The sequence below is a fragment of the Gordonia sp. Swx-4 genome (genome assembly GCF_030316175.1).
GTDB classification, from domain to species: domain Bacteria; phylum Actinomycetota; class Actinomycetes; order Mycobacteriales; family Mycobacteriaceae; genus Gordonia; species Gordonia alkanivorans.
This window is the reverse complement of sequence record NZ_CP128197.1, coordinates 115,344-172,598: the sequence shown is the minus strand read 5'-3', so window position 1 is coordinate 172,598 and position 57,255 is coordinate 115,344. Positions and strand designations below refer to the sequence as shown.

Sequence of the window (57,255 nt, the reverse complement as noted above, 5' to 3'; positions counted from 1 at the left end):
GGTCGGGGGTCTTGTCGGGCCGGTAGCGCACGACCCGCGCGAATCGGAGCGCCACGCCGCCGGCATACCGCGAGCTCCGTTGCGCACCATCGAGTTCGATCTCGACGACGACCTGCGGACGAAGGTAGACCGTGTGGGCGTCGCGATGCGTCGCATGCTTCGGGAACTCCTCGGTCTGCCACCGGAGGATGTCGTCGGTGAGACCCTTGAACGTCTTGCCCACCATGATGAACTCGCCGGTCTCGGGGTCGCGGGCACCCAGGTGCAGGTTCGACAGCCAACCGGTCCGCCGGCCCGATCCCCACTCGGCACCGAGCACGACGAGATCGAAGGTGTGCGTGGGTTTGACCTTCTGCCAGGCCTTTCCGCGGCGTCCGGCGACGTAGAGCCCGTCGAGGGATTTGACCATCACGCCTTCGTGGCCGTCGGCCATCGCGGTGTCGAAGTGGCGTTTGGCCTCGTCGGCGGTCGGGCGGGTCACCGCGGGGATGCGAAGTTGCGGTGCGATCGAATCGATGGCGGCGAGACGCTCGGACAGCGGGCGGTCGATGAGGTCGACGCCGTCGAGGTGGAGGCAGTCGAAGAAGAACGGCTTGAGCAGACGCTCCGGTTCGCCGGCGGCGGTCGGCCCGGAACCGAAGCGGCTCATCGTGTCCTGGAACGACCGCGGGCGTCCGTCGTCGCTGAGCATGAGGGTCTCGCCGTCGAGGATGACCGAGTCGCAGGGCAGTCCGGCGATCACCTCGACGAGGTCGGGCACGTTCCCGGTGACGTCGCGGAGCGTGCGGGTGTACACCGAGATGTCGGTGCCCTTGCGGTGAACCTGGATTCGCGCACCGTCGAGTTTGTAGTCGACGACGAGGTCGGGACCGAGGAGTTCCAGGGCGGCGTCGAGGTTGTCGGCGGGCGTCGCGAGCATCGGTTCGACGGCGCGGCCCACCTCGAGTCCCACGCCGGCCAACGCCTCGGCGCCGAAACGTGCAAGGGCCGCGGTCTCCGGGAGCGATCCGGTGAGCATGTGGACGCGACGCACCGCGGTCAGCGATTCCCCGGTGACCTTGGCGATCGCATCGGTCATGACCCCGGCCAGCGCACCCTGGCGCAGTTCGCCGGTGAGCAGGGCGATGAGGAACTTCTGCTCGGGTTCGGTGGCGGCGGCGAACATCGCGGCGAGGATCTCGGCGCGGCGGGTCGTCGAACCGGGTCCGCTCGCGGCGGCGAGTTCACCGAAAGCGGCGTCGACCTCGGCGACCTCGAGCGACGGTTCTCCGGCCGGTTCGGACGCCAGTTTCGACAGCGACCGCCAGCCCACACCCAACCTGCCCTGCGGGATTTCACCCGACAGCCAGGCGACCACGATCGGCAGCTCGGCGTCGGCGGCAGTGGCCAGCAGGCCGGCGAGCACCTCGGTCTTGCGGGTGCGTGAGCGATCGCGTGCGACGTCAGACGACGTCTGCACCACGTCGATCAGCTTCATCCCTCCGAAGGTACCCGCCGGGTCCGACACCGCCGGGTACCTCGCGGTACCCGGCCCGGAAGGTCAGACCTCGCTCAGGTCGACCGTCTTGGTCTCCCGGACGCTGAGCAGTGCGATCAGCGTCGTGCACGCGGCGACGGCGAGGTAGACACCGACCCAACCCACACCGAAGTCGGCGACGATCCACGTCGCGATGAACGGCGCGACCGCGGCACCGATGATCGACGAGACGTTGTAGGAGATACCCGAACCCGTGTAGCGCACGTTGGTCGGGAACAGCTCCGGCAGGATCGCGCTCATCGGCCCGAAGGTGAGACCCATCAGGGTCATGCCGAGGATGAGGAAGAACAGCATCCGCCCGTTGTTCATCGACGACGGATCGAGGATCAGTGCGAAGAACAGACCGAAGACGATGATCATCACCGTGATCACGAGGAGGAACGCCCGACGGCCGTACTTGTCGGCAAGCCGTCCGGAGACCATCACGAATCCGGCGAAGAAGAGCACCGCGATGATCTGCAACTGCAGGAAGTCGGCGTAGCTGAACGACAGTTTCACGCCCGACGCGTCGGTCACCTTGCCGGTGCCGTACGAGACGATCCACGTCGTCACGATGTAGAAGAGCGTGTATGTCGCGACCATGATGAAGGTGCCGGCGATCAGCTGACGCCAGCTGGTCCTGACGACCTCGGCGAGCGGGGTCTTGACCTTCTTGCCCTCCTCGACGGCCTTGGCGAACACCGGCGTCTCGGTGAGCTTGAGACGCACGTACAGACCGATGACGACCATGATCGCACTGGCCAGGAACGGGATTCGCCATCCCCATGTCATGAACGCATGGTCGGCGGGCGAGGTCTTCGCGTCGAAGTCGAGGCCGAAGATCAGCAGCAGGAACATCCCGTTGGCGAAGAAGAAGCCGATCGGTGCACCCAGCTGCGGCCACATCGCCGCCCAGGCGCGTTTGCCCTTCTCCGCGGTCTCGGTCGCGAGAAGTGCTGCGCCGGACCATTCGCCGCCGAGTCCGAGACCCTGGCAGAAGCGCAGCAGCGCGAGCAGCGCCGGCGCGAGATAGCCCACCTGGTCGAAGGTCGGCAGGAGTCCGATCACGAAGGTGGCTATACCCATCGTGAGCAATGAGCCGACCAGTGTCGCCTTGCGTCCGATGCGGTCTCCGAAGTGGCCGAACAGGACCGAGCCGATCGGGCGTGCGACGAAGGCGAGTCCGAACGTCGCGAACGACGACAGCAGGGCGGCCGTGTCGTCGCCCTTCGGGAAGAACAGCACCGGGAACACCAGCACCGCGGCGGTGGCGTAGATGTAGAAGTCGAAGAACTCGACGCTTGTCCCGACCATCGAGGCGATGACTATTCGGCGCCGGGGTACCGGAGGCTGTTCGGGGTGGTCGAGATTGCGGACCGCGGACTCGCTCATTCGTGGCAGGTTACGCCTGAGGACTGCATCACATGACGAGGTAACCCCGCGATCTCTCGGCCCCTGGCGGCCGCAGATTGGGCGGCGGGCTTTGTGGGTACCCGTCCAAGGCCATGAATCGAGGAGGCCCCCCATGGATACCGCAGTATGGATCATCATCGCCGTCGTCGTCGTGATAGTCCTGCTCGCTCTTCTGTTGCTGTTCCTGCGTAAGCGTCAGGACGTCCGCCGGACGAAGGCACAGCAGATCCGCGAGAACGCGACCGACCAGGTGTCGGAGATGCGTCAGCGCGAGGCGATCGCCGAGGAGTCCGACGCGCGGGCACGCAAGGCCCAGGCCGAGGCCGACGCCAAGGCCGCCGAGGCAAAACGGCTTAACGAGCAGGCGAAAGCCCACGGCACGCAGGCGGCGGAGAAGCGGGACGAGGTCGAGAGCACCCTCGCCCGCGCCGACCAGCTCGATCCGGATGTCCGCGGCGATCGCGGCGATCGCGGACCGGTCGGGGACGACCGCCGGCACGACCCCGCCGGCCGGGAGACCCACATCCCCGGTACGCACGGTCACGGTCCGCAAGGCCCCGGAACACACGCTCCTGGGACCCCCGGTCCCGGCAATTCAGGTCCCGGAACCCCCGGTGCCGGCGGCCACAATCCCGACACTCATTCCGGCAGGCACGAATCGGGCGAGCACCTGCCCGGTGGCGGGCAACCGGGGCAGCCTCGGCAACAGCCGTGAGGTGACATGAAAGAACCCGGCGTGGGTGCCTGATCGGCAACCCTCGCCGGGTTCTTTGTTGCTCGGATCAGCTGCCGCGCTTGATCCATTCCTCTAGATGAGGTGCCTCGGCGGCGACGGTCGTGCCGTCGCCGTGACCAGTGTAGACCTTGGTCTCGGGATCGAGGGTGAAGATCTTCTCGGTGATCGAGGCGATGATCGTCGGGAAGCTCGAGTACGAGCGTCCCGTCGCGCCCGGGCCGCCCTGGAACAGGGTGTCACCGGAGAACAGCACACCCGCTTCGGGCAGGTGGATCACCGACGAGCCCGGCGAGTGGCCGGGCGTGTTGATGATCGTGAGCTCGGTGCCGGCGATGCTGATCTTCTGCCCGTCCTCGAGATCCTGGTGCGACACGTCGGGATGGGTGTCGTTCCAGAGCATGTCGTCTCCGGGGTGCAGGAGGATCGGCGCACCCGTGGCCTCGGACAGTTCCGGCGCGACGGTGACGTGGTCGTTGTGACCGTGGGTGAGCACGATCGCCTTCACCGTGCGGTCGCCGACGCCTTCGAGGATCGGTGCCGCCGAGTGCGCGGCGTCGATGATGATGACCTCGTCGTCGTTGCCGACGAGCCACACGTTGTTGTCGACGTCCCAGGTGCCGCCGTCGAGGCTGAAGGTGCCCGAGGTGACGACGTTGTCGATGCGCAGCCCGGCCATCAGAGTTCCACCACCGAACGCAGGACCTTGCCGGCCTCCATCGCCGAAAACGCGGCCTCGACGTCGTCGATGCCGATCCGTTCGGTGACGAACTTGTCGAGCGGCAGACGTCCCTGCTCGTACAGGTCGATGAGCATCGGGAAGTCACGCTCGGGCAGGCAGTCGCCGTACCACGAGGACTTCAGAGCGCCACCGCGCGAGAAGAAGTCGACGAGCGGCATCTCCAGGGTCATCTCCGGCGTCGGCACACCGACGAGGACGACGACGCCGGCGAGATCACGCGCGTAGAAGGCCTGCTTGTAGGTCTCCGGCCGGCCGACCGCGTCGATGACGACGTCGGCACCGTTGCCGTCGGTGAGGTCCCCGACCGCGGTGACCACGTCGTCGACCTTGCTGCCGTCGATGGTGTGGGTCGCGCCGAGCTCCTTGGCCCATTCGAGCTTGCCCGGGTCGCGGTCGATCGCGATGATCTTGGTCGCGCCGGCCAGCTTGGCGCCGGCGATCGCGGCATCACCCACACCGCCGCAACCGATCACGGCGACCGAGTCGCCGCGGCCGACGTTGCCGGTGTTCATGGCGGCACCGATGCCGGCCATCACGCCGCAACCGAGAAGACCGGCAACGGCCGGATCGGTGTCGGGATTGACCTTGGTGCACTGCAATTCGTGGATGAGGGTCTTCTCGGCGAAGGCGCCGATGCCCAGCGCCGGGGTCAGTTCGGTGCCGTCGGCGAGGGTCATCGGGACGCTCGCGTTGAAGGTGTCGAAGCAGTACCACGGACGGCCGCGCTTACATGCGCGGCACTCGCCACACACGGCGCGCCAGTTCAGGACGACGAAATCGCCGACCTCGACGTGGGTGACATCCGAGCCGACCGACTCGACGACGCCGGCCGCCTCGTGGCCCAGGAGGAAGGGGTACTCGTCGTTGATGCCGCCCTCGCGGTAGGCGAGGTCGGTGTGGCAGACACCGCAGGCCTTGATCGCCACGACGACATCACTCGCACCCGGGTCCGGGATCACGATGTCGACGACCTCCGTCGGCGACTTCTTGCTGCGCGAGATGACTCCCTTGACTGTCTGAGACATGCGTTCTGTTTCCTTCCGAAACTGCGTTGTCAGCGTTCGTATTCGTCTGTGTTCCCGGCCGTGGCGACAGGATTCGCCCTTACCGGACACATCGTCACAACCTTATCCGTACCCGCCATTACCGTCCACTCGTGTTCAACACCGTTAACTGCCGGTGTCCATATCGGGGTGCGAACTCCCCGGCTCAGGTTTGGTTGTACCCGCGACCGGGCACGCCCGTGGGAGAACCGATCGCGTCGACCACGAGGAGGCAGACATGGCGGAGAAGAAGCGCGACCCGGGACCGTCGGTCAAGGACGACGAGCTCTACGAGAAGCTGCGCGACGAGGGCAACTCGAAGGAAAAGTCCGCACGTATCGCCAATGCCGCGGCCAACAGCTCCCGGTCGGACGTGGGCCGCAGCGGCGGCACATCCGGTTCCTACGAGGACTGGACCGTCGACGAGCTCAAGGACCGCGCGAAGGAACTCGACATCAGCGGATACTCCGGCCTGAAGAAGGACGAGCTGATCGAGAAGCTACGCAGCCACTGACACGACGCAGACAGCACCGAAGCCGCCGTCCCTTGTGGGGTCGGCGGCTTCGGCGTGTTGAAGGACGATGCCGGTCAATGCGCCTCTCGGCGAGTGGCCGCTCGAAGCGGCAAAAGGGTTGAGGCCCGGGGCTTGAATCCGTCACCGTCGAGCTCTTCAACTGCGACCGTCCCGGATCTATTCCGGGCCCTCCGACGTGACCTCCGCCACCGGCGGTCCGTAGAAGAAATACGCGCTATGACCCCGGTTTTTCTACGGATTCCGGGCCGGGTCAGGGCAGCAGACCGGCGCGCCGGGCGGCGACCACGGCCTCGAGCCGCGACGACGCGTCGAGCTTGCGCATCGCATCCTTCATGTAGCTCTTGACCGTGTGCACGGTCAGGCCGAGGGCCTCGGCGATCCGCGCATTCGAGTAGCCGAGCGCGGCGAGCGACAGCACGTCCTGTTCGCGTCCGGTCAGCTCGACCACGGCCGAGTCGGCGGCGGCCTCGGCCAGCAGGAAATCGGTGACGGCGGCGAGTTGTTCGGCGAGACGGGCGTCGTCGACGGTGTCGACCAGCGAGCGCAGCCGCGCGTAGGCGGCGGTCATCCGGTCGCGCAGCTCGTCCTCGCTCTGGGCTCCGTGCTCCAGCCGGGCCCGCGAGGCCACGATCTCCTGCTCGACGGCGCGCGCCTCGGCGGCCAGGACGTCGAGCATGCGGCCACCGATCGGATCGGGGGTGTGCAGCGCGCCGTAGATGACCGCGACCGGCGTCCGGTTGACGATGATCGGCGCGGCCATCATCGCGCGGAGTCCCTCACGTTCGATGAGCGTGTTGTAGCGGTGGGTGATGTGCGGGGTGCGTAGGTAGTCCTCGACCACCATCGGCCGGTTCAGCGAGACGACCTTGCCGCCCAGCCCGTGCCCGACGTCGACCGAGAGTCCGGCCAGCGCACCTGCATGGTTGCCGGCGAAATGCTAGGCGCAGGCTCGTCGAATTGTTGACGACGCCGGCGAAGGCCAGGGGCACTCCGCTCGATTTGCGCACCCGTCGCAACGCGTCGGTGACGATCCCGCTCAACGGCTCGGGCATCTCACCTCTCTATCCCCCTCTTCGGAGGGTGGCAGGGACTACATACAGCGCATCACACTGTGACTCAGCTTACTCAGTCAAGAGCGAGGTTCACGATGACACAGGCCACCATGACCCCCACCCACATGGTCGACCGCTGGTTGGCAATCTACGGGGCGCCCGATGCCAACGCGGCGGCACTCCTCGTCGACGACCACGATCCCGACGCGGTCGCGTTCACCGTGATCGAGGTCGAGGCCTCCGCGGACGCCGACTCGGCCCCCGCGCCGATCACCACCGACGTGACCTACGGCGACCTCGCCGAGCGGTCCAAGCGCTTCGCATCGGCGCTGGCCGATCTCGGCGTCGGCCGTGGCGACACCGTCGGCGTCCTCATGGGCAAGCGCGAAGAGCTGGTCGTGTCACTGCTGGCCATCGCCCGCCTCGGCGCCGTCTACATCCCGCTGTTCACCGCCTTCGCCACCCCTGCCATCGAGATGCGCCTGACGTCCGGCAAGGCGAAGGTCGTGATCACCGAACCGAGCCAGGCGTCGAAGCTCGAGGGCATCGACGGGATTCGAGCGATCGTCGCCGGAGAAGAATTCGAGCAGCTGGTTTCCTCGAACGAGCCGATCGCCGAGTCGGTGGCCGTCGGTGGCGACGGCGCGCTGATCCTGCTCTTCACCAGCGGTACCACCGGTGCGCCCAAGGGTGTGCCGGTGCCGGTCAAGGCACTCGCCTCGTTCGTCGCCTACATGCACTACGGCCTCGACGTCCGTGACGACGACGTCTTCTGGAACGCCGCCGACCCGGGTTGGGCCTACGGCCTCTACTACGGCGTCCTCGGCCCGCTGGCCACCGGACACCGCAACCTGCTGCTCCACGCCGGCTTCAGCCCCGAGCTCACCGCGCAGATCCTCGGCGGTCTCGGAGTCACGAACTTCGCCGCGGCACCGACGGTCTACCGCACCCTGAGCAAGGATCCGCGGATCACCGGCTTCGCGCTGCGACGCGCGTCGTCGGCCGGCGAGCCCCTGACCCCCGACGTCATCGGCTGGGCCCAGCAGGCACTCGGCACCGAGGTCCGCGATCACTACGGCCAGACCGAGCACGGCATGTTCATCAACAACCACTGGCACTCCGACGTCTACGAGACGCTCGTCCCCGGCTCGATGGGCAAGCCGATGCCCGGTTTCGCCGCCGGCATCGTCGACGGCCAGATCGCGATCGACGTCCCCGCCAGCCCGCTCATGTGGTTCAGCGGTTACCTCGACGCCCCGGACAAGACCGCCGCCCGGTTCACCGAGGACCGCCGCTGGTACCTCACCGGCGACACCGGCCGCGCCGACGAGGAAGGCCGCTACTTCTTCTCCGCGCGCGACGACGACGTGATCATCATGGCCGGCTACCGCATCGGCCCCTTCGATGTGGAGAGCGTACTGATCACGCACCCGTCGGTGATCGACGTCGCGGTGGTCGGGCGACCCGACGAACTGCGCGGCGAGGTCATCGAGGCGTTCGTCGTCCTCGCTCCCGGCATCGAGGGCACCGAGGCCCTGGAGAAGGAGCTGCAGCAGCTGGTGAAGACCGAGTTCGCCGCGCACGCGTACCCGCGCACCGTGCACTTCGTCGACGCTCTCCCCAAGACCCCCAGCGGCAAGATCCAGCGGTTCCTGCTGCGCAAGGGATAGAGCCGACCGCGTCCCGGCGATCCCGGGACGCGGTCTTCCACGCGCGCGACCCAGCGGGTGCCCCCCTTCCGCTGGGCCGCGTCACCATCGAGCATCGCGGCCGGCTACCGCAATCCGGTCGGCCCGGTGACCTCGATCTCGGTTCGCAATGTCGCGAACCTTCGGCCGGCGGGTCATTCGCCCCCGGATGACCCGTCGGCCGGCTCCCACGACGTGCGACGGTCGACGCTACCCGGCCGGAGGTTCTGCCAACGCCAGAACCGAATCCGGGGGAGTCGCACCGGAATACGTGATCGGCGCGTCGTAGACCGTTCTCATCGGTACGACGCCGGTCCAGTCCGCGGACTCGACACCAGGTCCGCCCGTCCGCGCCTTCGCGATCCACTGGCCGTCGACGATCGGCAGCCGCAGTGCGACCGTGGCAGCGAGTTCTTTGCGCGTCGTCTTCCGGACTTCGGCGACACGGCCCGGAATGAGCTTGTCCGACAACACCTCCAGCACCGACTTCGCGTCGTCGACCGGCTCGAGAACACCCCGCACGACTGCCGACCGATAGTTGGCGGAGTGGTCGAAGAGGGTGTCCGCGATGACGAGTCCGTCCATCACGAACACCGTGAACGCAACGGGCGCACCGGTCGCGACGTGCCGCAGCGCGCCGGCCCCGGTCGATCCGTGCAGCAGGATGTCGTCCCCGTCGCGGGCGAACAGCATCGGCACCGACCACGGCAGCCCGTCGACGACCGTGCTGAGGGTTCCGACCTTCGCCTGGTCGAGGAGTTCGTCGAGTGCGGCGCGGTCGGTGGCACGGGCGGGCTTCCGGGTGAGCGCGTCGAGCGGAGATGTCATGGCGCCCATCGTCGGGCACGGTCGCCGCCGGCTCAACCGATATAGCCGCCATATCCCTCTGTAACGAGGACCGAAGCTGTCCGCAATGGGTCGTAACGTGGTTCTCACCAGCACGAATGATCATCAACGACGAACCGGAGAACACCATGGGCACCTACACCACCGCAGAACTCAGCGTCGACGTCACCGGCGAGAAGCTCGAACTCCTCACGCTACTGCAGGACCAGCGCAACCTGCTCAAGATCTCCGCCCGCAATCTCTCCGACGAGCAGGCTCGCAAGCAGTCCACGGTCAGCACACTGACCATCGGCGCTCTGATCAAGCACCTCGCCAACGGGGAGGAGAACGCCGCCACGATCATCACCGAACGCGACGAGAACGCCGAATTCGACATGAGCCGCGCGGCAACCGAGTACGAGTTGGTCGAGGGGGAGACCCTCGCCGGCTGGCTCGAGGCCTACGACCGCAACGCCGCTCGATTCGACCGCGTGATCGCCGACGCCGAGAGCCTCGACGAGGTCATCCCCCAGCCCACCGCGCCCTGGGCGCCCGAGCGCGAGTGGTCCACGATCCGCACCATGATCCTGCACCTGCTCCGCGAGACCTCTCACCACTGCGGACACGCCGACATCATCCGCGAAGCCCTCGACGGGCAGACCACCATGGGCGCCATCTCCGAGGGTCAGGACTGGGCCGACGCCGAGTGGATGCAGTAGCTCACTCGATGGTCACCGCCCGACTGTGCCAACCGGTGGCGCCCTCCGGGATGGGCGGCACCCGCTCCTCCGGCTGCGTCGCGCCGGTGGCGTCGGTCGCGCGGCAGTACAACGTGTGCCGCCCGGGCGTGGCGTCCCAGGTCCATGTCCACTGCCGCCAGGTGTCGGTCGAGTACTCGGTGGCGAGCTCGGCCGGGTTCCACGGTCCGTCGTCGACGCGGACTTCCACCGAACGGATTCCCCGATGCTGCGCCCACGCGGTGCCCGCGACGACCACCGGCCCCGCGGGCGTCGTCGACAGCGGCGCGGGCCGATCGATCCGCGACGCCGTCTTGATCGGTCCGCGCACGCCCCAGCCCCGCTGGGTCCAATAGGCCTCGGCACGATCGAAGCGGGTGATCTCCCAGTCGACGACCCACTTGCACGCCGACACATAACCGTAGAGACCGGGGATCAACTGCCGCACGGGGTATCCGTGCTCGATGGGTAGCGGTTCTCCGTTCATCCCGACGGCGAGCAGCGCATCGCGGCCGTCCCGGATCGCCTCGAGCGGGCTTCCCGACGTCCATCCGTCGACGCTGGTGGCCAGCAGCATGTCGGCTTCGGCGTGTACCCCGACCTCGGCGAGGATGTCGCGCATCGAGTATCCCAGCCAGCGAGCGTTCCCGGCGAGGTCGCCGCCCACCTCGTTGGACACACATGTGAGCGTGATGATCCGCTCGATAGCGGGCATCGACTGCAGATCGTCCCACCTCAGCGTCATCTCGCGGTCCACCATCCCGTGAATCCGCAACCGCCAATCCGCGGTGGTCAGCTGCGGGACCTGGAGCGCGGTGTCGATCCGGTAGAACTCGCGGTTGCCGGTCACGAACGGTGTCACCCCATCGATCCGCAACTCGGTACCCGGCGGAACCGGTCTGCTCGCCGAAATCGCGCGCGGCAGCCGAAGCCGCACGCGTTCGGCGAGAGCGCCACCGGTGTCCGCGGCACGCCGGGCCAGGCCGGCGCACACCGCGCCCGTCACGACAACGATCCCGACCGCACCGACGAACTGGCGGCGAGACCACCCCTCTGAACGGGACGCGTCCTCTTCGGACTCGTCTCCGACGGCACTCCCGCGCCCCAGCACCACCAGCACACCCACGGCCACCAGGCCGGCGGCGACCGGCGGCGCGGCGTAGGACACCTCCACCGTGGGTCGGGTCAACGCGGCAACCACGCCGACGGCCGCGAAGGCCAGGACGATCAGTACCCCGACGGGCGGGCGCTTGACTTGCAACACCCCGGCAGCCACGGCGATCAGCAGGATCGCCAACGCCATGCCTGCCAGCAACGCTGGCTTGTCGGCGGTTCCGAACCGGTCTATCGCGAACTCGCGGGCAAATGCAGGCGCATGGTCGACGAGGAACGCCGCGACCGCGCGATACGGTGACGCGAATTGCGAGATACCGATCGCGACGAGTTCGCCGACGGCCAGGCCTCCTGCCACGGCGACAACCCCGGACACCGCTGCCCGCACCGTCGACTCTCGAAACACTTGCACCATTGTCAGCTCCGTTTCCTCCGAGGGGAGTTCGCGCGGCGACAGCGGTCGGATTGGATCAATCCGGCACCGGACCAATCCGCGACGACTCGAGCCGCGAATGACACCTGAGTTCGGCCGGACGGTCGGACAACGACCTACTAGATTGGATGGACCATGGCCATCAAACAAATTCAGCGCCTCGTGGTCGCGGCGTCCGGGCTGGTGCTGGCCGTCGGCGTCATCGCCGGGTGTTCCAGCGACGACACCGACTCGGCCAGCAGCGCTTCCACCACCACTGCCATGTCGGAGATGACCAGCCAGTCCGCCGACACCGCGAGCGGACCGGTCGGCCCCGGCTGCGCGGACTACGCTTCGGCCAATCCGTCTGGCGCGGGCTCGGTTTCCGGGATGGCAATGGACCCGGTCGCCACTGCGGCATCGAACAACCCCGAACTTAAGACACTGACGCAGGCGTTGTCCGGGCAGCTGAATCCGGATGTGAACCTGGTCGACACACTCAACAACGGTGAGTACACGGTCTTCGCACCCACCGACGCGGCTTTCGCCAAGCTGCCGGCCGAAACCGTCGAGCAGCTCAAGACCGACTCGGATCTGTTGACCAAGATCCTTACCTACCACGTGGTTTCGGGCCAGGCCACGCCGGACAAGATCGTCGGTGAGCACAAGACCCTCGAGGGTCAGACCGTGACCGTGACCGGATCGCCGGACATGCTCAAGGTCAACGACTCGAGCGTGGTCTGTGGTGGAGTCGCCACCGCCAACGCGCAGGTCTACATGATCGACACGGTCCTTACGCCGCCTGCTGCAGAGTAGTTTTCGGAGCACATCGGCTCGCGGGCAACGGGTTACGCACCCCGAACCTCGAACCGCTGCCAAGATAGAATCTGCCGGTTCCCTGGATGAGGACGCCCCTCCTCCAGGGAACCGTCATGTGTGCGTTCAGCACTCGACCATCCGGCTACGGCCAGACCTCCATGGCACCAAGCCCCGAGTCCCAGGGCCGGTCTGCGGCGTGGACGCCAGAAATGACGGGCAATCTGACCCATCCAGTTCTCACACGGTGCCGAATGCACCTGTGAGGCTGCCATTCAATGCAGCCGAAACCCTCTCGGAGAGATTGGATCAACGATGATCAAGCGTGTTCCCCGTATCGCAGGAGCGGTGACCGGACTGGTCCTCGCCGTCGGCGTGATCGCCGGCTGTTCGAGTGACGATTCCGACTCGTCGAGCGAAACCACCAGCGCAGCAACCGGTATGAGCTCGATGACCACGAGCGCAGCCGCCGCTGACCCGGCTGCGAACCTCGTCGGCCCGGGTTGCGCGGCCTACGCCGAAGCCAATCCGTCCGGCCCCGCGTCGATCGCCGGAATGGCCACCGTCCCGGTTGCCACCGCCGCGTCGAACAACCCCGAGCTCACCACGCTGACCGCCGCTCTGTCCGGCCAGCTGAACCCCGACGTCAACCTCGTCGAGACGCTGAACAACGGTGAGTACACCGTCTTCGCCCCGACCGACGATGCGTTCGCCAAGCTGCCGCCGGAGACCGTCGAGCAGCTCAAGACCGACAAAGACCTGCTGACCAGCATCCTGACCTACCACGTCGTCGAGGGCCAGGCGACCCCCGACAAGGCTCTCGGCGAGCACACCACCCTCGAGGGCAAGAAGCTCACTGTGAGCGGCGAGGGCGACAACCTCAAGGTCAACGACGCGGGCATCGTGTGCGGTGGCGTCACCACCTCGAACGCCCAGGTCTACCTGATCGACGCCGTGCTGACCCCGCCGGCCTCGTAAGACCCACGACAGCAACAACATCGGTGGGCTGACACGCCCCGGACGCGGATGAGTCGGGACTCCGCGGACACCGATGACCAGCCGATACACCGGCCGGCCGGGCAACCCGGCAGTGTGAGACCACGCGCCGATTCCCTGAACGACGACGCTCGTTCAGGGAATCGGCGTGCGTGCGTCAGAAGCTGCGACCCCGATCAGAACTCCGGTCGTTCTGGGCATGCGCGCCCGCCTCGGTCGCGGGCGTCTTGTCGCCTGAATCGACGTATGTCAATATTGACGCGTGTCGAATAAGAATCTCCTGCTGTCACCGGGCCGCGGTCTGAGTGGTGACGAGACCGGGGCTGTCACCCCATTGTTGAAGGCGCTTGCGGATCCGGTTCGGCTGCGGTTGCTGTCCGAGGTCGCCGCGCATCCGGGCGGCGAGGCGTGCGTGTGCGACATCTCCGGACCGTTCGAACTGTCACAGCCGACGATCTCGCATCACCTGAAGGTGCTGCGCCAGGCAGGTCTGGTGACCAGCGAGCGCCGCGCGACCTGGGTGTACTACCGGGTGAACACCGAAGCGCTGCAGCAACTGTCGGACCTGCTGCGGGATCTCGCCGCGGTCGTGGGGGAAACCCGCTCGTGTGAGGCGGACCAGTGACCGCCACCGACACCGCAGTCGCGGGCAAGTTGTCGACGCTGGACCGGTTTCTGCCGGTGTGGATCGGCGCAGCGATGGTCGCCGGACTGCTGCTCGGTCGAGTCGTCCCCGGCCTGGGTGACACTTTGGCGGCGGTCGAGCTCGACGGCATCTCGCTGCCGATCGCCCTCGGATTGCTGATCATGATGTATCCGGTGCTGGCCAAGGTGCGCTACGACCGACTCGACTCGGTCACCGGTGATCGTCGCCTGTTACTCGGGTCGTTGGCGTTGAACTGGATAATCGGACCGGCGTTGATGTTCGCGCTGGCCTGGCTCCTGCTCCCGGATCTGCCGGAGTATCGGACCGGACTGATCATCGTGGGTCTGGCCCGATGCATCGCGATGGTCATCATCTGGAACGACCTGGCGTGCGGTGACCGCGAGGCCGCTGCTGTTCTCGTCGCCCTGAACTCGGTGTTCCAAGTGGTCATGTTCGCCGTGTTGGGTTGGTTCTACCTCTCGGTGTTGCCCGGCTGGCTGGGCCTGGAGCAGACCACCATCGACACCTCGCCGTGGCAGATCGCGAAGTCGGTGCTGATCTTCCTGGGTATACCTCTGGTCGCCGGCTTCCTCACCCGCCGCATCGGCGAGCGAACCAAAGGCCGCGACTGGTACGAGTCCTCGTTCCTGCCGCGTCTTGGGCCGTGGGCCCTTTACGGGTTGCTGTTCACCATCGTCATACTGTTCGCGTTGCAGGGGGAGCAGATCACGTCGCAGCCGTGGGACGTCGTGCGGATCGCTCTGCCGCTGCTGATCTACTTCGCGGTGATGTGGGGCGGCGGATTCGTCCTCGGCGCCGCGATGGGGCTGGGGTACGAGCGAACCACCACGCTGGCGTTCACCGCCGCCGGCAACAACTTCGAGCTCGCCATCGCCGTCGCGATCGCGACCTATGGTGCGACCTCCGGTCAGGCTCTTGCCGGAGTCATCGGCCCACTCATCGAGGTCCCCGTCCTCGTCGCGCTGGTCTACGTGTCCCTGGCGTTGCGGAAGCGCTTCTCCTCCCCTGCCGCTGTCAGCCCCGATGCTTGACCCGAGGGCCGACCACTCAACGAGATTCGTGCGATCCGCGACCATCTCGATACCCGAGTTCGCGAGCTCGCGGCCGAGCTCGCGGCCGAACGCGTATGACTTCCGACCTTCTCTCACAGCTGAAAGGGCTTGTGTTCCATGTCTTCCTCTCGACCTAGCGTGCTGTTCGTGTGCGTCCACAATGCCGGCCGATCGCAGATGGCCGCCGGTTTCCTGACCGCTCTCGGCCGGGACAGCGTCGAGGTCCGCTCCGCCGGATCCGCACCTGCCGACTCGATCAACCCCGCCGCTGTCGAGGCGATGGCTGAAGTCGGTATCGACATCTCGGCACAGTCACCGAAGATCCTCACCCCCGACACCGTCGAATCCTCCGACGTCGTGATCACCATGGGCTGTGGCGATGCGTGCCCGGTGTTCCCCGGCGTCAGCTACCGCGATTGGGCCCTCGACGACCCGGCCGGTCAAGGCATTGATGCGGTCCGCCCGATCCGCGATCAGATCCGCGCACTGGTCGCGGACCTGCTCGACGAACTGGTCCCCGCTAACCAGCAGGTCGGCCGATGAGCACACCACAGCAGGTGTTGTTCGTGTGCGTGAGCAACCGCGGCAAATCCGTGATGGCCGAATATCTCACGCCCACGGTCACCGACCGGATCGCAGCGTCCTCCGCCGGCACCAACGCCAAGATCGGCGGTCAGGTCAACGAACTGTCCGCCCAGGTGCTCGCCGAAGTCGGCGCTGATGTCGCCGGACACGAGCCGCGGCAACTGACCGACGAACTGATGCGCGCCGCTGATCTTGTCGTGGTGGTCGGCACCGCCGGGTCACCCCACCCGACGGCGTCGCCCTCGAGGTGTGGAAGACCGACGAACCCTCGACGCGAGGCATCGACGGCGTCGAGCGGATGCGCCTGATCCGCGACGACATCACCGCCCGGATTCGCGTTCTCGCCGACCGCATCACGGGGTAGGCGAGAACGCGAACCGAGGCTGTCAGCAGCAGGCTGTGCGCGCCTCGGCCTGGTCGGCGGCGCTGCCACCGCAGCACACCGAACCCTGCTCGGCATCCTCGGTGGCGTTTTGTTCCAGCAGTTTCGGGCTGGTCCCGAACGTCTCGGAGTCCGCGAGCACGGTGTAGACCTCCCACTTCTCCTTCGCCGGTCCGGTCACCCACACCTTGTCCTGCGTCGCGAAACAGCAGGTGGAGTTGATCTCCTCCTGGGTGAACAGGCCCTCCCCGGACAACCGGGCGATCTCGGCGTGCACCTTCTCGCTCGACTCGACCTCGACGCCGAGATGGTTGATCGTGCCGCCCTGGCCGGGATTCTCCAGCAGCACCAGCTTCAGGGGCGGCTCGACGATCGCGAAGTTGGCGTATCCCGGCTTGCGTTTGGCCGGGGTGGTGTTGAACAGCTTGGAGTAGAACTCGATCGCGGTATCGAGATCATCGACATTGAGCGCGAGCTGCATACGGGACATGACCATCACCTTCACCTGTGAGACATATATCGAACTACTGACACCTGCAGGGTGCCACCTTTTCGACATATGTCAAGTCCCGGGGTATGGTCGGGTCATGCCCAAGACCTTGCCGATGGTCGACATCAGTGCCCCTATTTGCTGCGCACCGGTGTCGGCGGCCCCGCTCGATGACGACACCGCGCTGGAGATCGCGTTGCGGCTCAAGGCGCTTGCCGATCCGGTCAGGATCAAGCTCGTCTCGATCCTGCTCGCCGATACCGGTGACGGGATCTGAACCTGTGACCTCGCGACCGCGGTCGGCCTCACCGAAGCAACCACAAGCCACCATCTGGGGCAGCTGCGCAAGGCCGGGATGGTCACCCCCGACCGACGAGGGATGAACGTCTACTACCGAGCGCAACCGGACTCGCTGGAAGCACTGCGCAATGTCCTCAGCGCCACCACGGGATGCTGCTGAATCGGCCCGGGTGACGATCCTTCAGGCGGCCGTCGGCGCTCTGAGCGCGGCGCCGGTGCCGGCGACCATTCTCGGGTTGTCGCGGATCGCGATGCTGTTTCCGCCGAGCGTCCAGATCGATGGATCGCGAGTCAGATCCGCTGGTTGGCGCTGATCTGGTCAGCGAGTTGTGCGGTCAGTTCGCGGGCGTACTCGAGTTGGCGCTCGAGCTTGCCGCAGGCGTCCTCGGTGCGGCTGCGGAACTCGGTGATGATGATCAGTGCCGCATGACGCTCGTGGTCGTGGGCGTCCGGGAGCGCGAGTGTGTCTTGAGCCGCCAGTAGGGCGCGCATGTCGTCGAGCGTGAAGCCGAGGGGCTTCATCCGGCGGATGACCAGGAGCCGGTCGATGTCGGCGCGGGTGTAGAGGCGGAAGCCCCCGGCGGAGCGTGCCGAGGGGGCGACCAGGCCGACATCGTCGTAGTGGCGGATGGTCTTGACCGATAGTTCGGTGGCAGCGGCGACTTCGCCGATCTGGAAGTGCTCGGTCTCGTTGGCGGTCACTGGTGGCCCTTTCGTGGTCAGTGGGTGCCGGAGAGGTGTCCGCTGAGCCGTTGATGACGCTCGGCACTGCTGTCATTGAGTCCGATGATGGTGACGGCCTTGCCCTTTGCCTGGTACTTGGTCGTGATGGCGTCAAGGGTAGCGACCGTGGAGGCGTCCCAGATGTGTGAGCCGCTCATGTCGATGATCACGTTCTTCGGATCGCCGAAGTAGTCGAACTGATAGATCAGATCGTTGCTCGACGCGAAGAACAGTTCACCCTGCACGGCGTACACCCGTGTGTCGGGGTCGGGGTCGGCGACGTCGACGACTTCGGTGAAGTGGGCGACCCGCCGAGCGAAGAGCACCATGGCAGTGAGGACACCGACGATGACGCCATAGGCGAGGTTGTGGGTGGCTACGGTGACGACGACGGTGACAAGCATGACCGCAGTCTCGCTTTTTGGCATGCGCCGCAACGTATTCGGGTTGAGGCTGTGCCAATCCATGGTGCCGACTGACACCATGATCATGACGGCGACGAGGGCGGCCATGGGGATGAGGGCGACAATGTCACCGAGGCCGACGACCAGGATGAGCAGGAACACCCCCGCGAGGAATGTCGAGATCCGCGTGCGCGCACCGGAGTCTTTGACGTTGATCATGGTTTGCCCGATCATCGCGCAGCCACCCATCCCGCCGAAGAAGCCACTGACGACGTTCGCGATTCCCTGACCGGCGGCTTCGCGGGTCTTGTTGGAGTGGGTGTCGGTGAGATCGTCGACCAACTTCGCGGTCATCAACGATTCGAGCAGTCCGACCAGTGCCATGGTGAACGCATAGGGGGCGATGACCGTCAGGGTGTCCCAGGTCAGCGGGACGTCGGGGAAGAACAGGGTGGGCAGGCTGTCGGGCAGTTCTCCTTCATCGCCGACGTCGGGCACCGAGAATCCAACGGCCAGAGTGGCGGCAGTGAGCAGCACGATGGCCACGAGCGGGGCGGGGATCACCGTGGTGAGCTTCGGCAGGAACACGATGATGGCGATACCGGTGGCGACCAGAGGATAGACCAACCACGGCACGCCCAGCAGGTGCGGGAGCTGTGCGGTGAAGATGAGGATGGCCAGTGCGTTGACGAACCCGACCATGACGCTGCGGGGTATGAACCGCATCAATTTGGCGACACCGAGACCGCCGAGGACCAATTGAAAGACGCCGGCGAGAATCACCGCGGCGATGAGATAGTCCAGTCCGTGGCTTTTGACCAGTGGCGCAACAACGAGCGCAACAGCGCCGGTCGCAGCAGAGATCATCGCCGGCCGACCCCCCACGATCGCGATCGTCACCGCCATCGTGAACGACGCGAACAAGCCGACTCGCGGATCCACCCCGGCGATGATCGAAAACGAGATCGCCTCGGGGATCAACGCGAGCGCGACCACGAGCCCGGCCAGGATCTCGGTACGCAAGCGCCCGGGCGAACGCAATGTCGACCACACCGACTGTTGTTGAGCAGGAGAGAGAACTTCAGTTGCCATCGACATATCGCTTTCAGGGGACGTCGGGCGCGCGCCAGGGCACGGAACCGCGAACACGGATGTTGGAACTCCGGCGCCGCGCTGCGCCGTGAATCAAAGACTCTGTCGCGCAGGCTCTCCCGATCATGGGCGGCGATCGATACCGCATGGAGCGGCGCAACATGCAGAACCCTACCCTTGCGGGAGGGTAGAGATGCAAGTCGGGCGCGGCGGATGTGTGTGAGACAAGCAAAATCAGCCGGGCCGCCGTCGACGGTGGCGATCATCCCGCACCGCGGTTCGCGGACCGGCAGTAAGTGGCCTTCTACTTGGCGTGGCATCCCCTGGCGTGAGGTGTCGGCCCGGGGCCTATCGTCGTGACTGACGGTGTGATTCCGTTCACATCCGACGACAAGTGTTGCATGATTGCAGCAGCCGAGGCACCCCACCGAGGAGGTCCCTGTGACCGAGATCGACGCCACCGATGCCATCCGATCAGCAAACGATCCCGAGCCCAGCTCGTCATCGGAAACCGAGTCCCGACTGCTGGATGTCATCATCATCGGAGCCGGCCTGTCCGGCATCGATTGCGCTTATCGCCTGCGCGAGCAGAACCCGGACGCCGACTATCTGATCCTCGAACGACGCGCCCGCGTGGGCGGCACCTGGGACCTGTTCCGGTATCCGGGTGTCCGCTCGGACAGCGACATCTATTCGCTGAGTTATCCTTTCGAGCCGTGGCGCAAGCCGGGTGCGCTGGCCGAGGGCGCCGACATCCGGAAGTACATCGAGCACACCGCGCACAAGTACGGCATCGCCGACCAGATCCGCTTCGAGCGGCACGTGCTGACCGCGGACTGGGATTCCTCGACCGACACCTGGACACTCGGCGTGGAAGTCGGCGAGGGTGCGGACGAACGCACCGAGACCTACCGCTGCCGGTTCCTGCTCTTCGCGACCGGCTACTACGACTACGACCAGCCCTACACGCCCCGGTTCGCCGGAGCCGAGGACTTCACCGGGCAGATCATCCACCCCCAGCACTGGCCGGAGGACCTCGACTATCGCGGCAAGCGCGTCGTCGTCATCGGCAGCGGTGCAACGGCGGTGAGCCTCATCCCCAACCTCGCCGCCGACGCCGCACACGTGACGATGCTGCAGCGCTCACCGTCGTACATCTTCTCGTCGAAGCAGAAGGCCTACCTGGCACCGGCCCTCAAGAAGTTGCTGCCGCCGGCCGCCGCCCACCGTGCGATCCGCCTCCGCTATGCGACGCAGACCGCGGCGATCGTGCACCTCACCCACCGCTTCCCGAAGCTCGGGCGAAAGCTGATCCGCGCCAACGTCGCCGCGAACCTGCCCGACGACTATCCGGTCGACGTGCACTTCAACCCGTCGTACAACCCGTGGGATCAGCGCATGTGCCTGGTTCCAGACGCCGACCTGTTCAACGGCATCACCGAGGGATCGATCGAGATGGTCACCGACCACATCGACCGCTTCGACGAGACCGGTGTGCGTCTGACATCGGGCCGGCATCTCGACGCCGACATCATCGTCACCGCGACCGGCCTCCAGCTGCTCGGATTCGGCGGGACCCGTCTGCGCGTCGACGGCGACGAGGTGAAGCCGCACGACCGCTTCGTCTTCAAGAGCCACCTGCTCGAGGACGTGCCCAACCTCGCGTGGTCGGTGGGTTACACGAATGCGTCGTGGACGCTGCGTGCCGACATGACCGCGCGGTCCGTCGCGGCCCTGGTGAAGTACATGCGCGAGAACGGCTACACCCACGCCTACCCGCACCTCGGGTCCGAACCGATGACGGCGCAACCGCTGTGGGATCTCAAGGCCGGCTACGTCGAACGGTCACCCGATGCGCTGCCGAAGTCGGGCACCCACGGGCACTGGAAGGTGCGCCACAACTACTATCGGGACGCGCTCGATCACCGCATCAGCAAGATCGACGACTCGATGGTGTTCGGGCGGATCTGAGGACGGCTCCCCGGCCCGAACCGGTTTGTCGGGACCGTCGGCGGCCGCGTTACGCCGTGTGGTCCAAACGGTCGAGATTTGGCGGCAGATGTCCGATCTCTGCTGGTCAGGCCTTGCCCGGCGTGTGACGGGGCGCTGATACTCGAACTCGGCGAGCGCCTCCGCCCGCCACGACCGCGCCAGTGTCGCCGGCGCGTCGGCAAGAGGAGTTCGCCCGATGACCTACCCGCCCGGTCCCCCGACCCACCCCTCGACGCCCTTCGGTGCGCTACCTCCTCGGCCCCGGAACCGGCAGGCCCTCACCCTCGTTCTCGGCGCGATCGTCGTCGTCCTGGCCCTGGTGCTCGCGGCGGGGATCGTCTTCGTCGTGAAGGCCCGCAAGGGGGACATCTACGTACCCGGCCTCACCCTGGCCGCGGTCAACGATCCCGGCATCGACCCGTTCACCGATCCCGTCCTCGTCGCCGGAGCGGGGAACCTGCCCGCGAACGTCGCCCTGACAGCGAGGGCCGGGGCACCGGACATGGGTGGCCGCGCGGTCAACGGCACCGAGGCAGGCCTGTACGCGACCGGCGACACCATGGCCTGCGACACCGCGGCACTCAGCAACCGCCTGATGGCCGATCCGGCGAAGGCCGCCGCCTGGGCGAGCGTCTTCGGGATCAGCACGGCCTCCATCCCGCACTACCTCAACACCCTCACCCCGGTGGTCCTCACGGCCGACACCTGGGTCACGAACCACACCTACACGACGGGTCGGGCCGAACCGTTCCAGTCGGTGCTGCAGCGTGGCACGTCGGTCTATGTCGACGCCGCCGGAGTCCCGCGCGCGATGTGCTCGTGCGGCAATCCACTCGCGCCGCCGGCCTCCGCACCCCTCGGCGGGTACCGGCTCGAGGGTCAGCCGTGGCCCGGCTATCAGAGCCGCGAGGTCACCCGCATCGCCTACAACAACCAGAACGTCACCGCGGTCAACCGGACGACGACGATCGTTCCGGGCGCCCCCACGCCCGTCGCGAACGCCAACGGAGGGTCTGTCCTGCAGCTGCTGAACTTCCTCACCGGCGAGGTCCTGCCGCAAACGCTGGGCGGTCTGCTCGACCTGTCCGGACTGCCGCCGCTCTCCGAACCACTGCCCTCGCCGGCCTCGCTGAACACCCCCTTCACGGCGGGCACCGACGAGGACGCCGAGCGCAACGGCCTGCTCGAGGCCGGTAACCCGGTCGCCGCCCCGGCCGTCGAGGAGCGTGCCGCCGAGGACAACGGCCTACCGGTCGGCGCACCCGCCTCGGACTCGCCGGCCGACTCTCCATCGGGCGAGCCGGGGTCCGGCGTCCCGGGCTCGGCGGAGGTCCCGGCCTCCGGTGCGCCCGAGAGTCCGGCGTCCGAGAATCCCGCCGCCCAGAGTCCCCCGGCGGCCGCGGCCGTCCCGACCTCGTTCAGCGGCGCCGGTGACCTGATCGGGAGCTTCGTCTTCGACGACGCGGGCCTGGCGGTCAGCTGCTCGGTCCCGGCCGGCGCGCCGTCGGGCACCATCACGCTGACGTGCAGCGACGGCGTGCCGCGCACGGTTGGTGCGACCGCACTGCAGCGGGCCGCCGTCCTCGGTGCGACCGACGCGACGGGCGTCTGGACCCTGACCCTGTCGTCCCGGTCCGTCGTGGTCCGCTCCGCCTCCTGGACCGTCGCGCAACCGGAGATCCCCCGGTCGGCTCCGCCCGCGGAGACGTCGACCGAGACGTACGAGGCACCGCCGCCGGCGGAGACCCCCACCGAGACGCCGACCACCACCGAGCCGACCACCAGCGAGTACGTACCGCCACCGGAGGAGCCCACCCAGGCTCCCGAGTCGCCGGCGGAGGCGCCTTATTCGTCACCGGCCGCGTGACCTGGTTCCGCCTCTGACCTGGTACGATGCTCCCGGTCCCGGGAGAACGGTGTGCGTGGTCAGCCGGGTGCCCCAGAGCGGGGTACGGTTCGAGCAATCGTTCAGCTACAGGTCTGATCAACCGACCAACAATGTCGCCCCGGTCACCTAACCTGAACCCCAAGACGGGTTCGCGGTCGTTCATGTCTGAGTCGGCTCATCCGGGCTGTCCGTTGACGAACCGACACCGCAGCAACCCGAAGCACGCTTTACACCCCTGCACTGGGCGCTCCCGATCTCAGCGCACGAGAAAGGAAGTCGACATGACGCCCGACTTCACCGTGGACTCGAACATCGATGACGCCTGGCGCACATTCCAGTTGCACGTAGGTGACCGTCTGGCCAACCTCACCCCCGGCTCGACGCTCACGATCCAGCAGGACCCCCTGATCCCCGAAGGGCCCCACGGCAAACTCCGATTCACCCTCACCGGGTCGAACCGCCTGCGGTGCACCATCGCCGACACCGATCTGCACCCTACCGAGGAGTACTTCCTCGAGCATCTCGAGATACTCGCAGACCTCGGCTGGCGTCGGCTGCGCAACGGCACCCACATCTACGAGGTGGGCCGCCGACGCGTCGACGAGGTCGCCCACACCACGGTGGCCACGCTGCGTCGGGTCTGGGAGGTCGTGCACCCGGCCTTCCTCGACCACAGCCCGGCAGCGCGCCCCGAACCGCAGATCGAGGTCGCCGTTCAGCCCTTCGACGACGACCACCTCCGGGCGCTGCTCGTCGGATCGCTCGAGGACCTGACCGGTTGCCGGATCCAGACCGACGCCGACGGTGACATCGCCCTGCCGACCAAACCGGTGTCGTCGTGGCTGAGTCCCCGGTCGGACGCCCCCCGGCTCGAGTTCTTCGCCCGCCTGGCCGGCGACATCCCCGACCGCAGGCGCGCCGCCGACATCGTGGCGGCCCAGCCGACGATGGGTTCGGCGGTCCGTGTCCACCTCCTGCAGGACGAGGTCTTCGCGACCCTGACCCTCGAATGCGCGGTCTTCCACCCCCACAATCTGGGCTCCGCGCTCGCCGAGTGGTTCAGCTTCCTCGCCGACTGCGCACCCAAGGTCATCGAGCAGATCACGCAGAGCGCGGCACCCGCCCGACCCGAAACCGACGAACGCCTTCCGGATGCGCTGCAGACGTTGCTGGAACTCGATCCCGACGGAGGAAATCTGTCCGCCCACGAGGTCGCCAAGATCTGCCGCTACAACCAGGCCGACATCCTCTCGTTCATCCACACGTGCGAGGAGCAGTACCTCACCTGGCGGCGTTCGGCGGCCGACGCGGTCGCATCCGCCGACTCGACCGAAGCCGACGCGTGCCGGCACGAGGCCGACGCCTGGCGGGCCACGACCCACAATCTGCGCGCCGCTCTCCGGGTCGTCGTGCTGTCCGACGACGTCACCGACCGTCGTCCGACGGCCAAGTAGCCGCGAACCGGACACCACCCTCCCGCCTTCTGGGTCTTCCGGTAGTCCACCCGGAGGATTACGGTCCCGTACACGAGCGCCGGGGTGGTGCGTGCGCTATATCGGTAGTGGGTCTCCCGCGGGCGACCCCGCCGGGCATTCCATCGGAGCAACGCATGACCCTCACCACCGACCGCAGCACGCTGACGTTCGCCTTCCCCGAACTGGGACCCGACGCCCGCCTGCATGTCGTCTTCCCGAGGACCCTGCGCGCCACCGATCCCCAGGTCAGGGCCGGACTCCCCGCCGACACCACTCTGCGCCTCGCGCACGGATCACCGACCGGCGACGCCGACGCCGTCATCCCGATGTGGCAGTCGGAGGCGACCTGGATCGACTTCTCCTCACCGCATCAGCACCCGTTCCTGGTGATGGTCGGCGTGGACGGGATCAATGCGATCAGCGGCGAGCCGTTCACCGGAACACCCGACTTCACCACCGACGACTACATCGAGGTGCCGACGCAGCAGACCTTGGCGTCGTACCGAACGGGGACCGGTGATCTCCGGCAGTTCGTCGCCCCGTCGATCCACGCCGGCGCGGGACCCGAGGCGGGCGGCGCACTGGTACAGCTGACGGTGATACCGATGCGGGCCGAGGCCTGGGCACGGCGACGCCGCCACACCTCGGCGAGCGCCTGCGTCCTCTGCGGCATCTCCCGGGCCGAGCAGGCGCGAGCACAACCGCGAACCGCGGCGCCTCGGGTCATCGGCCCGCTGGAGTCCGCCGACACGTGGCATCCTACCTACACGGGGTCGGCGGCCGTCCGGATCGTCAACTCGGTGATGTGGGAGTCGCTGACCGGTGGCTCCCCGCGGCACTCCCCGCTGACGTGTGCGGACTACGCCGACCATCGACTTCCCTGGCACATGAGCTATGGCGAGTCGACCCGGCATTCGACTCCGCTGTAGATCTCACCCGGGTGTCAGGAAGGCGTCGTAATATTCGGGTTCCGCAGGTTCGCCGGCGGCCGCCCAGCACGAGGACCCCAGCCCTGAGGAGTGCGAATGTCCCCCGATTTCGATGCCGTCGTCGAGGCGGCATGGCGGGACTTCACCGACACCCTCGCCGGCCGGGTGCCGCAGCTGGTGCCCGGGCAGTCGTTGACGGTCGTCGAGGCGGCGGCCGGTGGCTGGCGCAGACGTATGACGTTCGCCGTCGCCGACGAGGACCGGTTGCGCTGCACCATCTCCGCGGGAGATCTGACGTGGACCGACAAGGACCGCTGGATGCGGCAGGCAACGTACATCGTCGACCGCGGCTGGTGCCGCCTGGAGGGACGCAGCGCCTTCTGTTACGAGGTCGCCGACGATCGTTTCGGTGATCTCGCCCGCGCCGCCGTACGCGCTCTGCGCGAGGTGTGGGGAGTCATCCACCCGTCGTTCGTCAGCATCGGCGACCCGTCGTACGCGCGGCACGATCTGGCGTCGGGATCGGCCGACATCGAGACCGCCGACGACCCCGCGGCCGACCGGCACGGCCGCGAGTTCGGGACCCACGCGCTCGATTCCGAGACCACCAACGCCGACACCATCCGCTTCGCCTCGCTGGCCCGTCCGCTCGATGCACCCGCCGAGAGTGGGGTCGTACCGCAGTCCAAGGACCATCTCGTCGAACTGGTCCGCGCGGCGATGGCCGCGGCCGGCCGGCCGGTGGTGATCAGCCCACGCAAGGCGATCTTCGTGCGGTCGTCGGGTACCTCGTTGCTGCGGCCGACACGGGATGCGCGTGCGCTGGAGATCGTCACGATCCTCAGTTCCGCAGTACCGCCGCCATCGGTGCTGGGGATGCTGATCTCCGAGTTCTCGCCGCGCTGGCCGGAGATCGCGGTGGTCGTCCGCAACGGTCTCGTCTACGCGCAGCGTCGCCTCGATGTGGCGGTGTTCAGTCCCGCCAACCTCGACGCCGCGCTGCGGCGGTGGGACGAGTTCGCCGCCACCGCCCGCGCCGAGATGATCACCCGACTCGAAGGCGACAAGAAGTCCACGCACCGGTGTCGTGGTGAGCGTCTCCCCGGAGCGTTGCTGGCACTTCTGCGCGTCAACCAGAAACCGGGCAGCAAGCTGTCGCCCAGTACTGTGCTCATCGCCTGCCGCCGCGACCCCGAACGCGTGCACGAGTTCTTCGACATCTGCGCCGCGGAGATGCGCGAGTGGATGGACAACTTGGCGTCTGCCCGCAAGGCCGAACTCGGCGAGGAGGAGATCGCCTTCTGCGAGGCGGAGCACCGCGCCTACGCGGAGGTGGCGCAGTTGCTCCTCAGCGCGATGGAGCTGACCTGACCGTCAGGCGGTCGATGCGTACGACATGTGTACGACGCCGTTGTCGAAGGACTCCGTCCCCACCAGGGTGAGCGGCAGGTCGGCGAGACCGTCGAAGAGGCGCGCGCCGCTACCGAGGACCACCGGGTAGACGAGTAGGTGCAACTCGTCGATCAGCCTGTCGCGCAGCAGGGCTCGGACCAGCGTGCCGCTGCCGCTGATGTACAGGTGGTGGGATTCCTTGAGTTCTCGGATCCGCTCGGGGTCGTAGCCACCGATGGCCTCGGAATTCTGCCAGCCCGTCGCCTCGTCGAGCGTCGAGGAGACTACGTACTTGGTGGTGTCGTTGAAGAACGGGGCGCCCGGGTCGTCGTCGACGGTCCGTTTCGACCAGGCCGGACCGAACATCTCGAAGGTGTTGCGGCCCAGCAGGATTCCGTCACATTCGCCGGTGATACGGCCCAGGACCTCGCCCATCCGGTCGGTGAACCCGTACGGCATCGTGAAGGCGGGGTTCTCGTAACTACCGTCGAGGGTGACGAACTCGTGGACGTGGATCTTTCCCATCGGGATGCTCCTGTGCTCGCGGTCTGCGTTGGTGTCACGATGTCAGACCCGAGGTCCCGCCGGAACTCATCGGTGGCGATGGCCGGGCCCGCCGAAACGACCTCCGGGCCGGAGGAGGGTCGATTAGGGTTCGGCGCAGCGGGTCCGCAACGAGGCGACCCCCGGAGGAGGTTCTCGTGGCCACCGTCCACACCGCAGCAGGACCGATCGATTCCGCCGATCTCGGCAAAGTGCTTGTGCACGAGCATGTCTTCATCGTCGGCGAGGAGTTCCGGCAGAACTACCAGGACGACTGGGACGAGGACGCGAAGGTCGCCGAGGCCGTCCATGACCTGGCCGAGCTGAAGGAGCTGGGGATCGACACGATCCTCGATCCCACGGTCCTCGGACTCGGCCGGTACATCCCGCGCATCCAACGGATCGCCGAGCAGATCGACCTCAACATCGTCGTCGCGACGGGGCTCTACACGTACAACGACATCCCGTTCCAGTTCCACTACGCCGGCCCCGGGTTGCTGTTCGATGTTCCCGAACCGCTGGTCGATCTGTTCACCAAGGACCTCACCGAAGGCATCGCCGACACGGGGGTCCGCGCCGCATTCCTCAAGTGCGCCATAGAGGAACAGGGGCTGACGCCCGGCGTCGAGCGCGTGATGCGAGCCGTCGGCCAGACCAGCGCGCAGACCGGTGCGCCCATCACCGTGCACACCAACCCGCACACCCAGTCGGGTCTGGTGGCGCAGAAGGTGCTGGCCGAAGAGGGTGCCGATCTCACCAAGGTGGTCATCGGCCATTCCGGCGACAGCGTCGACCTCGACTACCTGATGAAGATCGCCGACGCCGGCTCGATCCTGGGCATGGACCGATTCGGTCTCGACCTGCTGCTGCCGTTCGAGGACCGGGTGAACACGGTCGCCGAACTGTGCAAACGCGGCTACGCCGACCGCATGGCACTCGCCCACGACGCGTCGTGCTTCATCGACTGGTTCGACCACGAGGCGAAGAAGCAGGCGCTGCCCAAGTGGAACTATCGCCACATCAGCGACGACGTCCTGCCCGCGCTCCGCGAGCGCGGCGTCAGTGACGACGACATCACGACGATGCTCGTCGACGTCCCGCGCCGCTACTTCGAGTAGCTGCTCAGGCCAGGGATCGCTGGTAGCGCCGCATTCCGCGCAGCCAACGGTCGTAGTCGGCACCCTTCTGGCGGTACATGTCCAGCACCTCGGCGTGCGGCAGGATCAGGAACCGTTCGTCAGCAACGGCTTCCAGCACGATCGCGGCCACCGCACCCGGGGTCAGGACCTCACCGGCGGTCTCGACGGCCCTCTGCATCAGCTTCTGATCCGCGGTCGCCGAATCGTCGTCGGGCCGCAGCAGCTTGGTGTCGACGCCCATCGGGCACAAACAGCTGACGCGGACACCGTCGTCGCCGTGGGTGATGTTGAGCCACTCGGCGAAACCGACCGCGGCATGCTTGGTGACCGAGTACGGCGCGTTGCCGATCTGGGTCAGCAGGCCCGCGGCCGACGCCGTGCTGACGAAGTACCCGCCGCCCCGCTCGACCCACTCCGGCACCAGACGACGCGCCGCCCGGATGTGGCTGCGCAGGTTGACGTCGAGCGCCAGATCCCACATCGCCTCGTCGGTGTCCAGGCCGCCACCACGTCCGATACCGGCGTTCGCGAAGTACAGGTCGACGGGCCCGTAGGTCGACTCGGCGAGGCGGACCGCGGCGTCGATGTGGTCGTCGCTGGAGGCATCGCCGGCGATCGCGACCGCGGCCTCCCCGAGTGCGCCGGCGACGCTTTCCGCCGATGCCGCATCGAGGTCGGTGACCACGACCTTCGCGTCCGCCTCGACCAGTGCGTGCGCGAGCGCACCACCGATCCCGCCCCCGCCGCCGGTGACGATGGCAACCCTGCCTGCGACGTCCATGGGAATCTCCTTCGATCGGTGAGTCTGGGTCAAGACCTACCAGACGTGCCAGCCGTCTCCGACGGACGACCCGTGCCGAAGGGCTCGCGTCCCGGTCTGGCCACGGACTACCGGGGCGCTTTCCGTGAGCTCGATGCCATCCGCCGACGTGCGGTCCGGTTATCTCCCAGGACATCGGTGACAGTTCTGCATCAAGACATCGGTGACAGTGTTGGGGGTCTTGGTGGTGACACTTCTTCATGAAATGCCCGCGAGGCGTCACTCTGCGTGAGCCTCGCGTGTCGCGGTGCCGACGAGGGGGGCCTGACGCAGTTGCTCGACGGATCGCGCGCTCGGTGACGGTCAGCAGCACCCTGTCGTGGCGCTGAGGACGTTGCGCAGTGCTTCCAGCGAGTCCGGTTGCGCTCGGTAGTAGACGTTCATCCCTCGTCGGTCGGGGGTGACCATGCCGGCTTTGCGGAGCTGCCCTAGGTGGTGGCTTGTGGTTGCTTCGGTGAGGCCGACCGCGGTCGCGAGGTCGCAGGTGCAGATTCCGTCACCGGTATCGGCGAGCAGGATCGAGATGAGCTTGATCCTGACCGGATCGGCAAGCGCCTTGAGCCGCAACGCGATCTCCAGCGCGGTGTCGTCGTCGAGCGGGGCCGCCGACACCGGCGCGCAGCAAATAGGGGCACTGATGTCGACCATCGGCAAGGGCTTGGGCATGACCCGACCATACCCCGGTACTTGACATATGTCGAAAAGGTGGCACCCTGCAGGTGTCAGTAGTTCGATATATGTCTCACAGGTGAAGGTGATGGTCATGTCCCGTATGCAGCTCGCGCTCAATGTCGATGATCTCGATACCGCGATCGAGTTCTACTCCAAGCTGTTCAACACCACCCCGGCCAAACGCAAGCCGGGATACGCCAACTTCGCGATCGTCGAGCCGCCCCTGAAGCTGGTGCTGCTGGAGAATCCCGGCCAGGGCGGCACGATCAACCATCTCGGCGTCGAGGTCGAGTCGAGCGAGAAGGTGCACGCCGAGATCGCCCGGTTGTCCGGGGAGGGCCTGTTCACCCAGGAGGAGATCAACTCCACCTGCTGTTTCGCGACGCAGGACAAGGTGTGGGTGACCGGACCGGCGAAGGAGAAGTGGGAGGTCTACACCGTGCTCGCGGACTCCGAGACGTTCGGGACCAGCCCGAAACTGCTGGAACAGAACGCCACCGAGGATGCCGAGCAGGGTTCGGTGTGCTGCGGTGGCAGCGCCGCCGACCAGGCCGAGGCGCGCACAGCCTGCTGCTGACAGCCTCGGTTCGCGTTCTCGCCTACCCCGTGATGCGGTCGGCGAGAACGCGAATCCGGGCGGTGATGTCGTCGCGGATCAGGCGCATCCGCTCGACGCCGTCGATGCCTCGCGTCGAGGGTTCGTCGGTCTTCCACACCTCGAGGGCGACGCCGTCGGGTGGGGTGACCCCGGCGGTGCCGACCACCACGACAAGATCAGCGGCGCGCATCAGTTCGTCGGTCAGTTGCCGCGGCTCGTGTCCGGCGACATCAGCGCCGACTTCGGCGAGCACCTGGGCGGACAGTTCGTTGACCTGACCGCCGATCTTGGCGTTGGTGCCGGCGGAGGACGCTGCGATCCGGTCGGTGACCGTGGGCGTGAGATATTCGGCCATCACGGATTTGCCGCGGTTGCTCACGCACACGAACAACACCTGCTGTGGTGTGCTCATCGGCCGACCTGCTGGTTAGCGGGGACCAGTTCGTCGAGGAGGTCCGCGACCAGTGCGCGGATCTGATCGCGGATCGGGCGGACCGCATCAATGCCTTGACCGGCCGGGTCGTCGAGGGCCCAATCGCGGTAGCTGACGCCGGGGAACACCGGGCACGCATCGCCACAGCCCATGGTGATCACGACGTCGGAGGATTCGACGGTGTCGGGGGTGAGGATCTTCGGTGACTGTGCCGAGATGTCGATACCGACTTCAGCCATCGCCTCGACAGCGGCGGGGTTGATCGAGTCGGCAGGTGCGGATCCGGCGGAGCGGACCTCGACGCTGTCCCGGCCGAGAGCGGTCAGGAAACCGGCGGCCATCTGCGATCGGCCGGCATTGTGGACGCACACGAACAGCACGCTAGGTCGAGAGGAAGGCATGAGACAGTCCCTTTCAGCTGTGGAGGAATGCTCGGAAAGTCACACATGGTTGGCCGTGAGCTCGGCAAGGAGCTCACGAACCCGGGCGTCAAGGTCATCGCGGATCGCGCGAACCTCGCCAAGTGGACGGCCTTCGGGATCGGAGACCGTCCAATCGAGATACCGCTTGCCGGGATAGATCGGGCACGCGTCGCCGCAGCCCATGGCTACGACCACGTCGGCGGCGGCGACTACATCGTCGGTGAGCGGTTTGGGGTACTGCGTGCCCAAGTCGACGCCGATCTCGGTCATTGCTTCGACGACGGTCGGGTTGATCGAGTGCGCGGGGGCTGACCCGGCGGAGCGCACGTGTACCCGACCTGTGGCGTGGTGGGTCAACAATCCGGCGGCCATCTGCGAGCGGCCGGCGTTCTGCACGCAGACGAACAGAACTTCGGGCACATCCTTGGGCGCCGATCCATCGGCCTGGGCCAGGGCGCGTAATCGATCAGCCGCGAACCGGCCCGCCAAGGTCGTCAGATGCGCATGTACCCGGGAGGTGCGCCGTAACGCGGTGTAGGACTCGAAAACACAGCGTTCCACCGTCTGCCGAGACACCACCCCCTCGTACTTGGCGGCCAAGTCAGCTGCGGTACGGGCGAGCACGGTATGCGGCATCAGCAGCTCGGGCTGCGCGCGGTGTTCGCCGCGACTCAGCTGTTCGTCCAACACATTCTCAGACATCGCGAACAGGCTCCTTCGATACATCTGGGCTGGAGGCGGTCGTCGGACTGGTGAAGCGTTTCCGCAACGCCAGAGACACATAGACCAGCGCGACGAGGACGGGGACCTCGATGAGTGGGCCGATGACTCCGGCAAGAGCCTGACCGGAGGTCGCACCATAGGTCGCGATCGCGACGGCGATGGCGAGCTCGAAGTTGTTGCCGGCGGCGGTGAACGCCAGCGTGGTGGTCCGTGCGTACCCCAGCCCCATCGCGGCGCCGAGGACGAATCCGCCGCCCCACATCACCGCGAAGTAGATCAGCAGCGGCAGAGCGATCCGCACGACGTCCCACGGCTGCGACGTGATCTGCTCCCCCTGCAACGCGAACAGTATGACGATGGTGAACAGCAACCCGTAAAGGGCCCACGGCCCAAGACGCGGCAGGAACGAGGACTCGTACCAGTCGCGGCCTTTGGTTCGCTCGCCGATGCGGCGGGTGAGGAAGCCGGCGACCAGAGGTATACCCAGGAAGATCAGCACCGACTTCGCGATCTGCCACGGCGAGGTGTCGATGGTGGTCTGCTCCAGGCCCAGCCAGCCGGGCAACACCGAGAGGTAGAACCAACCCAACACGGCGAACATGACCACTTGGAACACCGAGTTCAGGGCGACGAGAACAGCAGCGGCCTCGCGGTCACCGCACGCCAGGTCGTTCCAGATGATGACCATCGCGATGCATCGGGCCAGACCCACGATGATCAGTCCGGTCCGATACTCCGGCAGATCCGGGAGCAGGAGCCAGGCCAGCGCGAACATCAACGCCGGTCCGATTATCCAGTTCAACGCCAACGACCCGAGTAACAGGCGACGATCACCGGTGACCGAGTCGAGTCGGTCGTAGCGCACCTTGGCCAGCACCGGATACATCATGATCAGCAATCCGAGGGCGATCGGCAGCGAGATGCCGTCGAGCTCGACCGCCGCCAAAGTGTCACCCAGGCCGGGGACGACTCGACCGAGCAGCAGTCCGGCGACCATCGCTGCGCCGATCCACACCGGCAGAAACCGGTCCAGCGTCGACAACTTGCCCGCGACTGCGGTGTCGGTGGCGGTCACTGGTCCGCCTCACACGAGCGCGTTTCCCCCACGACCGCGGCGAGATCCCGCAGCAGGTCCGACAGTTGCTGCAGCGCTTCGGTGTTCACCCGGTAGTACACCCAGGTCGCGCGGCGCTCGCTGGTCACCAGACCTGCCTGGCGCAGCACCTTCAGGTGATGCGAGATCGTCGGCTGTGACAGTTCGAACGGTCCAGAGATGTCGCACACGCACGCCTCGCCGCCCGGATGCGCGGCGACCTCGGACAGCAACCGCAGCCGAACCGGATCCGCAAGCGCCTTCAACAATGGGGTGACAGCCCCGGTCTCGTCACCACTCAGACCGCGGCCCGGTGACAGCAGGAGATTCTTATTCGACACGCGTCAATATTGACACACGTCGATGCAAGCGGCAAGGCGTCGATTCCGTTTAGCGGGTACGACACGCCCGATGGGCTCCAGCCAAGCCGGCACCCTGGCCTTCGGTTCACACTGCAAGCACTCGACGCTCAGGCGGTGGTAGTTAACGAACCTATCGATCCTGTCGTGCGGCTGGCGATCTCGCAGTGGCATGATGATGCACCCCGCGGAGCGGTCTCGACATTCTGCGCCGAACAATGGATTTCGCGGAAGCCGTTCTACGAGTTGCGTAAACGAGCACGAGCGGATGGGCCGTCGGCGGTCCTGGAACCCCGTACCCGCCGCCCGAAGTCGAGCCCGTCAGCGCTCAATGACGAGGTCAAAGCGCAGGCGGTGGCCGTGCGCGCCGCTCTGGAAGCCTCAGGTCTGGATCACGGGCCGATCAGCGTGCACGACAAGATGCAGTCGATGGGGTTGACTCAGGTGCCCTCAACGGCCTCGCTGGCCCGGATCTTCCGCGAAGCCGGTGTCGCTCGCCGTGAGCCAAAAGAAGAAGCCCCGCTCGGCGTGGCGGAGGTTCGTCTACCCGGCGCCGAATGCGTGCTGGCAACTCGATGGCACCGAGTACGTCCTGACCGGTGGACGCAGGTGCGTCATCCTGCAGCTCATCGACGATCACTCTCGCTACGCCGTGGGCTCACATGTGGCCGCAGGCGAAACGGCTGAGGCTGCGATCGCCGTGTTCGACAAGGCAGTGACCGCCCACGGAGTACCTCAACGACTCCTCACCGACAATGGGCCCGCGCTCAACCCCTCGCGGCGCGGCCGTCTCGGTCAGCTCGTCGAGCACGTCCGCGTGCTCGGGGTGGAAACGATCACCGGCAAGCCCTACAAGCCGACCACGCAGGGAAAGAACGAGCGATTCCATCAGTCGTTGTTCCGGTATCTGGACAAGCAGCCATTGGCTGACACCCTGGCCGAGCTGCAGGCCCAGGTTGATGCGTTCGATCACATCTACAACACCCAACGGCCTCACCAGGGCCTGCCAGGGCGCGTCACACCACTGGCCGCGTGGCAAGCCACACCGAAAGCCCATGCGCCACACCCGATAGCCGGTGGGTCACTGTTCGATCGGCCTAAATCGCGCCCGCGGCCCGCGCCGCGCCCAACCGCCGATCTACCCGAGGGCGTCCTGGTCAGGACTGTCAGCACTTCCGGCACCATCAGCGTGGACTCAGTCACCTACACGGTCGATGTGGACCACGCCTTCGACCAGGTCCTCGTCGTCGCCGACGACAGCGCTATCGTCATCGCGAACACCGATGGAGAGGTCGTAGTCGAACACCTTCGACCCCGCTCCCGGAGTTAGCTACGTCGGCAACCGACAACCCCGCGGCCCACGCCCCACGAAGACCAGACCGTCACCGAAGTCCTGACACATCAACTGTCACCGAAGTCCTGACACAGAACTGTCACCGAAGACCCGATACATCACAGCCGAATTGCGGTCCACTACACCATCCCACCGACAAGATTCCGTCTGCGAAGTCGTGCCAGTCTTGTTGCACGCCAACGGAATAGCGCGTACAGTCGAACGTGTATTCGACAATCGATCCGCGGGGGGTGATCGTCATGACCGATATCGCATCGACCGGTGCGGTCGACGAGTTCCCTGCCGGGATGCCCGAGTTGCTCGACGAACTCGACGCGCTCGTCGACAAGCTGCAGACCACCGGTTTCACCCGCCTGTCCGATACCGAGGTCGACGACGCCGGCATCCGTATAGAACAAGCCATCGCCCGACTCACCTACACCGGCAACCAGCAGATCGTCGAAGCCGACCAGCGCGACCTACCTCGTAAAGCCGGGTACCGCAGCGTCATCGACTACATGAAACACCGGCTGCGCATGGCCTACCCCGGCAGACGCCTCAAACAAACCCGCGCCACCGCCACCTACCCCGACGCCACCACCGGCCAACCCCTCGAACCCGTCCACCCCACCCTCGCGAAAGAGTTCGCCGACGGTCGGGTCGGGTCCGGGCACGTGCATGCGGTGATGGACGTGCTCGACCAGATCCCCCACGCGGTCGACCACGACATCAAGGTCGCCGCCGAACGCACCATGGCCGAACAAGCCGTCAACCTCACCCCCGACCAGATCACCGACGCCGGCGCCCGACTCCTGGGCTACCTCGATCCCGACGGCACCCTCGCCGACGACACCGACCGTCAACGGCGCCGCAACCTGTACCTCAACCGGCAACGCGCCGATGGCACCGCCAAGATGGCCGGCACCCTGACGCCTGAACTGCTGGCACGGGTGTCGATGTTCCTGGCCGTGTGGGCCAAACCGGGGATGAACAACCCCGACGATCCCGAGTCCCCGCACGGCTCGATCGAGGACGCCGATCCCGAAGCCGTCGCGGCCGCGGCCGAACGTGATGACCGCAGCCCCGCCCAGCTCAACCACGACGCCCTCAACGCACTCCTCAAAGCCGTGTTCGAGGACGGTATGCTCGGGAAGAGTCATCGCGGGTTGCCTATGCAGGTGATCGTCAAGGCCGACCTCAACGACCTCGTCCGCGAAGCCGGTTACGCCGTCACCGCCACCGGCACCCAGATTCCCATCCCCGACCTGATCAACCTCGCCGCCGACGCCCAACCCTGGCTGGCGGTGTTCAAAGACGCCACCGCCGTCCCGCTCTACTTCGGCCGCGGCAAACGCCTCGCCACCCGCGAACAGCGCTTGGTGTCCTTCGCCCGGCCCGATGGTGAAAGCTGCTCCAACCCCGACTGCTGTGTACCCGCCGCCCACGTGGAAATGCATCATGCCCACATCGGTTGGGTCGATGGCGGATTCACCGACATCACCAACCTCACCCCCGCCTGCACCCGCCACCACCACATGGTCGGAAACCAGCCCGGACAATTCACCACCCGCATAGTTCGCGACGGCCCCGACGAAGGCCGCGCCACCTGGCAACTCAACACCGCACCCGGCGCACCACCCAACCCCGAACGCATCAACCGAAGACCCGACATACCCCGCCGATTCGCCGACCACCTCAAACAGGTACGCGACGAGATCCACGGACCCGAACCGGAGTCCGGCGATACCCCACGCCTCCAGATGCGCCAGATCATCGACCTACGCAACGCCACTCCTGCCGAACTCGTCGTCGCCTCAGCGCTTCTCGACCACGCGTACGGAGGCTCAGGACGGGAAGGTCACCGGCCCTTCGAGGTTCGTCGCTAACGCTCCTCACACCTCAGGGAGCGGGAACGCACGCACGCCACCACTCCCAAACACCCCCAAGGGAGCGAGGAACGTGGGCGCAGACACTCCCACACACACCTCAGGGAGCGAGAAACCCACGCACGCTATCGCTCCCGCACACAACCCGGGGAGCTGGAACGGGCGCTGGTCAGTTTGTCACCTCGTCCACATCGTCGAGGTCCGCAGACGACGCGCCGGTGATGATGTCGAGAACCTTCGGGTACTCGGGCGCGGTAGAGGTCACCACCGAGCCGTGGTTGCCGCCCGGGAGCAGTACCGCGGTGGCCTCGCCTCCCTGCTTCACGACGGCGTCGACATATCGGCTCGAGTTGGCCGACGAGACCATGCGGTCGCCGGTGTTGTGCACGGCGACAACCGGCGTCGAGGGATCGATGTTCTGGATCGGATCGACCATGGCGTAGCGCTTCGGCACCTGACGCGGTGTGCCACCGAGGGCGGTCACGATGCGATCGTCGCCATGCGTTGCGGCATAGACCATGTCGAGCGGTCCGGCGAGCGAGACGATGCGTGTCGGCCGGAACACCGGCCTCGCACCGACCTCGTCATCCTCCAGCTTGTGCCGAGTACCGCCCCACACGGCGAGCTGCGCGCCCGCACTGTGTCCGACGACGAGCTCATCGTCGGTGGTGATCTGTGGGAACTGCTTGTCCACCACCGAGACGTGGTCGAGCGCACTCGCGACATCCCGGAAGGTCGTCGGCCAGCCGCCACCCGAACCCACCCGTCGGTATTCGACGTTGTAGACCGCCATCCCGCGATCCGCGAGATCCCGCGCGAGCGGCTCGAAGATGTCCGCGCCCAGCGCACTCTGCCACGCACCACCGTGGATCAGGACGACGAGCGGGATCGAATCGACCCGCTGCTCCCCCTCCGGCAGGTACAACTCGGCCCAGTTCTGCTTGCTGTCGGCCTCGCCGGGCGTCGGGTACTCGAACCGGTGAACGGTGACCTCGTCGAGGTACTCCACCTCTTCGGTGGAGGTCGCCGTCTGGGTCTTGACCGGACCCGACGCCGACGGATCGTCGGCACTGCACGCCGTCAGTCCGAGACCGGCGGCGAGTGCGACGCCCAGAAGTCGAAGTGGGACAGGCGACCAGCCGGATCGCCGGAAATCACGAAGGGTCAACGAAGGCAACAATTCTGTGCCTGCCTTTCCGGCCACGAGGCCATTCCACATTCTGCCGCATAAGGTAAAGCGAAAGTAATGACGGGGGTATCCAATTGGCGATCGGGCGCGGAACGCGGATGATCTCGGCGCCGATCGTCGTGGTTCTGACCGTTCTACTCGCCGGATGCGCCACCTCGGCGAAGTCGGCTGTGCCCGAGACGATTCCAAATATCAGTACCACACTCTCCCCGGCTCCGCCGTCACCGCCCACACGAGTGGCGTCGAACGTCCCGATGAAGCGACTGGCACCGGGTGAGAAACCGCCACAATTCATCCTGTTCTCCTTCGACGGCGTCGGGGTGTCGAAGAACTGGGACCTGTTCCTGCGCACCGCCGCCGAATCGGACGCGAGATTCACCGCGCTCATGACCGGGCTCTATTTCCTCACCGACACCAAGAAGCGGCAGTACCGCGGTCCGGGATACAAACCCGGCGAGGCGGCGATCGGATTCGGCGGATCGAAGAAGGAGGTGATCGAGGAGATCACCTACCTCAACCGCACCTGGTACGACGGCCACGAGATGGGCACCCACTTCGTGGGCCATTTCTGCGCGGGCACAAAGAATCCCGGTAAGTCGTGGACCAGTGCCGAATGGCGTCACGAGTTGGCTCAGTTCTTCCGGCTCATGACGCAGTGGCGTGAACTCAACGGAATCCGCACCGGACCCGACCTCGCCTTCGGACCCGAAGCGGTGAAAGGCGCTCGGACACAGTGCCTCGAGGGTTCGATGAAAGCGCTCTTCCCCGCGCTGCGCGCTTACGACATGATGTGGGACTCGTCGATGCCGGCGTCGCGACCGGGTGTCTACTGGCCGTCGAAGATCAACGGCATCTGGGAATTCCCTGTCCCCTACGTCTGGTCGCCGGCGCTGAAGCAACGCCAGACAGCGCTCGACTACAACTTCTGGTACAGCGTCAACAAGGCGACGGATCGGCCCGCCGATCGTGCGCGGATCGCGCGGGTCGTCACCAGCACCTACGACTACATGCTGCGCCGGGCCTATGAGGGAAACCGCGCGCCGCTGGTGATCGCCAACCATCTGAACACCTGGAACACCAACGCCTTCAACCCGGCGACCGCCGCCTTCATGCGCCGCGCGTGCACCAAGCCGGAGGTCATCTGCGCCACCCACCAGGACGTCATCGCCTGGATGGAGCTGCAGGACCCCGCCGTCCTGAAGAAGTGGCGGTCGATGGCCCCGGTCGCCGTCGACGCGCATCACTAGCTGTACCGACCCGCCAGGTTGGGTACGCGGTCGGCGGGTGAGTTGCCTCGGAGTGCGGTGTGGCCGCGTTCGTGGTTGTAGTTGTGAAGAACTCGGGGAAGGCTGCGACGCGTTCGGATTCGCTGAGGTAGGGGCGAGCGTGGGCCCATTCCTCCTGGAGGGTTCGGTTGAATCGTTCGACCTTGCCGTTGGTTTGCGGTCGGTACGGTCGGGTCCATTTGTTACCGGGAGTGGTCGTCGACGGCGTGGTGGAGGAACGCGTACCCCAGGTTCGGGCGGCCAGCAACTTTGCGGGTTCGCCCAGGCTCGCGGTGCGCGCTGGAGTTGCGGGTGCCCTGGGCGCGGCCGTGTACGCGATGTCGGCCACCGTCGGGGATTCTCCCTATGTCACGTCGACTCGCCGGACGGCGGAATCACCTGACCGTCAGGGGCACCGGCGTCGTGGACCCACCGGCGCGCACCGTTGCGGTCAGCGGGGTCCAGCCCGTCCAGAGATCCACCGGCACATCGAGCGTCGCGCCCGGCCGGAGGGTGACCGGAGTCCGGGTGACCGCACTCCGGTCGGCGATGGTGTCGCTGCGTTCGACCGCGACCTGGAACTTCTGCGAACGTCCCTCGGTCCGCACGGTCACGCCGACCGGTGAGGTGGCCCCTACCGACACCGACGAGCCCGGGCCGACGGCGAGCTGCGAGGTGTCGACCGAGACCGACCGCAACGAGTCCTCGGTGGCGACCTCGAACACGGCTGTCGTCGGTGCCGACGAACTCACCCGAACCGCGTGACGAACCGGATCGACATCGAGCGCCGATGTCGCACCCGCCGGGACCTCGAGGTCGCCGACCGCCACCGCTCCACCCGCGCTCAGCACGGTCGTGTTGATGTCGGCGGTACGCCCGGCCTCGACACCGTCCACGACGATGCGGAAACGCTTGCCCGCCGGCACGGTGAATCGTGCGGAATTGTCATTGTTGAACAGAATCCGCTGCTCGACACCGGGAATCGGCTTGCCGGACGGATCGGTGACCCGGACGTCCCAGTCCACGTCACCGACACCCTGCGCCGTGCCGTTGGTGTCACTGACCAGCACGACGGTGTCGTCGGTGTGCAGGTCGGGATCCTGGTGACGCTTCAGAACCTGGGCCAGCGGGACCAGCATCATCCTGTTCTTCGGCGAGCCCTGGTACAGCATCGTCGGCTCGGACGGGTTCGTCGCCGTCGAGTAGTACCAGGAGTCGGCGGCGGGATCGACGACCACCATCTTCTCCCGGCCCGGGAAATTGTTGTCATAGACGACGATTCCCTGCTTGCCGCCACCGAGGTCACGGAGCGCGATCGGTGTGATCGCATGCCCGGCGGAATGTTCCTCGTCCGTATAGATGGCGAGGATGTAGTTGTCGTCGCGGGACCATGCGGTACGGAGCTTCGACAGGGCCTGCGGCACCGACACCTGCGATGCGGTGAGGTCGGTGGGAAGGAAACCCTGGGTGATGAACAGCCGGGCGATCAACTCGTCGAGGGGACCCGATGCGGGCATGCTGTAGACGCTCTGCCCGGGCAGCGCCAACGGGAACTGGCTCAGCCGCTTCGTGTTGTACAAACCTGCCAGCGCCGCCATGCCGTAGCAATGACCGCCACTCATCGACGCGTTGAATTCCGCCATCACGAGTTCGGCGACGGTGGTCGGTGAGCAGATGCCGAGCACGATGCGGGCGCATACCTCGTCACCGAACACTGCGCGCATTCCCTCGGTCGTGAGTCCGCGCCGGTGCAGGGCGTCGTTGGGCCCCCAGTTCTCGAAGGAGAAGCCATCGCTTTTGACGTCGAAGCCGGAATGCGCAACGACCTTGCCCGCCTGTGGATTCACGACAGGTGCGGCGGCGGAAGCACCGGCCCCCACCACCGAGAATGTCGCCGAGATTGTCACTGCCAGCGCCGCGACCAGCGGACGCATCGACCATCGAGAATTGCCCTGACCATTGCGCATCGCTAAACATTAGCGGACAAATCAGGCAACCTGAACGGTTCCTGAGGAAACCTCGACCCCTATCGGCAACATGTCACAGAAACGTCGTTCGCGGGGATCAGAACCGACGAGCCAGAGTCCGACGCGCGATGCGTGCGACCGCCTCGTCGATGAGCCGGCCGGCACTGTCGGTCGCGGCTCCCTGCCCGGCGGCATCGAATGCCGCCAGCACGTCGACCGCTGTGTCCACCTCGGACGCGGTCGGTGCGAGACCGGCACGGGCGGGCCGGATCTGGCGCGGGTGGATGCACGCACGACCGAAGAAGCCCAGCCCGGTCAGGCGCCGGGTCTCGGTCTCGAACGACTCCGGATCGTCGATGACCGGCGACGCGGCCGCGAGTGGTGGCCGGATCCGTGCCGCCGCCGACGCGGCCACGACTTGGGAACGTGCCCAGAGCAACTCGTCGCCGACGACCGGCGTCACGCCGAGGTCCGCAGCCAGGTCCACCTCGCCGATCTGCACGAACTCGACGCGGGGGCCGGCGGCGATCGCCGGCGCATTCACCAGACCCGCACCGGTCTCGATCAGCGGTGAGACCGGCGTCCGCGGACGGCCCTCCGCAGCCTCGAGGTCGGTGAGCATCCGGTCCACGCGATCCAGCGTCGCGCGATCATCGCATTTGGGCAGCCAGATGCCGTCGGCCCCACACCGGACCGCCATGGTCAGGTCGTCGAGGAGTTCGGCGCCGGGATTCACCCGTACCCACGTGGGCACCCCGGCCCGGTCGCGCTTCTCCAGCCAGGTCCCCACCGCGATGCGCGCGGAGTCCTTGGCCGCGACCGGTACCGCGTCCTCGAGGTCGAGGACCACGGCGTCGGTACCGGACGTGGTCGCCTTGCCGAACCGTTCGGGCCGGTCGCCCGGTACGTACAGGTAGACGAGCGGCGAACTCATCCGACGGTGACGGTTCCGTTGACCAGCGCCTTGGCGATGACGGTCCGCATGATGTCGTTGGTCCCCTCGCCGATCGACATCAACGGCGCATCGCGGTAGTAGCGCTCGACGTTGAACTCGGTCGAGTAGCCGTAGCCGCCGTGGATACGCATCGCCTCGAGGCTGGCGGTGATCGCGGTCTCCGACGCGAAGTACTTCGCCATTCCGGCCTCCCCGTCGACACGTGCACCCGAATCCGCCTTGGCAGCAGCCCAATACGTCATGAGACGCGCCGCCTGCAGCTGGGTGGCGATGTCGGCGAGCTTGAGCTGGATCGCCTGGAAGTCGGAGATCGGCTTCCCGAAGGCGGTGCGCTCGCGTGAATAGTTGAGCGCCGCGTCGTACGACGCCTGCGCGATGCCGACGCTGCGGCCGGCGATGTTGAGGCGGCCGATCTCCAACCCGGACAGCGCCTGCTGCATACCGCGGCCCTCGACCCCGCCGAGCAGTGTCGACGCCGGTACCCGCACCTCGTCGAGGAAGATCTCGCACGATTCGGTGCCCTTGTAACCGAGCTTGCCGAGGTCTCGCTGCACTTCGAATCCGGGCGTCGTGGTGTCGACGAGCAGGATGCTCATGCCCTTGTGCGCCGGCGAAGCCGACGGATCCGTCTTGACCAGGACGGGGAGCACATTCGCGTGGCGTGCGTTGGTGATCCACGTCTTGGTGCCGCGGATGACGTAGTCATCGCCGTCGCGGGTGGCGGTGGTCTTGATGCCCTGCAGGTCGGTGCCTGCACCCGGTTCGGTCAGTCCGATGCCGGTACGGCATTCACCGGTCGCCAGCCGGGGCAACCACTGTTGCTTCTGCTCCTCGGTGCCGTGCCGCGCGATCATCCAGCACGCCAGGTTGTGACTGCCCAGGATGCCGGCGATACCCATCCAGCCGCGGGCGATCTCCTCGTAGACGAGGGTGAAGGACACCATGTCGAGTTCGAGTCCGCCGTACTCCTCCGGCGTGGTGATCCCGAACAGACCCATGTCCCGCAGCCGCGCGACGATCTCCGTGGGATAGCGGCCCTCGCGTTCCCATTCGTTGGCGACCGGGATGATCTCCTTGTCGACCAGCTGACGGAGCGCCGACCGGAAGTCGCGCTGTTCCTCGGTGAAGCTGAAATCCATTGTGTGATCCTTGATCTGAGAGGTGATCGGAGATGTTAGACCCGGGCCCGGCCGCGGACCGGCAGGTGAAGGTGGGTCAGCTCGCGGAGAGGATGTCGGCCGCGAGCGCCGGGATCTGCCCCACGGACGGTGCGTCGCACAGACCGAGAACGGTCTGGACGAGTGCCTCGGAGGCCTCTCCCCCGCCGGCGTTGCCCCGGAACTTCTCGGCGACCGCGGCATCGTCCATCGGACGGCCGGAAGTGCCTCGGCTGCAGGGAACCTCGCCGACGAGCCGGGTGGCGTCGTCGAGGGTGATGACCGCCCGGCCGGCGGCGTCGGCGGCCGGGCGGGCATCGGGTGCGGGGACGACGTCGACGAGTGCGGCGGTGGCGGCCACCTCGGGTCGGACGATCGAGGCCTCGGCGTAGGTGTCGACGGTGACCGCTCCGTCGTGGACGAGTGCGGCGACGCTCCACGGCAGGTCGAACTTCGCGTCGTAGATGCTGCGGGGACTGCGTGTACCGGTGCCCGGCCCGCACACGATGTCCACGCTGTCGGGATGGACGTCGACGCTGATGGCGGCGATACGCGACGCCGACACCTCGGTGCCCGATCGCGCGGCCTCGGCCAGAGCCTGCGCGACCGCATCGAGCGAGGCATGCATGAGTTGACAGCTCGGGTACGGCTTGATACCGATACCAGCGCTCTCCCAACGAGTTCCGAGATCGGCGACGATCCCGTCGGGATCCACGTCGCGGTCGGCGAGCGCGCGGTACAGCCCGCGCCGGCCCTCCAGCACCGATTCGGGTCCGCTGGCCCCGGCCAGCGCCAGGCGCGCGGCGAGGACACCGTTGAAGCCCGCGTTCCCCGGATGCAGGACCTTGGTGTTGGCCCCGGTGTCGAGGAACTCGAGCAAGCCGCCCGACGACGACGCCGCGATGCCGATCGCATCGGTCAGACGATCGGCGTCGGCGCCGTACAGCAGGCCGGCGGCGACGGCACCGGCGAGCGGGCCGACGACGGCGGTCGCATGGAGGCCGCGTGCGTGGAAGCCGTGTGGTGCCGCCGCGCCCAGTCGACAGGCGATCTCCAGCCCGGCCACCAGCGCGGTCACCGTCTGCGCGCCGGTCGCCCCGACTTCCTCGGCGACGGCCAGGACAGCCGGCGCCACGACCGTCGTCGGATGCACGAGTGCACCGGCATGCGTGTCGTCGAAGTCCAGGGCATGCATCAGCACCCCGTTGGCGAAGGCTGCCGCGGGCGCCGAGATGGCGTCGGAGTCACCGAGCGGATGTGCCTGCGCCGGGCCGCCGAGCCCGCGGGCCACGGACAGTCCGGGTCCGCCCTGGTCGAGCCGGCGGGCTCCGATGGCATTGCCGATGCCGTCGAGCAGGTGTCGCAGCGCGGCCCGCCGGGTGGCCTCGGGAATGTCATCGATGTCGAGGGCCGCGGCCCAGCTCGCTAGGCGGCGGGCGGTCATGGCGTGGCCTGTGCGATCGATCCGAACGCGCCGGCGTCGACCAGCCCGCGGACATCCTCTGCGCTGTAGCCGAGCAGTTCCATCACCTCGTCGAAGTTCTCGTTGCGACGCGGTGCCCGACGATACTCCGCGGGCTCGTTGCCGAAGCGCACCGGTGAGGTGACCTGACGTACCTCACCCCACACCTCGTGTTCGGTGGTGGCGATGAGCCCGCGCGCCAGGGTGTGTTCCTCGGTCAGCGCCTGTTCGACGTCGTTGATGGGCCCCGTCGGCACACCCGCCTCGGTCAGCAACGACACCCAGTGATCGACCGTCGCCTCGGCGAATCGCTTCTCGAGCAACGGCAGCAGTTCGTCCTTGTGCTCACCACGGGCGGTGAAGTCGGTGAACCGCGGGTCCTCGAGAAGTTCCGGCAGCCCGATCGTCTCGGCCAACCGCACCCAGAACTTCTCCTTGGCGCAACCGACGACGAACCAGCCGTCGGAGGCTTCAAAGGCCTGGAACGGCACCAGAGACGGATGTGCCGAGTTCTTGGTGCGTCCCGGCCGGTATCCGGCGTTGAGGTGCCAGGCGGCCGGGTAGGTGAGCATCGAGATCGCGGTGTCGTAGAGCGAGACGTCGCAGTCGCCGCCGACACCGTCGCGACGGGCGGCGTGCAGGCCGGACATCAGACTGAGTGCCGCGACGTACCCGCCGCAGAAGTCGACAAGGGACAGACCGGATTTGGTGGGCGGTCCGTCGGGGTCACCCGTCAGGTCCATCCATCCGGCCAGGCCCTGCAAGATGTAGTCGTAGCCGGGCTGCTTCGCGCGCGGACCGGTCATGCCGAACCCCGTCAGGCTGCAGCACACGATGGCCGGGTTGAGGTGCTTGAGGTCGTCGTAGGTGATCTTGATCTTCGCCGGCACATCGCCGCGCAGATTCGAGTACACCGCATCGCTGGTGCGCACCAGATCTTCGAACACCCTGCGCCCGCCTGGGGTTCCGAGGTCCAGCGACAGGCTGCGCTTGTTGCGGTTGAAGGTCTCGAAGAACAGCGAGTCCTCGCCCTTGTTGTAGGGCGGAACGTATCGCCCGACGTCGCCACCGGAGGTCGGCTCCTCGATCTTGAGCACGTCGGCCCCGAGGTCGGCGAGGTGGACGCTGCCGAAGGGACCGGCGCCGTACTGTTCGACGGCGATGATCCGGACGTCCTCGAGCGGCCTCATGACCGCGCGTCCTCGGTCTGGGCGACGACCTCGGTCAGCGAGGGCGCCTTGACCTCGGGGAAGTAGTTCTGTCCGATACCGCTCTCGCGGGTGGCGACCATGACCGAGCGGTTCCAGGCGACCACGACCTCGCCGTCCTGATTGATCCCGCGGGTGACCATCGACACGATGCCCGCGTAGGGACGAGACTTGGACCGGCGCAGGTCGGTGCAGATGCTCTCGGCGTAGATCGTGTCGCCGACGTACACCGGATGCTGGAGTTTGACGTCGGTGAACTGGAGGTTGGCGACGGCGTTCTGACTCATGTCGATCACCGACAGTCCGAGCACCAGGGCGATGGTCAGCCCCGAGTTCACGATCACCTTGCCGTCGGTGATGGGATTCGTCCGGGCGAGATGTTCGTTGAAGTGGTTCTGGTTGGTGTTCATCGTCAGGCACGTGATCCACGCGTTGTCGGTCTCGGTGATCGTGCGGCCCATCGGGTGCTGATAGACGTCGCCCACGACGTAGTCCTCGAAGAAGCGTCCGAGAGTGGCGGGATGGGTGGTCAATGGTCCTCCTACAAGGGTGCGGCGCGTCGTCGAAAAGCACACGCCGTGACGCGGCCCACCATAAACATCAGATCTTTAGCTCGTCAAGACACGCCTTTCCCACGCTCCTGCATGAATTCTGGTCCATGGGTTGCCTAAACATCCGATGTATTGCATGATCCTTCCGAGCGCAGCTATGGCTCAGATCACTTCCGTCACCGGATGGGGCGCACCGATCCGAGGTCGGGGTGACGGTACGAAAAGAGGAAGCGAGTTTCGATGAAGCGAATCGGCGTGGATGTGGGCGGTACGTTCACCGACCTGGTCCTGTGGGACGACGACGGGACGGTGACGGTGCACAAGACGCCGTCGACGAACCACGATCCCTCGATCGGCACGATGGACGGGATCGAGGTGCTCGCCGAACGTGCGGGCATCGACGTCGCGGACATCGAGATGTTCTTCCACGGGACCACCGTGGCCACCAACATCGTGCTCGAGCACAACGGCAGCGACGTCGGCATGATCACCACCGACGGGTTCCGCGACCTCCTGCACATCGCGCGCAAGAAGCGCCCCCTGAACTACTCCAACTACCAGGATCTGCCGTGGCAGAAGTGGCAGCTGGTCCCGCGGCGCAACCGGCGGACCGTCGCCGAGCGGATCGACGCCGCCGGCAACGTGCTGACCCCGCTCGACGAGGACGCCGTCCGCCGCGAAGTCGCTCTTCTCCGCGAGCGCGGGGTCGAGGCGATCGCCGTGGCCTTCCTGCACGCCTACCGCAATCCGGCCCACGAGCAGCGGGTCCGCGAGATCATCGCCGAGGAGTACCCCGGCGTCTTCGTGTCGCTCTCCAGCGACGTCGCCAGCCAGTACCGCGAGTACGAGCGCTTCTCGACCACCGCCCTCAACGCCTTCGTCGGACCCAAGACCTCCCGGTACATCGAGAACCTGGCCGGCAAGGCCAAGGCCGCACAGGTCGGCGAGGACGTCCACCTGATGACCTCGGCCGGCGGTCTCGTCACGTCGCGCAGCGCCAGCGAGGTCCCCGTCTCGCTGCTGACCAGCGGTGTCGTCGCCGGACTTCTCGGCGGATGCTTCATCGGCAAGGCGTCGGGCTACCCGAGTGTCATCACCCTCGACGTGGGCGGCACCTCGGCCGACATCGGCGTCGCACCCGACGGCAAGCTGCGCATGAAGCATCTGCTCGACACCCGCATCGGCGACTACCACGCGATGGTCCCGATGGCCGAGGTCGACACCATCGGCGCCGGAGGCGGATCGATCGCCAGCATCGACGAGGGCGGCATGTTCCGCGTCGGACCGCGCAGCGCGGGCGCCATGCCCGGACCCGCCTGCTACAACCGCGGCGGCACCGAACCCACCTCCACCGACGCCATGGTGGTCATGGGTTGGCTGGGTGCCGACAGCTTCCTGTCGGGAACCATGGAGGTCAAGCCGGAGCTGGCGACCGAGGCGGTCAAGACCCACATCGCCGACAAACTCGGCGCCGATCTCGAGCACGCCGCGATGGGCATCTTCCAGATCCTGGCCCACTCGATGACCGAGGCCATCTCCCTGCACTCGGTGCGCAAGGGGTATGACCCACGTGAGTTCTCGCTGGTCGCCGAGGGTGGCGCCGGCCCGCTGTACGCGTGGCAGATCGCCGAGCACCTGGGCATCCCACGCGTCATCGTCCCCGGACATCCCGGCATCACCTCGGCGGTCGGCCTGCTGACCACCGACGTCCGGTACGAGGTCCCCACCACGGTCTGGACCTCCTCGGCCGAGCCCGATCTCGACCTGCTGAGCCGCGAGATGGACCGGCTCTCCGAGCAGGCCGTCGCCCAGCTCCGCGCCGACGGCATCGCCGAGGAGGACATCACCCTCGAGCGCAGCGTCGACTGCCGTTATGTCGGACAGGGTTACGAGCTTCGTGTGCCGGCACCCGACGGCGAGATCACCGCCGAATGGGTCGAGCAGACCGCGGCCACGTTCCACGAAGTGCACGGGCGTACCTATTCGCAGCGGTTCGACGACAAGCCGGTACAGCTGGTCAACATCCGCGTGACCGGTGTCGGCGCGGTCGAGCACATTCGCATCGCCGAGATCGAGGCGGGCGGCGCCGACGCGTCGGGCGCCATCAAGTCGACCACCCAGGCGTTGTTCTGGAAGAACGACTCCGCCGACCCCGAATGGGTCGAGACCCCCGTCTACGACCGCGCATTGTTCAAGGCCGGCAACACCTTCGAGGGCCCGGCCATCGTCCAGCAGTTCGACTCGACGACCATCGTCGGCATCGGACAGAAGGCCACGGTCGACGCCGTGGGCCACATCATCATCGAGAGGAGCGCCTGAGATGGCGAAGACCCTGATGCCCACCGACGGCGTTTCCCTTGCCGCCGAGGCCAATCGGACCTGGAACACCGTCGAGGTCGATCCGATCACCCTGCGCGTCATCGGCGGTGCGTTGAACTCGATGGCCAAGGAGATGGCCCAGGTCCTCTACCGCATGGCCTACTCGAGCCTGATCCGCGAGTCCGAGGACCTCGGCGCCGGCATCTTCGACGTCAACGGTCGCGAACTGTGCGAGTCGGATTCGACTCCGATGCACTGTGGTTCGATCCCGGCCTACATCCGCGGCGTCAACCGCAAGCTCGCCGGGACGTACAAGCCCGGTGACGTGATCCTGCACAACCACCCCTATCACGGTGCGGCCCACTCCCCCGACTACGGCGTGATCATCCCGATCTTCTGGGAGGGTGAGCACATCGGCTTCGCCGGGTGTACCGGTCACGTCTCCGACATCGGCGGCAACTTCCCCGGCCTGTGCATGGACGTCGTCGACGTCTGGGCCGAGGGCAAGCTGATGGACTCCATGAAGATCTACGACGGCGGCGTCCGCAACGACATGCTGATCCAGCACATCCTGGACAACGTGCGCACTCCGGAGCAGAACCGCGGCGATCTCGAGGCTCTCATCGCGTGCTCCCGCATCGGCGAGAAGCGGTTCGTCGAACTGCTCGAGAAGTACGGCCTCGACGTGGTGATGAGTGCCGCCGACCGGTGGATGGACTACTCGGAGGAGATGCTGCGCAGCCGGATCCGGGCGATCCCCAACGGCAGCTACGAGGCGCCGATCGGTTACCTCGACGACGACGGCAAGAACCGCGGTGTCCCGCTGAAGGTCGCGGTGCGCGTGCAGGTCGAGGACGAGGATGTCCTGATCGACCTCACCGGCTCCAACGACCAGGTGCCCACGGCGTTCAACGTGCCCTTCGAGGGTTCGGTGCTGCCCGTCGCGGTGAGCGCGATCCGCACCATCCTCCTCGACGAACACCTCACCGAGGAGTTCGTCCCACAGAACGACGGTTGCTTCCGACCGGTGCGTGCCTACGCACCCGAGGGCACCATCTTCAACCCGGACTTCCCGGCATCGTGTTTCGCCCGGTTCTCCCAGGTAAACCGCATCTTCGACTCGATCAACCTGGCACTCGCGCCGGTGCTGCCCGAACGGGCGATCGCCGGCTCGTCGGCCGCCCTGTGCGCCATCGCCTACTCCGGCCTCGCCGAGGACGGCGAATCGTACTGGGTCTACATCGAGATCAACGAGGGTTCCTACGGTGCGCGCAACGGCAAGGACGGCATGGACGCCGTCGACGCCCTGATGGCGAACACCCGCAACAACCCGATCGAGGAACTCGAGCTCAACCACGCCATGCGCGCCGAGCGCTATGAGCTGCGTGACGAGTCGCCGGCTCCGGGCCAGTGGCGCGGCGGCATCGGCAGCGTGCGCACCTGGTACATGGAGACCGACACCTTCCTCGGCTCCGAGGCCGACAACCGCAGCGATCCGCCTGCGGGTGCGCTCGGCGGCGGCGACGGCGCGTCGGGATCGTTCGTCCGCAACCCCGGCACACCCGAAGAAGAGGTGCTCTTCTCCAAGGTGACCCAGGAGGTCATCCGCGAGGGCGAGCGTCTGGAGATCCGGATGCCGTCGGGTGGCGGTTTCGGTGACCCGTTCCTGCGCGACCCGTTCGCCGTGCTGTCCGACGTGTGGGACGAGTACCTCAGCGCGGAGGAGGCCCGACAGGACTACGGTGTCGTGGTGGACACCGACACCTGGACCATCGACGAGGCCGCCACCGAGGCGCTGCGCTCGGCTCGGGTGGCGTCCTGACCGGTGACTTCGGAGGGGCCGGTGACTCTGTCGCCGGCCCCTCCGGCATCTCCGGATCTTTCACCGCCGACGCGGTTTCCGTCGCCGAGCGCTTGAACACGGTCATCAGCTGGGTGCCCAAGGAGCTTCGGGTCGATCCTTCCGGGGCTCGGGGCCCTCTTGCGGGTGTCCGCGTGGGCGTGAAGGACAACATCGACGTCGGCGGGGTCCGCTCCACCTGTGGTTCGGAGTTCTTCGCCGACCGCGTGGCAGCCGACGACGCCACGTGTGTCAGTGCGCTCAAAAGCGCCGGGGCGGTGATCACCTCGACGTTGAACATGGCCGAGTTCGCGGTCGGGGTGACCAGTCAGAACTCCGCCTCGGGCGGATCGGTCAATCCCTGGGACGCCCGCCGTGTGCCCGGTGGCTCGAGCGGCGGTTCGGGTGTCGCCGTGGCCGCGGGTGTCGTCGACGTCGCACTCGGCACGGACACCGGCGGTTCGATCCGGTTGCCCGCCGCGTGCTGCGGAGTCACCGGTCTTCGACCGTCCACCGGAGTCCTGGACATGTCCGGGATCTTCCCGGTGAGTGCGGATTTCGACACCGTCGGACCGCTCGCACGTACGGCCCGACAGGTACGTGAGACGTTCGCGGTCCTCGCCGGGTCGGATGTGACCGGTGCGGACACCGAGTCGCTGAGAGTTGCGGTCCCCCATCCGTTCGTGACCGGCGACATCGACCCCGCCATCGCCGACGCCGTCACCGAGACCGTCGAACTCATCCGGCAACTGGGTCATCACATCGTGGAATGCCGCGTGCCGCACAGTGAATCGGCTCAGGATGTGGTCTACACGCTGATCTATTCGGACCTGGCGCGTGAGCACGCCGAACGGCTGCGCGACGAGCCGACCCGGTTCCAGGCGGCGACCCGCGAGCGAATCTCCCTCGGGCTGACCATCTCCGACGAACAACGGGCAGCTGCTGTACGCCAGCGGGACATGTTCCGGTCGGCGATGAGCGAGATGTTCAGCGACGTGGACGTCGTACTCACCCCGGCGATGCCGGTGGATGTGCCGCAGATCGGCGTCGGGGAGGCGGTCGTCGCACAGGCCCGCCGGATGGGACAGCTGACGTATCCGTGGTCGTTGCACGACGGTCCGACACTGGCACTGCCGGTCGGCGTGCATCCGTCCGGTATGCCCATCGGCGCACAGTTGACGGCGGCGCGTCTGCGCGAGGGGACTGTTCTCGCGCTGGCCGAGCAGGTGCAGGAGCACAGCGACTGGCATCTCCGGCTCCCGCCCGTGCGCGTCAGTTCTGACGTCTGAGCAGGTCCATCTGCTTGTAGACGTCGCCGAGGTGGTCGAGATGCCGGCGCATGAGCGTCATCGCCGTCATCGAGTCCCGGCGCTCGACCGCCTCGAGGATCGCACGGTGGTCTTCGTCGACGCACCGCCAGAACCCTTCCGGCGCGACGTCGCGGCTGAAGCGGGTGCCGATGACGCGGAACACCGGGACGGTGATGAGGTCGAGGAGAGGGTTGTCCGCCGCCCGCAGCAGGATGCGGTGAAACTCCTGGTTGTTGGCGTAGACCTCCGGACCGACACCCTCCGACAGGTCGAAGATGGTGGCGCGCAGCTCTTCCAGATGGGCGTCTGAGTGACGATAGGCGGCGACTCCGGCGGCGGGCACCTCGGTGAGCTGCCGGACCTCCATGAGCTGATCGACGGTCACTCCTTCGGCTGCGGCAAGGAGCGTCACCCCTGCCTCGAGGTGCGCACTGAGCTGGCCGATGTCGGGCGTGGCGACGAACGTACCGCCGGTCACCCCGCGAGTCGTGTGGACGAGGTTCTCGCTGGCCAGCGTGCGGATGGCCTCCCGCACGGTGCTCTGACCGACACCGAATTCGGCGCGCAGTTCGGCATCCGGGGGCAGACGAGTACCAGGAGTCAGCTCGCCGGCGAGGATCCGAACCCGAAGCGCATCGGCCACGATCTCGTACGCCGGGCGTCGTCCGGACTTGCTCACCCCGGACTGATTCGCTTCTGTCACAACACGATCCGATCTGAATGGGTTTGTCCCAAACTACCAGATCACGCGTCTACAGATAGACGACCCGGTACTTCAGGCTCCCCTTGATCCGCCCGACGAGATTCCCGGTCACCCAGACCCAGGCCCCGCGGCGGCGCCGCGACCAGCCCCACGGCCACACCGGGCAGGTCGCGAGGACCACGCCGACGTGGATCGGGAACCACCACCACTCGCGTCCGGGGGCGCCGTACTGCTTCGCGACCCGGGCCTCTTCGCTGCCGTAGTCGACGACCTGATTCCAGGACTCGCGCAGGCCGGTTCGGTAGCGGTACGCGACCATCGCCTCGGGCGCAAAGCCGAAGCTGTATCCGGCCGTCTGCACGCGCCAGCAGAACTCGACGTCGCTGCCGGCCGTCGGATAGTCCTCGTCCCACCCGCCGACAGCGTCGAACACCTCTCGCCGTACGCCGAGATTGCAGCCGAAACTCATCGGCAGGTGCCGGCCCAGGACCACCGGTTCGTCCGGGTCCGGGAGGGCTCGCCAGGCGGCGACGACCGGATCGTTGAGGGTGTCTCGTTCCAGTGGCCCGCCGATCAGGTCCGCGTCGCAGGCGGCGGTGACCATCGCGCGCAGCCACGTCGGATGCACGGCGTCGTCCTGGTCGCAGTACGCGATGAAGTCGCCACGTGCGCCCCGGGTTCCGACGTTGCGGGCGTGCGAGGTGCCCGCGATGTCGGAGGAGTCGACCCACCGCAGGTTCAATCGTTCCTTCAGCGGATGGGTGTCGAGGTGCCTGCGGAGCTGCGCACTGCCCTCGTTGTCGCTGACGATGACCTCGAAGTCGCCGGTGTGGTCCTGCGCGGCCAGGGCGTCGAGCTGAACGTCGAGGTCGGGCAGCCCCCGGTAGTAGGCGATCACGACCGACGCCGTCATGACCGTCCGCCCTTCAGCTCGGCGACGGTGGGTGCACCGTCCGGGTCGGCGGCCACGGTCTCGAGGATGACTCGCATCCGGTCGGCGATGCGCTGCGCGGTCGCCGCATCGAACAGGGCGACCGGGTACAGCAGGGTTCCGGTGAGTCCGGCCGGACCGGCGAAGTCCCGGACTTCGAGCCAGGTGAACTCCAACTCGTGCTTGGCCACGGTGTTCGGGATCGGCTCCCGGCTGATTCGCACTCCCCCCAGATCGATCTCGTTCATCCCGGCGTCGTCGGCGCCCACCTGCTGCAGGATCAGGGTCGCCGGGAACAGCGGGTGTCCCGACGACCCGGCGGGGTCACGTTCGAGCCCGAGCGCCGCCGCGAGTTCGGGCGTCGAGATGTCCGGGTGCGCCAGACCGTCCAGCAGCTGCTGGTGGACGTCGCGGGTCAGGTCGCCGAAGGCACGAGAGTCCGCGGCGTCGAGTCGCATCGGCAGGTCCTCGGCGAAGTTGCCGATGACACCGTCCAACGCGACGTGCGACCGGTTGGCGTTGGCCGTACCGACCCGCACGTCGGTGTCGCCGGCGAGGTCGGCGAGGATCACCGCGAACGCCGCTTGGAGCACGGCGAACATGCTCGACGACTGTGCCCGCGCATACCGGTCGAGCGCGTCGTGTACAGCGGCGTCGAGTCCGAATTCGACAGTCGCACCATAGGATTCCCACCGTTCAGGTCGCGGCCGGTCGGTGCGGAGGGCCGGACCGGTGCCAGGATCACGCGTACCGGTGGTGAGTCGCTCGGTCCAGTAGGCCAGCTGACGATCCCGGTCGGCGGTCAGGATCTCGGTGCGCCAGCGCGCGTAGTCGCGGAAGCGAACGCCCGGTTCGGGCAGGACCGATGCGGTGGCCTGCGGATCCGAATTCCGCGCGACGAACGCGGTCACGAGATCACGGGTCAGCGGGCCCATCGATTGCCCGTCGACGCTGAGGTGGTGCGTGACCAGGATCAACACGTGGGTTCGCGGCGGATCGAGCCGCAGCAACTGCAAGCGGAGCGGCGGACCGTTCACCACGTCGAGTTCCGCCCAGGCCAGGTCGGTGAGCACGCGCTCGAGGTCATCGGGTGCGACGTCCCGCGGCTCGAGTCCGCGACCGATGAGGTCGGCGACACCACCGGTCGGCAGGACGACGAGTTGGGACCCGTTCTCCCCCAGCACATGTCGTGTGCGGAGCGACTCGTGGCGGTCCACGACGTCGACCAGGGCCGCGTGCAACACCGCCGCGAGGGACTCGGTGTCGACGTCACCGGAGAAGCGCACGGCGACCGGCACATTCCAGTCGGCACCGGCTCCGCTGTTCACGGCCTCCCAGATCCGGCGCTGCGCCGGCGCGAGCGGCGCCGGGTCGTCGTCGTGGCCTCGGACCAGCTCCGGGACATCGACTCCGGACGGGTCGACGGCGGGAAGTGCGTCGATCTGTTCGGCGAGGTCGGCGACGTCGACCGCGTCGAACAGCATCCGCACCGGGATTCGACGCCCGAACTCGGATTCGAGGAGCGCCGCCGCCCGCGTCGCGGAGAGCGAGTTGCCACCGACGTCGAAGAAGTTGTCGCCCAGGCCGACCCGTACCGCGCCCGTGACCTCGGCGATCGTGGCGGCCACACGCTGTTGCAGCTCCGTCTGCGGCGCCTCGTAGACACGCTCGGCCGGCCTCGGTCGGGGCAGGCGAGCACGGTCGACCTTGCCGTTGTCGTTGTAGGGCAGGGCATCGAGGACATGCACCTCGGGACGTAGATAGGCCGGCAGCAACTGAGCAGACTCGCGCCGGACGACGTCGGCCTGCGCGTCATCGCCCGTGACGAAACCGACCAGCCGATCCTGCCCATCGGCACCTGCGACAGCCACGACCACCGCATCCACGACGCCGGCGCACCGCCGGAGCGCAGCCTCGATCTCGCCGGGCTCGATACGGAAACCGCGCACCTTGAGCTGGTGATCCGTGCGGCCCAGGTAGTCCAGCGATCCATCCCGGTTGCGCCGCACCAGGTCACCGGTGCGGTACATCCGCGCGCCCGAGCCGCCGGAACTGAACGGGTCGGTGGCGAACAAGACGGTGGCAAACGGATCTGGGACGAACGCGACCGAGCTCCGCGCCGTGTCGGCGTGATAACCGCGCGCCAGCTGGATTCCGCCCAGGTAGAGCTCACCGGCGACCCCGACGGGGACCGGCTGGAGGCGTGAATCCAGGACTCGGATCGTCACGGCCGGCTGGGGACAACCGATCGGTACCCGGCCGGTCGGCTGCGCTGCCACCTCGTGGCCGGTGACGCTGACTGCCGCCTCGGTGGGGCCGTACAGGTTGTGCACCACGGTTTCCGGTGCCGCCGCGCGCATCCTGCTCACGAGTTCGGCGGGCAGTTCCTCACCGATGCACAGTGCGGTGGTCAGCGTGGCCGGTGGGTCACCGGCGTCGAGGATCATGCCCAGGGCCGACGGCACGGTCGTCAGGACGGTGATCCGGTGACGGTCGAGGATGCGGAGCAGTTCAGCGCCGTCGCGTTCGGCACCCGGTTCGGCGATGACGACGCGTGCCCCCGAACCCAGGGCCCACCAGTACTCCCACACCGACAGGTCGAAGCCCGCGGAGGTCTTGATCAGCACCGTATCCCCCGCATTCATCGGGTACCGGTGCTGCATCCAGCGCAGTTGTTCGCCGACGGCCGCGTGGGACATGCTCACGCCCTTGGGGATTCCGGTGGAACCCGAGGTAAACAGCACGTAGGCGGTGGTGTCCGGGTGCGGCGCCGGGAACTCGCACGCGTCGGGGCCCTCGATGAGGTTCAGCGAGTCGACGTCCAGCAGTTCGAGATCACAGTAGGGACGCGCGCCGGGTGCATCTGGACCGACACCCAGCACGAGGACCGGATCGGCGACGTCGAGGATCATCGAGGCGCGTTCCGGCGCCGAGAGGTCCACCGGCACGTAGGCGGCGCCGACGGTGGCCACCGCATACATCGCCAACAGCTGCGGCAGTCCGCGGGGCGCGGTGATCGCCACACGGTCGTCGGGTCCGACGCCGTGATCGGCGACGATGCGTGCCAGTGCCGTGACCTGCTGCGCAAACTCGCGATACGACAGCACGCGCTCGCCGATGATCACCGCGTCGGCGTCGGGGGTGCGCTCCGCCTGGGCGTGGAAGGCCGCCGCGAGGCCCGCGCTCCGCCCCACCGCCGTCTCCGCATCGGACCGGGATGCGGTCGTCGTGAGGGACCGTTGCTCCTCTTCCGACAGCAGTGGCAGGTCCCCCACCGCCCGGCCCGGGGTGTCGACGAACGCGGTGAGGATGCGCTGGTACCGCTCGACGAACTCGGCGGCGGTCAGGGCGTCGAACAGGTCGGTGGCGTAGACCAACTGGCCGG

48 protein-coding genes and 5 pseudogenes (2 of these 53 running past the window's edge) are annotated in these 57,255 nt (G+C 67.0%); 24 read left to right on the top strand and 29 right to left on the bottom strand.

The features are described from left to right. Positions 1-1,477 carry the 5' portion of an ATP-dependent DNA ligase gene (locus tag PWF70_RS00770; protein ID WP_035755782.1) on the bottom strand. The gene continues 41 nt to the left of window position 1, outside the view, so the window shows 1,477 of its 1,518 coding nt (coding positions 1-1,477); the start codon lies at positions 1,475-1,477; the stop codon falls past the left edge of the window. Positions 1,478-1,540: 63 nt separating this feature from the next. Continuing rightward, positions 1,541-2,908, bottom strand: coding sequence for an MFS transporter (locus tag PWF70_RS00765; RefSeq protein WP_035755764.1), 1,368 nt, complete (start codon positions 2,906-2,908; stop codon positions 1,541-1,543). A 133-nt stretch (positions 2,909-3,041) separates the two neighbouring features. Between PWF70_RS00765 and PWF70_RS00760 the strand changes: the two genes are divergently transcribed. Beyond that, positions 3,042-3,644, top strand: coding sequence for a hypothetical protein (locus PWF70_RS00760; protein WP_035755766.1), 603 nt, complete (start codon positions 3,042-3,044; stop codon positions 3,642-3,644). Between the two features lie 67 nt (positions 3,645-3,711). Here the strand turns inward: PWF70_RS00760 and PWF70_RS00755 are convergent, their stop codons facing one another. Next, positions 3,712-4,341 carry an MBL fold metallo-hydrolase gene (locus tag PWF70_RS00755; protein ID WP_006360786.1) on the bottom strand — a complete coding sequence of 210 codons (630 nt, stop codon included), beginning with the start codon at positions 4,339-4,341 and terminating at the stop codon, positions 3,712-3,714. Continuing rightward, positions 4,341-5,429 (bottom strand): S-(hydroxymethyl)mycothiol dehydrogenase, encoded by a 1,089-nt coding sequence (locus PWF70_RS00750; protein ID WP_279939976.1) that lies wholly within the window; start codon positions 5,427-5,429, stop codon positions 4,341-4,343. Before PWF70_RS00750 ends, PWF70_RS00755 begins: the two co-directional genes overlap by 1 nt. Before the next feature lie 256 nt (positions 5,430-5,685). Here PWF70_RS00750 and PWF70_RS00745 point away from each other — a divergent pair, with 256 nt between their 5' ends. Then, positions 5,686-5,961, top strand: coding sequence for a DUF7218 family protein (locus PWF70_RS00745; protein WP_035755770.1), 276 nt, complete (start codon positions 5,686-5,688; stop codon positions 5,959-5,961). Positions 5,962-6,232: 271 nt separating this feature from the next. Here the strand turns inward: PWF70_RS00745 and PWF70_RS00740 are convergent. Next, positions 6,233-7,034, bottom strand: a pseudogene (locus PWF70_RS00740) (helix-turn-helix transcriptional regulator). A 95-nt stretch (positions 7,035-7,129) separates the two neighbouring features. On the opposite strand from PWF70_RS00740, the gene PWF70_RS00735 reads away from it, so the two are divergent. Further along, positions 7,130-8,704, top strand: a complete 1,575-nt coding sequence (locus PWF70_RS00735) for an AMP-binding protein (protein ID WP_006360789.1) — start codon at positions 7,130-7,132, stop codon at positions 8,702-8,704. Between the two features lie 228 nt (positions 8,705-8,932). Here the strand turns inward: PWF70_RS00735 and PWF70_RS00730 are convergent, their stop codons facing one another. After that, entirely contained in the window at positions 8,933-9,550 is a 618-nt protein-coding gene (locus PWF70_RS00730) for a pyridoxamine 5'-phosphate oxidase family protein (RefSeq protein WP_035755784.1), read from the bottom strand. Between the two features lie 116 nt (positions 9,551-9,666). Here PWF70_RS00730 and PWF70_RS00725 point away from each other — a divergent pair, with 116 nt between their 5' ends. Continuing rightward, positions 9,667-10,266: a mycothiol transferase gene (locus PWF70_RS00725; protein ID WP_081724877.1), complete on the top strand. Its 600-nt coding sequence runs from the start codon at positions 9,667-9,669 to the stop codon at positions 10,264-10,266. A gap of 1 nt (position 10,267) precedes the next feature. On the opposite strand, the gene PWF70_RS00720 is transcribed toward PWF70_RS00725, so the two are convergent. Then, on the bottom strand, positions 10,268-11,812 hold the full coding sequence (locus PWF70_RS00720) for a molybdopterin-dependent oxidoreductase (protein ID WP_006360792.1): 1,545 nt from the start codon (positions 11,810-11,812) through the stop codon (positions 10,268-10,270). Positions 11,813-11,965: 153 nt separating this feature from the next. Between PWF70_RS00720 and PWF70_RS00715 the strand changes: the two genes are divergently transcribed. The 6 genes and pseudogenes from PWF70_RS00715 to PWF70_RS00690 all read left to right on the top strand — a co-directional run bounded on the left by PWF70_RS00715 (position 11,966) and on the right by PWF70_RS00690 (position 16,289). Beyond that, a complete protein-coding gene (locus PWF70_RS00715; protein ID WP_006360793.1) occupies positions 11,966-12,625 on the top strand; it encodes a fasciclin domain-containing protein in 660 nt (219 codons plus the stop codon). Between the two features lie 315 nt (positions 12,626-12,940). Then, positions 12,941-13,603, top strand: coding sequence for a fasciclin domain-containing protein (locus PWF70_RS00710; RefSeq protein WP_187346512.1), 663 nt, complete (start codon positions 12,941-12,943; stop codon positions 13,601-13,603). A gap of 280 nt (positions 13,604-13,883) precedes the next feature. Continuing rightward, positions 13,884-14,246 carry an ArsR/SmtB family transcription factor gene (locus PWF70_RS00705; protein WP_006360795.1) on the top strand — a complete coding sequence of 121 codons (363 nt, stop codon included), beginning with the start codon at positions 13,884-13,886 and terminating at the stop codon, positions 14,244-14,246. Then, positions 14,243-15,319, top strand: a complete 1,077-nt coding sequence (gene arsB / locus PWF70_RS00700) for an ACR3 family arsenite efflux transporter (RefSeq protein ID WP_006360796.1) — start codon at positions 14,243-14,245, stop codon at positions 15,317-15,319. The genes PWF70_RS00705 and arsB (PWF70_RS00700) overlap by 4 nt, the downstream gene beginning before the upstream one ends. Positions 15,320-15,457: 138 nt before the next feature. Continuing rightward, positions 15,458-15,883, top strand: coding sequence for an arsenate reductase ArsC (locus PWF70_RS00695; protein WP_155224898.1), 426 nt, complete (start codon positions 15,458-15,460; stop codon positions 15,881-15,883). Further along, positions 15,880-16,289 (top strand): annotated as a pseudogene (locus PWF70_RS00690) (arsenate-mycothiol transferase ArsC). The gene PWF70_RS00695 and the pseudogene PWF70_RS00690 overlap by 4 nt, the downstream one beginning before the upstream one ends. A gap of 22 nt (positions 16,290-16,311) precedes the next feature. Here PWF70_RS00690 and PWF70_RS00685 read toward each other — a convergent pair. After that, positions 16,312-16,797 carry an ArsI/CadI family heavy metal resistance metalloenzyme gene (locus PWF70_RS00685; protein WP_185982029.1) on the bottom strand — a complete coding sequence of 162 codons (486 nt, stop codon included), beginning with the start codon at positions 16,795-16,797 and terminating at the stop codon, positions 16,312-16,314. A 97-nt stretch (positions 16,798-16,894) separates the two neighbouring features. Between PWF70_RS00685 and PWF70_RS00680 the strand changes: the two are divergent. After that, positions 16,895-17,257: pseudogene (locus PWF70_RS00680) on the top strand (Rv2640c family ArsR-like transcriptional regulator). Between the two features lie 131 nt (positions 17,258-17,388). On the opposite strand, the gene PWF70_RS00675 reads toward PWF70_RS00680, so the two are convergent. Both PWF70_RS00675 and PWF70_RS00670 read right to left on the bottom strand, forming a co-directional pair. After that, positions 17,389-17,799 carry a MerR family transcriptional regulator gene (locus tag PWF70_RS00675; protein ID WP_035755927.1) on the bottom strand — a complete coding sequence of 137 codons (411 nt, stop codon included), beginning with the start codon at positions 17,797-17,799 and terminating at the stop codon, positions 17,389-17,391. Between the two features lie 17 nt (positions 17,800-17,816). Further along, a complete protein-coding gene (locus tag PWF70_RS00670) occupies positions 17,817-19,316 on the bottom strand; it encodes a SulP family inorganic anion transporter (protein WP_075863689.1) in 1,500 nt (499 codons plus the stop codon). A 441-nt stretch (positions 19,317-19,757) separates the two neighbouring features. Here PWF70_RS00670 and PWF70_RS00665 point away from each other — a divergent pair, with 441 nt between their 5' ends. From PWF70_RS00665 to PWF70_RS00645, 5 genes are all read left to right on the top strand, one after another. Continuing rightward, complete coding sequence (locus PWF70_RS00665) at positions 19,758-21,287, top strand: flavin-containing monooxygenase (RefSeq protein ID WP_081724883.1); 1,530 nt, start codon at positions 19,758-19,760, stop codon at positions 21,285-21,287. A 217-nt stretch (positions 21,288-21,504) separates the two neighbouring features. After that, positions 21,505-23,175, top strand: a complete 1,671-nt coding sequence (locus tag PWF70_RS00660) for a DUF6777 domain-containing protein (protein ID WP_155224897.1) — start codon at positions 21,505-21,507, stop codon at positions 23,173-23,175. Between the two features lie 302 nt (positions 23,176-23,477). After that, complete coding sequence (locus PWF70_RS00655; protein ID WP_042378778.1) at positions 23,478-24,650, top strand: TY-Chap domain-containing protein; 1,173 nt, start codon at positions 23,478-23,480, stop codon at positions 24,648-24,650. A gap of 155 nt (positions 24,651-24,805) precedes the next feature. Beyond that, on the top strand, positions 24,806-25,600 hold the full coding sequence (locus PWF70_RS00650) for a hypothetical protein (RefSeq protein ID WP_042378777.1): 795 nt from the start codon (positions 24,806-24,808) through the stop codon (positions 25,598-25,600). A gap of 96 nt (positions 25,601-25,696) precedes the next feature. Next, positions 25,697-26,971, top strand: a complete 1,275-nt coding sequence (locus PWF70_RS00645; RefSeq protein ID WP_042378775.1) for a TY-Chap domain-containing protein — start codon at positions 25,697-25,699, stop codon at positions 26,969-26,971. Between the two features lie 3 nt (positions 26,972-26,974). On the opposite strand, the gene PWF70_RS00640 is transcribed toward PWF70_RS00645, so the two are convergent. Next, positions 26,975-27,517: a dihydrofolate reductase family protein gene (locus PWF70_RS00640; protein ID WP_035755947.1), complete on the bottom strand. Its 543-nt coding sequence runs from the start codon at positions 27,515-27,517 to the stop codon at positions 26,975-26,977. A gap of 176 nt (positions 27,518-27,693) precedes the next feature. On the opposite strand from PWF70_RS00640, the gene PWF70_RS00635 reads away from it, so the two are divergent. After that, complete coding sequence (locus PWF70_RS00635) at positions 27,694-28,653, top strand: phosphotriesterase family protein (protein ID WP_042378773.1); 960 nt, start codon at positions 27,694-27,696, stop codon at positions 28,651-28,653. Between the two features lie 4 nt (positions 28,654-28,657). Here PWF70_RS00635 and PWF70_RS00630 read toward each other — a convergent pair whose 3' ends face one another. Together PWF70_RS00630 and PWF70_RS00625 are read right to left on the bottom strand one after the other, a co-directional pair. Continuing rightward, the gene (locus PWF70_RS00630) at positions 28,658-29,455 is read right to left on the bottom strand and encodes an SDR family oxidoreductase (RefSeq protein WP_006357763.1); all 798 of its coding nucleotides are present in this window, start codon (positions 29,453-29,455) and stop codon (positions 28,658-28,660) included. A gap of 342 nt (positions 29,456-29,797) precedes the next feature. Then, positions 29,798-30,160, bottom strand: coding sequence for an Rv2640c family ArsR-like transcriptional regulator (locus PWF70_RS00625; protein ID WP_280089131.1), 363 nt, complete (start codon positions 30,158-30,160; stop codon positions 29,798-29,800). Between the two features lie 97 nt (positions 30,161-30,257). On the opposite strand from PWF70_RS00625, the gene PWF70_RS00620 reads away from it, so the two are divergent. Then, on the top strand, positions 30,258-30,743 hold the full coding sequence (locus tag PWF70_RS00620) for an ArsI/CadI family heavy metal resistance metalloenzyme (protein ID WP_185982029.1): 486 nt from the start codon (positions 30,258-30,260) through the stop codon (positions 30,741-30,743). 22 nt (positions 30,744-30,765) lie between these two features. On the opposite strand, the gene PWF70_RS00615 is transcribed toward PWF70_RS00620, so the two are convergent. The 5 genes from PWF70_RS00615 to PWF70_RS00595 are packed head-to-tail and all read right to left on the bottom strand — an operon-like array spanning position 30,766 to position 33,776. Beyond that, complete coding sequence (locus tag PWF70_RS00615) at positions 30,766-31,176, bottom strand: arsenate-mycothiol transferase ArsC (protein ID WP_035755959.1); 411 nt, start codon at positions 31,174-31,176, stop codon at positions 30,766-30,768. Beyond that, positions 31,173-31,598 (bottom strand): arsenate reductase ArsC, encoded by a 426-nt coding sequence (locus PWF70_RS00610; protein ID WP_155224894.1) that lies wholly within the window; start codon positions 31,596-31,598, stop codon positions 31,173-31,175. Before PWF70_RS00610 ends, PWF70_RS00615 begins: the two co-directional genes overlap by 4 nt. A 39-nt stretch (positions 31,599-31,637) precedes the next feature. After that, complete coding sequence (locus PWF70_RS00605; protein WP_035756168.1) at positions 31,638-32,321, bottom strand: arsenate reductase ArsC; 684 nt, start codon at positions 32,319-32,321, stop codon at positions 31,638-31,640. After that, positions 32,314-33,417: an ACR3 family arsenite efflux transporter gene (arsB, locus tag PWF70_RS00600; protein WP_035756167.1), complete on the bottom strand. Its 1,104-nt coding sequence runs from the start codon at positions 33,415-33,417 to the stop codon at positions 32,314-32,316. The genes PWF70_RS00605 and arsB (PWF70_RS00600) overlap by 8 nt, the downstream gene beginning before the upstream one ends. After that, positions 33,414-33,776, bottom strand: a complete 363-nt coding sequence (locus PWF70_RS00595; RefSeq protein WP_006360795.1) for an ArsR/SmtB family transcription factor — start codon at positions 33,774-33,776, stop codon at positions 33,414-33,416. The genes arsB (PWF70_RS00600) and PWF70_RS00595 overlap by 4 nt, the downstream gene beginning before the upstream one ends. 135 nt (positions 33,777-33,911) lie before the next feature. Here PWF70_RS00595 and PWF70_RS00590 point away from each other — a divergent pair. Then, positions 33,912-35,191: pseudogene (locus PWF70_RS00590) on the top strand (integrase core domain-containing protein). Positions 35,192-35,387: 196 nt separating this feature from the next. After that, positions 35,388-37,013 (top strand): HNH endonuclease signature motif containing protein, encoded by a 1,626-nt coding sequence (locus PWF70_RS00585; RefSeq protein ID WP_006360553.1) that lies wholly within the window; start codon positions 35,388-35,390, stop codon positions 37,011-37,013. A gap of 169 nt (positions 37,014-37,182) precedes the next feature. Here PWF70_RS00585 and PWF70_RS00580 read toward each other — a convergent pair whose 3' ends face one another. Continuing rightward, positions 37,183-38,097 (bottom strand): alpha/beta hydrolase family protein, encoded by a 915-nt coding sequence (locus tag PWF70_RS00580; protein ID WP_035755441.1) that lies wholly within the window; start codon positions 38,095-38,097, stop codon positions 37,183-37,185. Positions 38,098-38,276: 179 nt separating this feature from the next. Between PWF70_RS00580 and PWF70_RS00575 the strand changes: the two genes are divergently transcribed. Further along, positions 38,277-39,449 carry a polysaccharide deacetylase family protein gene (locus PWF70_RS00575; protein ID WP_279941246.1) on the top strand — a complete coding sequence of 391 codons (1,173 nt, stop codon included), beginning with the start codon at positions 38,277-38,279 and terminating at the stop codon, positions 39,447-39,449. On the opposite strand, the pseudogene PWF70_RS00570 reads toward PWF70_RS00575, so the two are convergent. The 7 genes and pseudogenes from PWF70_RS00570 to PWF70_RS00540 form a co-directional block, all read right to left on the bottom strand. Next, positions 39,446-39,841, bottom strand: a pseudogene (locus PWF70_RS00570) (integrase core domain-containing protein); the annotation flags it as partial. The gene PWF70_RS00575 and the pseudogene PWF70_RS00570 sit on opposite strands and share 4 nt — an antisense overlap. A 21-nt stretch (positions 39,842-39,862) precedes the next feature. Then, positions 39,863-41,434 (bottom strand): hypothetical protein, encoded by a 1,572-nt coding sequence (locus PWF70_RS00565; protein ID WP_286352808.1) that lies wholly within the window; start codon positions 41,432-41,434, stop codon positions 39,863-39,865. A 97-nt stretch (positions 41,435-41,531) separates the two neighbouring features. Continuing rightward, positions 41,532-42,368: an HpcH/HpaI aldolase/citrate lyase family protein gene (locus tag PWF70_RS00560; RefSeq protein ID WP_286352807.1), complete on the bottom strand. Its 837-nt coding sequence runs from the start codon at positions 42,366-42,368 to the stop codon at positions 41,532-41,534. Then, positions 42,365-43,528 (bottom strand): acyl-CoA dehydrogenase family protein, encoded by a 1,164-nt coding sequence (locus tag PWF70_RS00555; RefSeq protein WP_006360559.1) that lies wholly within the window; start codon positions 43,526-43,528, stop codon positions 42,365-42,367. Before PWF70_RS00555 ends, PWF70_RS00560 begins: the two co-directional genes overlap by 4 nt. Before the next feature lie 76 nt (positions 43,529-43,604). Continuing rightward, entirely contained in the window at positions 43,605-44,990 is a 1,386-nt protein-coding gene (locus PWF70_RS00550; protein WP_042377886.1) for an MmgE/PrpD family protein, read from the bottom strand. Beyond that, complete coding sequence (locus PWF70_RS00545) at positions 44,987-46,198, bottom strand: CaiB/BaiF CoA transferase family protein (RefSeq protein WP_006360561.1); 1,212 nt, start codon at positions 46,196-46,198, stop codon at positions 44,987-44,989. The genes PWF70_RS00550 and PWF70_RS00545 overlap by 4 nt, the downstream gene beginning before the upstream one ends. Further along, positions 46,195-46,749, bottom strand: coding sequence for a MaoC family dehydratase (locus PWF70_RS00540; RefSeq protein ID WP_035755426.1), 555 nt, complete (start codon positions 46,747-46,749; stop codon positions 46,195-46,197). The genes PWF70_RS00545 and PWF70_RS00540 overlap by 4 nt, the downstream gene beginning before the upstream one ends. A gap of 258 nt (positions 46,750-47,007) precedes the next feature. Here PWF70_RS00540 and PWF70_RS00535 point away from each other — a divergent pair, with 258 nt between their 5' ends. The 3 genes from PWF70_RS00535 to PWF70_RS00525 all read left to right on the top strand — a co-directional run bounded on the left by PWF70_RS00535 (position 47,008) and on the right by PWF70_RS00525 (position 52,215). Further along, a complete protein-coding gene (locus PWF70_RS00535; protein ID WP_035755428.1) occupies positions 47,008-49,086 on the top strand; it encodes a hydantoinase/oxoprolinase family protein in 2,079 nt (692 codons plus the stop codon). 1 nt (position 49,087) lies between these two features. Beyond that, the gene (locus tag PWF70_RS00530; RefSeq protein ID WP_035755430.1) at positions 49,088-50,908 is read left to right on the top strand and encodes a hydantoinase B/oxoprolinase family protein; all 1,821 of its coding nucleotides are present in this window, start codon (positions 49,088-49,090) and stop codon (positions 50,906-50,908) included. Between the two features lie 92 nt (positions 50,909-51,000). Next, positions 51,001-52,215, top strand: coding sequence for an amidase (locus PWF70_RS00525; protein ID WP_286352806.1), 1,215 nt, complete (start codon positions 51,001-51,003; stop codon positions 52,213-52,215). On the opposite strand, the gene PWF70_RS00520 is transcribed toward PWF70_RS00525, so the two are convergent. The 3 genes in view from PWF70_RS00520 to PWF70_RS00510 are tightly spaced (at most 49 nt apart) and all read right to left on the bottom strand, a layout consistent with a single transcriptional unit that may run on beyond the window. Further along, the gene (locus PWF70_RS00520) at positions 52,199-52,939 is read right to left on the bottom strand and encodes a FadR/GntR family transcriptional regulator (RefSeq protein WP_035755432.1); all 741 of its coding nucleotides are present in this window, start codon (positions 52,937-52,939) and stop codon (positions 52,199-52,201) included. The two genes, PWF70_RS00525 and PWF70_RS00520, sit on opposite strands and share 17 nt — an antisense overlap. A 49-nt stretch (positions 52,940-52,988) precedes the next feature. Then, the gene (locus PWF70_RS00515) at positions 52,989-53,852 is read right to left on the bottom strand and encodes a glycosyltransferase family 2 protein (RefSeq protein WP_035755434.1); all 864 of its coding nucleotides are present in this window, start codon (positions 53,850-53,852) and stop codon (positions 52,989-52,991) included. Beyond that, positions 53,849-57,255: the 3' portion of a non-ribosomal peptide synthetase gene (locus PWF70_RS00510; RefSeq protein WP_286352805.1), read on the bottom strand. Its footprint extends 1,423 nt past the window's final position; only the last 3,407 of its 4,830 coding nucleotides appear in the window; its start codon lies off the right edge, out of view — the gene reads right to left on this strand; its stop codon occupies positions 53,849-53,851. The genes PWF70_RS00515 and PWF70_RS00510 overlap by 4 nt, the downstream gene beginning before the upstream one ends.

Bases quoted from the DNA above. Each gene is read 5' to 3' on its own strand.
- PWF70_RS00605 (WP_035756168.1), bottom strand. From the start codon at position 32,321: ATGTCTGAGAATGTGTTGGACGAACAGCTGAGTCGCGGCGAACACCGC.
- PWF70_RS00610 (WP_155224894.1), bottom strand. From the start codon at position 31,598: ATGCCTTCCTCTCGACCTAGCGTGCTGTTCGTGTGCGTCCACAATGCC.
- PWF70_RS00710 (WP_187346512.1), top strand. From the start codon at position 12,941: ATGATCAAGCGTGTTCCCCGTATCGCAGGAGCGGTGACCGGACTGGTC.
- PWF70_RS00530 (WP_035755430.1), top strand. From the start codon at position 49,088: ATGGCGAAGACCCTGATGCCCACCGACGGCGTTTCCCTTGCCGCCGAG.
- PWF70_RS00660 (WP_155224897.1), top strand. From the start codon at position 21,505: ATGACCTACCCGCCCGGTCCCCCGACCCACCCCTCGACGCCCTTCGGT.
- PWF70_RS00670 (WP_075863689.1), bottom strand. From the start codon at position 19,316: ATGGCAACTGAAGTTCTCTCTCCTGCTCAACAACAGTCGGTGTGGTCG.
- PWF70_RS00650 (WP_042378777.1), top strand. From the start codon at position 24,806: ATGACCCTCACCACCGACCGCAGCACGCTGACGTTCGCCTTCCCCGAA.
- PWF70_RS00765 (WP_035755764.1), bottom strand. From the start codon at position 2,908: ATGAGCGAGTCCGCGGTCCGCAATCTCGACCACCCCGAACAGCCTCCG.
- PWF70_RS00735 (WP_006360789.1), top strand. From the start codon at position 7,130: ATGACACAGGCCACCATGACCCCCACCCACATGGTCGACCGCTGGTTG.
- PWF70_RS00760 (WP_035755766.1), top strand. From the start codon at position 3,042: ATGGATACCGCAGTATGGATCATCATCGCCGTCGTCGTCGTGATAGTC.
- PWF70_RS00560 (WP_286352807.1), bottom strand. From the start codon at position 42,368: ATGAGTTCGCCGCTCGTCTACCTGTACGTACCGGGCGACCGGCCCGAA.
- PWF70_RS00750 (WP_279939976.1), bottom strand. From the start codon at position 5,429: ATGTCTCAGACAGTCAAGGGAGTCATCTCGCGCAGCAAGAAGTCGCCG.
- PWF70_RS00620 (WP_185982029.1), top strand. From the start codon at position 30,258: ATGTCCCGTATGCAGCTCGCGCTCAATGTCGATGATCTCGATACCGCG.
- PWF70_RS00535 (WP_035755428.1), top strand. From the start codon at position 47,008: ATGAAGCGAATCGGCGTGGATGTGGGCGGTACGTTCACCGACCTGGTC.
- PWF70_RS00630 (WP_006357763.1), bottom strand. From the start codon at position 29,455: ATGGACGTCGCAGGCAGGGTTGCCATCGTCACCGGCGGCGGGGGCGGG.
- PWF70_RS00655 (WP_042378778.1), top strand. From the start codon at position 23,478: ATGACGCCCGACTTCACCGTGGACTCGAACATCGATGACGCCTGGCGC.
- PWF70_RS00515 (WP_035755434.1), bottom strand. From the start codon at position 53,852: ATGACGGCGTCGGTCGTGATCGCCTACTACCGGGGGCTGCCCGACCTC.
- PWF70_RS00625 (WP_280089131.1), bottom strand. From the start codon at position 30,160: ATGCCCAAGCCCTTGCCGATGGTCGACATCAGTGCCCCTATTTGCTGC.
- PWF70_RS00685 (WP_185982029.1), bottom strand. From the start codon at position 16,797: ATGTCCCGTATGCAGCTCGCGCTCAATGTCGATGATCTCGATACCGCG.
- PWF70_RS00730 (WP_035755784.1), bottom strand. From the start codon at position 9,550: ATGACATCTCCGCTCGACGCGCTCACCCGGAAGCCCGCCCGTGCCACC.
- PWF70_RS00755 (WP_006360786.1), bottom strand. From the start codon at position 4,341: ATGGCCGGGCTGCGCATCGACAACGTCGTCACCTCGGGCACCTTCAGC.
- PWF70_RS00585 (WP_006360553.1), top strand. From the start codon at position 35,388: ATGACCGATATCGCATCGACCGGTGCGGTCGACGAGTTCCCTGCCGGG.
- PWF70_RS00645 (WP_042378775.1), top strand. From the start codon at position 25,697: ATGTCCCCCGATTTCGATGCCGTCGTCGAGGCGGCATGGCGGGACTTC.
- PWF70_RS00720 (WP_006360792.1), bottom strand. From the start codon at position 11,812: ATGGTGCAAGTGTTTCGAGAGTCGACGGTGCGGGCAGCGGTGTCCGGG.
- PWF70_RS00695 (WP_155224898.1), top strand. From the start codon at position 15,458: ATGTCTTCCTCTCGACCTAGCGTGCTGTTCGTGTGCGTCCACAATGCC.
- PWF70_RS00745 (WP_035755770.1), top strand. From the start codon at position 5,686: ATGGCGGAGAAGAAGCGCGACCCGGGACCGTCGGTCAAGGACGACGAG.
- PWF70_RS00640 (WP_035755947.1), bottom strand. From the start codon at position 27,517: ATGGGAAAGATCCACGTCCACGAGTTCGTCACCCTCGACGGTAGTTAC.
- PWF70_RS00615 (WP_035755959.1), bottom strand. From the start codon at position 31,176: ATGAGCACACCACAGCAGGTGTTGTTCGTGTGCGTGAGCAACCGCGGC.
- PWF70_RS00545 (WP_006360561.1), bottom strand. From the start codon at position 46,198: ATGAGGCCGCTCGAGGACGTCCGGATCATCGCCGTCGAACAGTACGGC.
- PWF70_RS00565 (WP_286352808.1), bottom strand. From the start codon at position 41,434: ATGCGCAATGGTCAGGGCAATTCTCGATGGTCGATGCGTCCGCTGGTC.
- PWF70_RS00550 (WP_042377886.1), bottom strand. From the start codon at position 44,990: ATGACCGCCCGCCGCCTAGCGAGCTGGGCCGCGGCCCTCGACATCGAT.
- PWF70_RS00555 (WP_006360559.1), bottom strand. From the start codon at position 43,528: ATGGATTTCAGCTTCACCGAGGAACAGCGCGACTTCCGGTCGGCGCTC.
- PWF70_RS00715 (WP_006360793.1), top strand. From the start codon at position 11,966: ATGGCCATCAAACAAATTCAGCGCCTCGTGGTCGCGGCGTCCGGGCTG.
- PWF70_RS00725 (WP_081724877.1), top strand. From the start codon at position 9,667: ATGATCATCAACGACGAACCGGAGAACACCATGGGCACCTACACCACC.